The organism is Metabacillus malikii (assembly GCF_030813355.1).
In the GTDB taxonomy this organism is placed as follows: Bacteria; Bacillota; Bacilli; order Bacillales; family Bacillaceae; genus Metabacillus; species Metabacillus malikii.
Window position 1 is genome coordinate 57,672 of sequence record NZ_JAUSUD010000005.1, and the last position, 57,671, is coordinate 115,342.

Genomic DNA, 57,671 nt, shown 5'->3' on the forward strand with positions numbered 1-57,671 from the left:
TTGGTATGAATCAAGAAGAAAAAAAGGTTAAATTAGCTGTAAACAGTGGAATCTCTTTCGGTGCAAAATTAAATGCAAAACAGCTGACTGTAATTGCTGAGTACATGAATGATAGTGATGAACTAGAGTTGACAACTTTCCAACAACTTTATATCGATGTACTTGAAAGTAATATGGAGAAGGTTGAAGAAAAATTTAAGGAAGTAGGTTTACTCTGTTACCCAGTAGGGAACCTTGTAAAAAGTTTAAGAACTTGCAATTTTTGTAAAGGTGAAAAAGAAGAAGGTATGCCCGTTGCAATTGAGCTTAATAAAAGAATAGCAGGAAAATCGGTTCCTTTTACACTTCGTCCAGCCTACACAGGCTGTCCAATAGGATGTGGTGAACCTCTAGTAAATGATATCGGTGTAATGAAAGTAAGGGACGGATATGATTTATATATTGGAGGAAAAGCTAAAGGGAAAGATGCTAAACTAGGTACTTTATTATTAGAGCAGCTAACTCCAGAACAACTATATGAGGTTGTTGAAAAAATAATAAATATCTATACTGACCAAGGTAAGAAGAAAGAAACCTTTTTTAAATTTATTAATCGATACGGTTTAGAAAACCTTAAAAACCAATTACCTATAACACTTTAATAGTATGGTAGAAAACACTAAGAAAACAATAGCGTTAATCAATCTAGATTAACGCTTTACCTCTATACACAATGAAAGATTTAGTTAGATCAGATGTTTTTAAGCCATTTTTGGACTAAGAATTAACTTATATTCATTCTCTTGAACACTGACATTAAATACTACTGATGATTTGATATTTGTCATTTTTCTTATTTCATTTGGAATATGAAGAGTCCCGTTACTACTAAGTATACATTGATTTTCTGTCAAACACCCTTCTTTAGACAGTATAATGTCTTGATTCTCCCTATATATAAATAAATTATCACCTGGTACGAGCTTCATTTTATTTCTGATAAAATTGGGGAGATAGATCTGTCCAGATTTATTAAGTCTTAACTGGTTCAATTTTATCACCTCTATATTCTTTTTTTAAAGGTAATAAAAATTTGTGAAGAAAGTTTGCATTTTATAGAAATGGTAAACTTTCACTTCAAAGTATATATATTTTTGAATATCTTCTTAATATAATTTCTCTATAATATGGATATTTCACATTTTAAATAAAGGTGTAGATTATGAAAATTTCAATTAAACTTGGTCTTTGGTTTTTTATTTGCATATTTATAATAGAAGCTGTTTCTATGTTTTATTTACATCAAAATGTTGTTCATACTCTTGTTAATGAAGAATTGACTTCACTAAAATCAAGGGGAAATAGCCATAGGGATGTTTTGGAAAACTCATTTGACAAAGACACATTACATCATATTCAATTAATGGAATCTCAAACAGATACTGAAGTTGTGATTACAGATAAGTCAGGGAAGATCTTAGCAAAGTCTAAGGTCGTTGATAAGAGTATGGAAAGAATTATAGAGAAAAGGGTTAACTATAATGAAATACCAAAGAATGGGGTTATTATCCAGTCAGATTGGGAAATTGAAGAATATATTTCAACGGTTTCTCCCTATCAAAGTAAAGAAAATAAAATCGGCTATGTTTATATGTTTAAAAGTAACGAGAATATCCAAAAGTTTATTTCTAATTTGAATGAACACTTTATCTTGGCTTCAATTCTAATATTATTTTTCATGTTAATTACAACCATATTTCTTTCTAGAGCACTTACTAAACCATTAGTTTCTATGAAAAATGCGACAAGAAAGATAAGTAAGGGAGATTTTTCTGTTTCTCTACCTATTTCATCAAATGATGAATTGGGAGAATTATCAAATTCTATACGAAAATTAGCTAATGATTTAAATTATCTAACAAAGGAGAGAAATGAGTTCTTAGCAAGTATTTCACATGAACTTCGAACTCCTTTGACTTACATAAAAGGTTATGCTGATTTAGGTAAAAAAAATAATCTTGCTGAAAAAGATAGAATAAACTACTTAAGTATTATTTATGAAGAAGCAGATCACGTTAATAAATTGTTAGAGGAATTATTTGAACTAGCGAAAATGGACGAAAATAATTTTTCCATAAAAAAAGAAAAAATAAAAATATGTGAATTTATGAAATCAATCATCAGAAAAATAGAGCCTGTATATAAAAGTAAAGGTGTGCAATTGGATTTTATTTGTAATGAAGATGCTTATGTTGAAATTGATCCCATTCGTTTTGAACAAGTCTGTTTTAATTTATTGGATAATTCGTTAAAATACTCCGATATACATTCAACAACTACTATTGAAGTTAAAAAAAGAGGTAATAAAATTATCATTTTAATTAGAGACCAAGGGATAGGAATTCCTTCTGAGGATTTACCCTATATATTTGACCGTTTATATAGGGTTGATAAATCTAGATCAAGATTAACAGGTGGTTTTGGTCTTGGTTTATCTATTGTAAAAGAGATTGTTAATGCACATGGGGGAACAATTTCAGTAGATAGTAAAAAAAATGAAGGAACATGCTTTAAGATTACACTTGAGGAGAAGAAATATGAAGAATGTCTTATTAATTGATGATGAACAAAGGATGTTAGAGCTTCTGTATTTATATATAACACCGTATGGCTATAATTGTTTTAAAGCCAAATCAGGTGAAGAAGGATTGGAATTATTAAGGAACGAAAAAGTAGATATTGTTATCTTAGATGTAATGATGCCTGATATGGATGGTTGGACAACCTGTGAAAAAATAAGAGGAATTTCTGATGTCCCAATAATAATGTTAACTGCAAGAAGTGATAAACAAGATGTAGTAAAAGGATTAAAAAAAGGTGCTGATGATTACTTATCTAAACCATTTAATGAACAAGAATTGTTAGCTAGAATTGAAGCAGTAATAAGAAGAACAAGTGGAAAATTAAAAACAGGTGAGTATTTGCAATTTGAGGGATTAGTTATGAACAAGTCAACCTTTCAGATAACTTATCAGAATAAGGAAATTCTATTTACACCAAAGGAATTTGATTTGTTAAGTCTATTTTTGAAACACCAAAATAAAGTCTTTTCAAGAGAACATTTACTTTCTATTCTATGGGGATTAAGGTCAGAAACTGAAGATAGAACTATTGATTCTCATATAAGAAATATTAGAGAAAAATTACGTTCAGCAAACTTCCCTGTTGAAAAGTATTTAAAAACAGTTTGGGGAATCGGATATAAATGGGTCTCTAAAACTTAATGTTGAAAATGAAAGATAAAGGCTAAACTTATACTTAACAAAAAGAACTTGGATAATTACCCAAGTTCTTTTTGTTTTAGTTAATATCGTAGTATTTGTATTATTAAATAGTTCTCTATTTGATAGGAGAGAGTTCACTGCCTGTTACCCACTTGTGATTTTTCACTTCTTCTCCACCATTAGTTGGAGTATAGTCAACCATATATACAGTCGTTATATCTCCAGAATTAATTTCTGCAGTTGCACCTTTCATACCTTTCATATGGTCGGCATTTAGTATAACTTCAGTTCCTGGTTCGTATACTTCCTCCCCAGCATCTTTGATCTCCTCATGAATCACCCATTTATGGTTTTCAACTCTATCTCCACCTGTTGTTGGTGTATAGGAAACAACATATGCTGTAGTATCATAAGCTCCAACTATTGTTGCTTCAGCACCTTTCATACCTTCCATATGATCAGTTTCTAATATAGCTTTACTTCCAACTTTATAGGTTGGGTTTTCAGCCACTTGCAAGCCCTCAGGCACTTCACCTGAGCTGGAATGATTCATTTCAGAATGATCCATTTCAGAATGATCCATTGATGTTTCTTCTTTTTTAGAATCTGAATTCACTTCATTTTTTTCACCTTCTGTACTATTATTGGCACATGCTGACATGGTAAGTGCTAATAATAGAGACACAAATAAGATTACAAATCGTTTACTCATGATTTTCCTCCTGATTTTTCGTTAATGATAAATTTCGGGTGATTATATCCATAATCACTCAGTATAGAGAACATCTTACAAGATGCTATAAAAAGATTATCAAATGTTTTTGCAGAAAATATGCATTTTCATCTTTTTATAAAAATCAGAAATTTACTTGTAGCTTCATTAAATACTTTAAAAATATATTAGTCAGAAATAAAACAACAAGTAGTTTTACTTTACTACTTGTTGTTAGTTATTACCTATTAAGTATTTTTAAAACAATATTAATTAAGTCTTTATTATAAATTACTTTCCTTTATGTTCTTTATCCCAATAATATTCACTTATTGCTTCACCTAAAACATCAGCACTACGGTATAATTCTTCCAGAGTATTCTCTACCCCCCCGATTTCCACAATAACACTATTAGGAGATAAATCTTGATTATACACACCATTACCTTGAGATTTATCTTTAATAATAACTCCTTTTGAAAGACCAGAATATCTTTTCTCAATAATAGCATTAATCTTACTTGCAAAATTTAAATTCTCTTTATAGTTTTTATGTCCACTTCCAATAATAAATAAAATTTTTGCCATTTGTTCTCCATTAATGTTTGCTGTTGTTAAATCCTTAGGCAGTGAGTCTCGATGAATATCGAAAACCATTTCTAAATCATTATTTTTTCGTTTTTCTTGCAAAACAACTTCTCTTGACATTTTATAGGAATCACCAAAATCTAAATTTTGATTATTTAATAAGTTTATAATATCTATGTCACTGACATTATTCCAAACTCCATTATTTCTTAATGATCGGCCTAATCTTTTACCAACTAATGCTACATTTAGTTTTGAATGATATGCACTTTCACGAGCTGTTCCTTGTTTAAAATAAGGTAAAAAAGATTCTCTTGTATGCGAAAAGTAAATAAATACCACCTTTCTACCCAAGGTGCTGTGGCTCTCTCCCTGTGTGATATTGGGACGTTTTATAATAGGTTCGTTAAAAGAATTGATTTTATCTTTATTTAATGCAGCATCCCTTCGAAGTGCTTCCTCGTCTGGATTCAGTTCAATTGAGGTTTCAAAATTTCCAGGAAGTTCCCTTTGTAAACTTTGATTTATAAAAGGCATGGTAAGTTCGTTGTTTTTTTTACCTTCAAAATTACTGCGAAAATAAAGTTTTCCTTCTTTTTCATATAGATAGATTACTAGTATTAATAAAAAAAATAGCATTGTAATTGATATTAACAATAATAGTTTTAAGGTTTTTTTTCTCAATTTATTCATCATTAATCCTCAACAGACTTAGTTGTAATATATAGTTATTATCGGCATTCATATTAAATATTAATAGGCTAAATTTTTATTAAAAATTATGTATCTAAGAAAAACTTCATTTACCAAAAAATAACATCCATTAAAACCTCCCCATGGAATCAATTACCTATGTCCCGTCATTTGATATTCCATTTTGTACTAAAATAAGAAGTTATTTAAATTTTTAGTGTTATTAAATCAATTTGAAATTGTTAATTTTTAGAGATTGTAATATAACTGTAATAATTTTCTTGTCGAGTTATGTCGGATCTCAATGTTATAATGCAGCTAGCAAAAATATCAAAAATTTATCTCAATTAACTAGATATTGAATTAAGTTTAACGCTCAAAGTTCACTTGACTTTTTTAAAAATACAAAAATTAGTATATTAGAAATTTTGGAGGTACTTTAATGTGAGAAAAAAGATATTCCCCCATGGAATGGCTGTTTTAATAGGTATAATCACTATCGTTACACCCATTAAAAATAATGCTGTAACTGCTAACTCGGATTTAAATCAGAAAAAGGAAGAGCTTCAGAACGAACGTAATGGTATTAGTTCGACCATAGAAGATAAAAAAGATGAAATTGCTGAGTTAGAGCAAAAAAAGAAGAACCTCGATGCTGAAATAGAACTTTTAGATACAAAAATGACAGAAACAAATGTGCAGATTCGTCAACTTAAGCTTAAGATAGATGCAGATTCGAAAAAAATACAAGAATTGAAGGAGAAAATTAAGGTAGTAGAAGAACGTATTGCAAAGCGTAATCTCTTATTAAAGGATCGTGTAAGAGCATTACAAGAGAATGGTGGAGTAGTAAACTATTTAGATGTACTACTAGGTTCTCAAGACTTTGGGGATTTTGTAAGTCGAATTAATGCAGTTACAACTATTGTTAATGCTGACCAAGAAATTATAAAAGATCATGAAGAAGATATTAGTCTTTTAGAACAAAGTAAACTAGAATTGAATAATGAGTTAGAAGAGTTAGGTAAGTCTGTAACGGGATTAGAAACTTTAAAAAAAACGTTAAATTCACAAATAGAAGAAAAAAATAAAATTATGGAACAAGTCACAATTGATCATGAGGCAGCTGAAAATGAATTATATAAATTAGAAGATGAGTCTACTTTCCTTAAAGAACAAGAATTGACTATTCAAAAAGAATTAGAACGTCAACAATCAGAAGCTATAACATCTTCAAACGTATCAACAGTAACAGATGGCAGTTTTATGTGGCCAGCAAAAGGAACCTTTACTTCTGGTTTTGGACCTCGTTGGGGAAAATTACATGGTGGAGTTGATATAGCGAATAGTGCAGAAGACGTTCCAATTGTAGCATCTGCAAGTGGTACTGTAATTCGATCATATTACTCAAGCAGCTATGGTAATGCCGTCTTTATTTCTCATAACATAAATGGAAAAGTATATACAACAGTATACGCACATATGGATTCTCGTTTAGTAAGTAGTGGACAAGCAGTAACAAAAGGACAACAAATTGGATATATGGGTAATACGGGAAGATCTACAGGAAAACATCTGCATTTTGAAATTCATAAAGGTGCTTGGAAAAATCCTATAAACCCATTAAATTTGTTACCTTAAGTTATCTTACTTATCATGTACTCTATAAAATTCTTTTTTATAGCTTAATAAATGGATATATAAAACAATCACCTTCGAATGCTTTTTTAGTTAATACAACATAATAGGATTCGAAGGTATATTTTAATAATTATTGATGGTTCAGTTCACATAAAAAAATTATGTTGAAGATTCGCCTTTTTCTCCCTTCTTATTTCAATTACTCAAATATTTCCATTACTTTGCACCTTTACTTAAGGTATAATTCTTCACAGTTTCCAATTAACAAAAATCCCCATATATAATTTTCATGAAATGTCACAATAACGGTCATTTTTGTTACAAAGTTCATTTTAAAAATAAAAAGATTATAAAATTGCAATCTAGTTGTAACAAAAATGTGTAACAAAATTAATTTGTAACAATATTAGTCCAATGACTTTTTTGATACAATTAAATAGAAAAGGAAGTGAATTTTATGAAATTTGGATATATGCGAGTATCCACTATGGATCAAAATTTAGATCGTCAGGAACAGCAATTAATAGAGTTTGGTTGCGAAAGGATTTTTTTTGAAAAAGTAACAGGTACAAAACGGAATCGACCAGAGTTAAACCATATGTTGGAATTTCTTCGCCCTGGAGATACAGTTGTGGTTACCGACCTTACTCGGCTTTCCCGTTCTACTAAAGACTTAATTGAGATTGCAGAATTAATTTCCAAAAAGGGTGCGAATTTAAAAAGTTTAAAGGAATCTTGGCTTGATACCACAACAGCACATGGAAAAATGCTCTTTACTGTTTTTGCGGGGATTGCCCAGTTCGAACGGGATTTAACTTCTGAGCGAACTAAAGAAGGTATCATGGCTGCAAGGAAACGTGGGAAATTTCCAGGTAGACCGCCTATTGATAATGAAAAATTAAATTACGCATTTTATCTCATGGAACAAGGTATAACACTTACTGAAGCTGCAGATAAAGCCGGAGTATCCAGAATGACTCTATACCGTAAAATGAAAAATAAATAGTAGATTCCTTGTTAATTTTTGATAGAACTAAAAAGCAACTATGAATTTAGTTGCTTCACTTTCTGAAGGAGTTGTTTATATGAGTAAAATTCCCCCATTAACATCGTATTCAGAAGAACAAAGACAAAAGGCTATGGATAAATACTGGTTAATTGCTCCTTATCTTAATCAGGAGAAAAGTTTGAAATCTATTGCTGAAGAAACGAAAATTTCAAAACGAACACTTCATAATTGGATCAGTAAGTATGAACAATTTGGATTAAAAGGTTTGATTCGCAAAAGTCGTAAAGATTCAGGAGAATTTAAAATTGAAAAAAATGTGATGGATGTGATTAAGAATTTAATAATTAATCATAGAAGAAATTCAGTTGCATCCATTCATAGAAAAATATGTGAAGTGTGTAATAAAAACAATTGGAAACAACCTAGTTATTATCAAGTTTATTCGATTTCAAAATCTCTTTCACCAAATTTAAAGAAATTAGCCTATGAAGGGAAAAAGGAATATCAAAATAAATATGATTTAGTCCACCGACGAGAAGCTAGTCACCCCAATGAAATTTGGCAAGCTGATCATACATTGCTAGATATTAACGTTTTAAATGAAAAAGGAAAACCCGAAAGACCTTGGCTAACAATTATCTTAGATGATTATAGTCGAGCAGTTGCCGGGTACTTTTTAACCTTTCAATCACCCTCTGCAATAAACACGTCATTAGTCTTACACCAAGCAATATGGAAAAAGGGAAATCGTGATTGGCCTATATGTGGTATCCCAGAGAAATTTTATACTGACCATGGAAGTGACTTTACATCCATACATTTAGAACAGGTAGCAATTGATTTAAAAATCAATCTAGTCTTTTCAACTGTAGGTATTCCAAGAGGGCGAGGTAAGATTGAAAGATTCTTCCTAACAGTTAATCAATTATTTCTACAAGATTTACCTGGTTATTTAGGCAATCAAACTAGTACTTCACTTCTTACTCTTAAGGAACTTGATGAGAAGTTTTCAATTTTTATTATAAATAATTATCATCATAGGATTCATGGCACAACAAAAAAACAACCAATACTTAGATGGAATGATTCAGGATTTTTACCTAATATGCCAGAAAGCTTAGAAAGTTTGGATTTACTATTATTAAATGTGGCAAAGCCAAGAAAAGTTCACTCAGATGGTATTCACTTTCAAGGCTTGAGATATATGGATACAAACTTAGCAGCATACGTTGGTGAAACAGTCCTTATTCGTTATGATCCAAGAGATATTGCAGAAATTCGAGTGTTTTATCAAGATAAATACCTATGTACTGCTATTTCACCCGAAATTTCTGATTATACGGTAGATTTAAAAGAAATTATTTCTGCACGAAATAAAATAAGACGAAACTTAAAGAATCAACTAGAATCTAGAAAATCTGTTGTAGAAGAAGTTGTTATATCAAAACAAAGAGATAAAAGCCAGTTAACTAATCCCGATAAAAAGAAGTCAAAATTAAAGAGGTATCTTAATGAGTAAATTGCAGAAATTTATTGAAACAAAAGAATATAAAAGGTTTGCTGAGTTTTGCGATGCTTGTATCAAATATAAATATATCGGTATTTGTTATGGACCTCCTGGAGTTGGTAAAACATTATCTTCAAGGTATTATTCAAACTGGGATTTTATTGAGAAGCAAATCGCATATAAAGGAGCAGATGAAATAGGGTTAAATGCAGATGATCAGATTCTTAAAGCAAGAACAATTTTTTATACAGCACCGGCTGTACGAGCGACTAAAATGACTGATCAAATCAATCTTATTGGATCCAGAATGAATATGGTAAGAACTATGTATAAAAGAGAAGAAGAAAATTACACTACTGACGCTTTTGAAGATATCGACTTGATTATTGTTGATGAAATAGACCGACTAAAAGTACAAAATTTAGAACAACTAAGAGATATTTATGATAGGAATAAGTATTGCAATGATATTGATTGGAATGCCTGGTATTGAGAAGCGATTAGCTCGGTACCCTCAACTCTACTCTAGGATTGGATTTGCTCATGAATTTGATAAACTTAGTAAAGATGAAGCTCATCATATTTTGGAATATAAATGGGAAGGATTAGGACTTTCAATTCAACTTAAAGATTTTTCTGATTATGAGGCAATTACAAGTATCATTAAGATTACCGGAGGAAACTTTAGGCTTATACAGAGACTTTTCACTCAGATTGAGAGAATACTTGAAATTAATAATCTTAATGCTATTACTACAGAAGTTGTGGAAGCTGCACGAGATAGTTTAGTGATCGGAATAAATTAGATATAAATAGAAGCTATCTTTATAAAAAGAGATAGTTTTTTATTTACTTATAGTGCAAATTATCGCTTAAAATAGGTGAAAAATAACTCCTAAAGTGACAGAATGGTTATTTCGGTGTCAATACTTTTAGGTTATGACACTGAAAGTCTAGTATAAGATGTAGAATATAACCAGATCTTTTGATAAGATAAATTTACATATTATAGAAAAGGAGTAGTGGAATGATATCAGTTGAAAAAGGAAATTCCGTTTATTTAAGTAATAAATTAGATGAGTTAGTTGAGAGACTTGGTGATGAGAACATTAACAGATATATAGATTTTTACGAAGTATTCCCTGATAGTCTACAGAAGCTATTATCGTTCTTTCATTATGAATTTAACCGTTTATTGAGATATTTAAATGGTAGGCTTAGAAATGGACACTATACTGCTCATGAAAGTAGAGACTTAATTTATTTAATTAATGAAATTAAAACAATTCAATCGAATTTAAAAGGTTCAGAGTTAGATTTTGATTTAACCCAGGACTATAAACAGCGGCTAATTGAATGTGAGGATTTTTTACGAGATAGTGGCGGAAGTCCTATCCCTAATGATTTTGAAAAGGTGAATATTATTGAAAACGAACCAATATTTTATATTCGTACAGCTGTTAAAGTCCCTAGACAGGGAAGAATGACTTTATACCAAACAAAAGTAATTGGGGAAGGTTCATATGCAAGGGTACATAAGTATAAAGATGAATACTACAACCGCCCCTTTGTCATCAAGAAGGCACTAAAAGACCTAAATGATAAGGAATTACAGAGATTTAGACGTGAGTTTGATGAGATGAAAAAACTCAAGTCCCCTTATATTATTGAAGTTTACAACTTTGATGAAGAAAATAATCAGTATGTAATGGAGTACGCTGATGAAACACTTGATGACTTCATTCAAAAGAATAATACAAAATTGGATGTAAATGAAAGAGTTAACCTAGTAAGACAAATCCTTCAAGCATTTATTTATATTAACAGTAAAGGTATCTTACATAGGGATATAAGTACGAAAAATATCTTGATTAAAAAATATGAGGGACTAAATGTTGTTAAAGTGTCTGATTTTGGTTTAGTAAAAATACCTGATAGTACATTGACCAGTAAGAACACTGAGTTTAAAGGTTCATTAAACGACCCTAAGCTTGAAGTTATTGGATTTGATAATTATGAGGTAAGGCACGAGACATATGCATTAACAAGATTGATTTATTTCGTTATGACTGGTAGAAGAACACTAGGTTCATTTAACAGAAAAGAGTTCGAAGATTTTATTATGAAAGGTATTTCCGATAATATTGATGAACGATATAAAGATGTTGAAGAACTCCGTAATAGTTTTGTTAAGATAAAAGCTTTTAATTAGCGGATAGCCGCCAGGTATTTAGTGATTTTAAATAATTGTAATTTATTGTAATTGTATAAGTGATTAGGAAGGAGGAGAAACATGAATAAAAAATTACAGGTTTTTGTTTCTTCAACATATTTAGATTTAAAAGAGGAAAGACAAAAAGCAGTTGAAGGGATTTTGAGAGCAGGGCATATTCCTGCAGGAATGGAATTGTTCACTGCTGCTAGTAAAAGTCAATGGCAAGTTATAGAAGAATGGATTAAAGAGTCTGACATCCTCATGTTAATACTAGGAGGAAAGTATGGTTCTATCGAGCCTGAAAGTGGTAAAAGTTACACTCAATTGGAATACGAATTTGCTTTAAGACATAAGATACCTGTTTTTGCAATTGTGTTAAGCGACCAATACTTAATCAATAAGAAAGCTACAAGTATAACACTTGAATTATTTGAGCGTGAAGTTAGGGAACCACAGATAGAAAAGTATGACGGTTTTAAAAAGTCAGTTCTATCTAACTTAGTAAGATTTGTTGATAATATAAGTGAAATAGCCACCGAAGTTTCCTACTCATTACAAGATTTTATAAAAAAAGACAAAACTGAATACAATTTTCGGGGCTGGATTAGAGGTACAGAGTTTGACCAAAACAACCCTGTAGTACAAAGTCCTCAAAACAATAAGATATTTGAAATGGATGAAAGTTTGTTAAACGAAGTTATTGATAATCTTGAGAAAGAGAATTTTATAGATACAATTGAGTACATATCTACTTATTGTTCTTATAATTCCGATACTAGGCAGAAGATAGATGATTTTGTTTATACATATTCTCAACCATCCAAAAGGTTTTTTAATCAGGAATTACAAAGTCTATTCAGAAAATTATTAAAGTCTCTTGATGATTATACAAACCATTTAGTGGGTAACTTTTTTCCAAAGAATGAGAGACTATACTTATATCCGGACTTAAATATTGACCTTACTTGGGTGGATGAAAAGGGAAGAGAATTATACGATAAGCATTTAAGAAAGTTATCCCAGATCTCAAGAGAAACTATAGATGAGATTAGAGACTTTGTATATGACTCTCGGATTACACTTTATAAATAATAGGAACTAATGCCACTCCTGTATGTACTATCAACTCAACACATGTGGAGTGTGTAGCGCTACTTGTTAGGAAACAAAATTAATGCGATATAGCTAAGAGTATTGAGCCTTTCGACTTTGAAAAGGCTCTTTTTTGAATGAAAAAGGATTTGATTTTTTGAACAAAGTAACATTAACATTAAGTAATATATTTGCCAACAGACCAACAGACTAGTTATAATAAATATACGATTAGTAATTTTTAGGAGAATGATATAATGCCAGGATACAAAAAAACGCCAAATGCAAAACCGATTATTAACATTACTTTATCTGAAGATTTATTAAATAAAATTGAGGATTTTAGATTTAATGAGAGAATTCCAAGTCGTTCACAGGCAATTTCCATATTAATAGAGTATGGGTTTATCAGTATTGACAATAATAGTAAAAAAGTAGAAGAAAAGGGTTAAGTAAATATAGTATGGAAGGAGTGTAATTTTAGGTGACGAAACAACTAGAGGCTGTTAATACACTTAAATATGCGACCGTGGAAAATGCATATCGATATCGACCGATTATGAGATTTTTGTTTGAACAATATGAGAAATTCAGATATTACAATAAAACTGAAGAAATATTAGCTTATTTGAAATCACTTAATATAGTTGAAGTTGATTTTTCAGAAGAACAATTATACCAAGATATGAAAACACTTGAATCGTGGGATTGTGTCATTTCAAGGCAAGATAAAGAGATGGTTTATACGATTGAGGATTTCAAGAAGAAACGATTAAAGTTTCAAATTACACCACTTGCTTATGAAATTGAAAACACATTAAAAAAGCTAGATGAATTAGATGAAGTGCTAACAGGTGCTTTAGAAAGTAAGGAATTTGATCGTATTTTAAAAGATATCGAAGTGATAGCATATTCGAACATCGAGAATGAAACAAATGAAGTGATCTATGATCGATGGATTACGTTAATGAGAAGACTAGAAAATTTAAAGCGTAATGCTGCAAATTACTTATCACATATTAAAAGTGATAAGGCAGAACAGCTTTTTAAAACAGAAGAGTTTTTACTATATAAAGAAAAATTCACAGATTATTTAAGTAAGTTTATCCTTTCAATGAAAAAAACGCGCTATAAAATTTCTCGTACTCTAACGGATATTGATATTTCAGTTATTGATTCGTATATTGAACGACTGATTGAATACTTTTCTACGATTCCGACAATTGACGGCACTCGTTTTAATGCTGATAAAAATCGTCGAATATATAAAGAAAAGTGGATGGAACTGCAAAATTGGTTTGTTAAAAAGCCGGATATCGAATGTGATGTTGATGTACTTCTGCAAGAAACAGATAAAAGTATTCAACTAATTAGCCGATATGCACTTCAACTTACGGAAATGAAAAATAATGCGAGAAATAGAAAAGAAGACTACAGGAAGTTAGCCTCGATGTTTCTTCATTGCGAGGATGTTAATAAAGCACATGAATTGGCAGCATGCTGTTTTGGACTTTCGTATTCTCGCCATATTTTTGGTATTCAAAAAGTGACAGATACAAAAGATGAGGAAATTTGGGAACAAGAAATACAGATCATTGATACTGTACCTAAAAATCGAACGTATGAAAGAAGTAAGCGAATTAAATCATATGTAAAAGACAAGAAAAAAGAAAAAGAAGAAATGAAAAATGTTATTTTTGAACAAATGGAAAAGGAAAAGGAAATCATCCAAGCGCTTATTATTAACAATCAAATACTCATGAAAGATTTGGGGCTAAAAAGTAAAAAACAGCCCATTGAAAAATTTGTGAGAAAGGCAATATTAGATTGGATTGCAAAATCTGTTCAAGATAAAACGTTCACCGCTAGAACACAATATGGAAGGAAATTCACACTTCAAAAAAAATCAACTGAAAATATTGAATTGAGATGTGTCGATGGAATCTTAATACTTCCTGATATTGCATTTCATTTTGAGGAAGCAAAGTGATGGACGACAAAGAGCGAGTACGTGAAGGCATCACGCTTCTGTTAGAAGATTTTTGGTTTACTCGAAAATACGATTTAGATAAATATTTATTAATCAGACAAAATCGAAAAGAAATTCAAAAGTATTTTATTGATAATTTTGGTTATCAATTAATAATAAACAACGCAGTGGTAAAATTAGAAAAAATTCCGAGTGAAACAGCAAGCTGGATGGGAATTCAAGATTTCTCTGACCCACTAGATTATGCGTTTTTTATGGCTATTCTATCTTATTTAGAGGAAAAATCGACTGATGATATTTTCATTGTTTCAATGCTTAGTGAGCATGTGAAGCAATTTCTTTCACAAGAAATAGATATCAAATGGGAAAATTATCGCCAACGCTTATCTTTTGTTAGAGTGATGAAATATGCAGAAAAACAACAATTGCTAGAAGTAATGGAAGGTGAAATCGACCTTTATAAAGATGATGAAACGATAGAAGTATTATACCGGCCGACAATGAAAAGGCCTCAGTTCACTTCTATCAAGAAACATTTGAATGGACAAAAGAGTTGTTTGTTCAAGAGGTGAATCGCAAATTAGTTGAAACATATGATAAAGAGGTTTTACTAGTAGAAGAAGATATGATTGCCTTAGCAGAGGCTGCTATTGAAGATGATGTTCATTTTGCAAGAGAAAAGGTTCAAACACTGAGGGATAGTATGGTGAGAACCTTTAACGAAGTTCGAGTCCAAGGATTAGAAGAATATTCACTTACCCTTACTGACTCTGATTCATTTATTAAAGACATTAGCGATGAGGGCTATGAACAATTTTCGAATGAATTGGATAAAATTACAGCGACCTCAACAAGGCAAATGATTCATTTAACTACAGACGGGAAATTAGTTTCCCCGCAAATGCTTCAACATATCATTGAACAACAAATACAAGCTATTAAAATTTCCTTAACAGAGGAAGATGAACGATTATATAAAGAAGTGATTTTAGATAATATTGGTGAGCGTATTCGTGAACTAATCAGTAAAGCGGATACATGGAAAGAAGAAATTAACGAGTATATGATGGAAACGAATGCCTCTAATGGATTGAAGCTATGGCTACAATGGAAACCGAAAAAGGCAACAGAGGATGGAGAGATGTCAACAGCTGAGCTAGTAAAATTATTGCAAAAGGATCCCAATACTTTAAAAGACAGCGATTATAATAAATTAAGCAAACATTTTAATTCGAAAATTAAGTTTGCAAAAGAGAGCTATGAAAGTGATGATGCATTAAGAGATAAATCATTTGATGTGTTAATTAAAGACATTTTAGATTATCGTCAATGGTTTGAGTTCAAAATTTATTATCAAAAAGAAGGGGAAACTCGTAAAGAATTAACAAAGACAAACTATAACACATTAAGTGGTGGAGAACGTGCAATGTCCATGTACATTCCATTATTATCAGCTCTCTACTCTAAATTTATTTCAGCAGGGGATTCAGCTCCATTTATAATTTCAATGGACGAGGCATTTGCTGGAGTAGATGAGAATAATATTTCCACGATGTTTAAATTAATGAATGATTTCGGAATGAACTATATTTTAAATTCACAAGCTTTATGGGGGACATATGAAACAGTGGATGCTTTATCTATTGCAGAAATCATCCGACCTCAAAATGCTAAAGAAGTTACAGTCATGTTGTATAAATGGAATGGCAACGAATTAAAAACGGTAAAAGAAGAAGTGGAAATTCCGGCAACAGTTGAACAACAAAGCCTGTTTGATACGTTAGAAAAGCTAGAAGTTGTAAGGTGATTGTATGAATAAACTTCAAGATGCAATAAACTATTTTAAAAATGAGGCGGGATACTCTCGTCTTTTTGAAAAATTTGCAGCAAAGATGGAAAGCATAGGGCATATTGGTGGAAGCATTACAATATCTAATTTAACAGATAATGAGAAGAAGGTATTACGAAATTGGTTCGGACGCGATTATACAAAGAAAACCTCTACAACTGTCTCTTTGAAAAAATTCGAAAAGCAGTTGGAGGATACGAGATTTCAAGGTTGATTTTTACAAGGTTGTAGAGGGAGTGGTAGGAACAGAAATATTTTATAAAAAGGATGTAAAGCAGTTAGAAGAAGAAGCGAAAATTGATTTTTTCCTTCAGCTCGCTAATCAATATCCATCAACAAATACGAAGTGGCTTACAGAATCGATTGTTCATAAAGAGTCTGCAGCAAATGGATTTGTACAATCATATAACCAAAAAGATTATCAATCTATAAAAAACATCTATAAGACAATAATGCTATTGCCACTTAAAACAAAAATTCGGCTACCGGTACTAGCTGAAAAGATTGCTGGAGATCCGCATTATTTTGATAAAGAAACCAAATTCATTACAGCCTTACAAATTCTAAAATCGAAAAAAGACAACACTCCATATTCTAATGACACCAGTATAGAAGCAGTAAATGAATTATTGTACGAATACGGTATTTTAAAAGATGACTTACAAAACTTTGTTACTTGCTCAGGTTTATTGGCCAAAAATAATGGTGAAAATGTTCGCTCATGGGATTACCTTTATGATGAAAATAGTGTGCATAACGTACCCCTTCGTGAATTAATTAAATATGATAGGATCTATCCTAAAAAGGGGAAATGTGTTTTCATTGTTGAGAATTCTGGTGTGTTTTCGAGTATATTAGATATGCATAAAGGAGAACCATTACCCATTGTTTGTACTCATGGGCAGTTTAAATTGGCTGCGTTGCAATTAATCGAAAAATTATGTAATGAAAATGTCGCGATTTATTACGCTGGTGATTATGATCCTGAGGGACTACAAATGGCGCAGAGGTTAAAAATGAAATATGGTCAATCAATTCATTTTTGGCGATATACAGTTCAAGATTATATTGAGGCATTATCAGAAATAGAAATAACTCCTTTAAGTGCATCGAAGCTATAACATTAAGGAGTCTGAATTGGCCGCAATAAAAAATGAAATGGTAAAGTTAAAAAAGGTTGGCTATCAGGAAAGACATATTGAAAAGTATTACAAGGATATTATCACAATGCAAGAATGAAAACTTTGTGAGGTGATCTTATGGGTATGCCAGAAGGGAAACAAAGATATACGTATTCAGACTATGTTGGAATGGGGGAAGAATTTTTCTGCGAAGCGATTGAGGGGATTGTAATTGGCATGTCTCCATCTCCAACTCCAAAACATCAAGATGTTGTAGATGAATTGACAGCAGAGTTTAAGATGTACCTACGCGGAAAAGAATGTAAGGCTTTTTCATCACCGATTGATGTTTGTTTATTTGCTGAAAAAGAAACAAAACTTGATGATATTAAAGACTGGGTGCAGCCTGATTTAATGGTTGTTTGTGATAAAGATAAAATTGGTGAAAAATATATTATTGGTGCACCAGATTTAGTAATTGAAGTTCTTTCACCCTCAACTGCCAGGAATGACAGATTAGTAAAGTTTAACAGCTACGAAAAAGCAGGAGTTAAGGAATATTGGATTGTCGACCCATATAATATGTCAGTCGAGATATATGGTCTAACTGGGAAAAACTACAGGAAGTTAGGTGTCTTTGGAAAAAATGATATACTAACTGTTGATACTTTTAAAGATTTTCAAATTGATTTGAAAAACATTTTTAAAGAGTAAAATGAAATTATTCACTGATTTTTTATAAAGTAGAAGGAAGTAGAAAAATAATGGATGGATTCCTGGAAATCCAATTAATAAGCCGATGTTACGGAGCGTAACATCGCTGTTACAGTACGTTTCTTGTGCTTTTTGCTCTGAAGGATGTAGGATGAACGTATCGAACATAAGGAGGTCACGAGGATGAGCTTTAGGAGACAAGTTAAAGGAAGCGAGAAAAGAAGCGGGACTATCACAGGAACAGTTGGCAGAAAAGATGAGTGTGTCTAGGTCGGCAGTGGCAAAATGGGAAAGTAATAAGGGGATGCCGGATATTGAAAATCTTAAGTCAATGGCATTGCTTTTTAATGTCAGCATAGATTATCTTTTGAGTGATGAAAGTACAATTGATTTTTCCGAAATGAAGGAGCCAATTGCATTAGATGATTTTGAAGTTACCGGAAAATGCAGGTCAAAAGAGGATGCTGTTGTGCTGGCTAAATATCCTAATGCAACTGGTATTTATCCACTAATCCGCTCAAAGAAATTAAACAAAACAGAGAATGTTCTAGATTTTCTGTTCCAGCCTGGAATATTTCAGATAGCAAATTACGCCGCAGACAACTCAGCTTATTATTTGGTTGTAAACAATAATAAGCAATACCTTGTTAATGTGACAAAGGAATTCATTAAATCTATTGAACTCGCAAAAAAGATTACAGATAAGAAGTTTGTTGTAGGAGATAATAAATTCAAAAAGGCAGCTTATAAGATAGTGGGATAATAAATTTTCATGCCACCTATGAAGCAGATTCCTACTGAATTCTCATGAACTTTTATAACTAAATAACATTTCCATTTTATTGATTATGATTATGTAGTATCCCGGGTTTGTTCCAATACGAACTCGGGATTTTTTCTAGTGTGATTCAAAGGTATTTTCCTAGCTGTTACAGAATTACAAGTGCTAGCTTCACACATATTGTTATAAATTATCAACCATGGTATAAGTGTAAAAGAAGCCTAATAATGACTTTGTATTTTTTGACTGAACTTATGTCTAAGATAGAACGAAAGGGTTTCCTTGAACAAGCCATTATGTACAAAGGAAGTGAATCGATGTCAAAAATAGTTATTATCGAAGACACGGAAAAGATAAGAGAGGAACTTACAACCTTTTTAATCAGATATGGATATGAGGCGGTTGCGCCAACAAATTTTGAGAACATTATTGATGATACTCTAAAGGAAGAACCAAATCTTATCCTTTTAGACATTAACTTGCCGATATTTGATGGTTACTATATTTGCAGAGAAATAAGAAAAAATTCCGATGTACCTATCATTGTTGTTACGAGCCGGGATAATGAGATGGACGAGCTAATGAGTATGAATTTAGGTGCGGATGATTTTATTACAAAACCATATAATACTCAAATTCTTTTGGCGAGAATTGAATCGATCTTAAGAAGGGTGAACGGGTCCGGTGTTCGAGAGACGATTGTTTATCATGAATTAAAGGTTAATTTATCCAATGGTTCTGTTACATATAAAGGGGAAACAGCAGAGTTAACGAAAAATGAAATGAAGATTCTTACTTGCTTATATAAAAATAAAGGAAAGATCGTGTCAAGAGATGACCTAATGGACTATATGTGGAATGCAGATGTTTTTGTCGATGATAATAACCTCTCTGTTAATGTTACGAGATTAAGAAAAAAACTTGAAGGGTTAGGGATGAAGAAAAATATCGAAACAAGAAGAGGGTTAGGTTATATACTACCATGAGTTTAATGGACTATTTAAAAGACAGAACACTATTCCTACTCATCAATTTTGTATTATTCATCATTGTAAGTGGCTGCATGTCATTAATGAACATGAATAGCAGCATTATTCTGCTAATTTTCTTGATTTGGTTCATCCCCATCACTGCTTATATCACGATAGAATTTTTCAAGCAGAAAATTCTATATAACGAGTTAAACAGTATCATCGACAATTTGGATAAAAAGTATTTGCTGCCTGAGGTTATGAAAAAGCCTGAAAATATTGAAGGTAAGCTTTTATATGAGTTATTGCAACAGGCATATAAGGACATGCATGAGCATGTAAAGAATTATCGGGATCGGGAAAATGAATATCGAGAATATATCGAAACGTGGGTGCATGAAATTAAGACGCCAATTGCATCAACGCGATTAATAATCGAAAATAATCATAACGAAATAACCCGTAATATTAAAGATGAAATCAAAAAAGTTGAGGAATATATCGACCAGGTTCTATATTATTCGAGAAGTAATAATGTCAGTAAGGATTATGTGATTAAAGAGGTTTCTTTAGCTGACCTTGTCAGAAGTGTTATAAAGAGAAATTCGCGAGACTTTATTAGCAAAGGAATTTCGATCGATATTGAAGCAGTAGAAGGCACGGTTTACAGTGACACGAAATGGTTGGAATTTATTCTTAACCAATTAATCGGAAATGCGATGAAATATTCAAGAGAACGTAATGGAAGGGTAACAATTAAAACAATAAGAAATGAAAATAATATCGTACTAACGATAGAGGATAATGGAATCGGCATCGTAGACAAGGATATACATAGAGTTTTTGAAAAAGGATTTACGGGAGAGAATGGACGAAGATATGGAAGGTCAACTGGCATCGGACTTTACTTATGCAAAAAACTGACTGAACAGCTAGGTTTAGGGCTTAGCCTAATGTCCAAAGTTGGAGAAGGAACGAAGGTTAGTGTTGTGTTTCCATTAGGGAGTGTAAACTTAATGAACTAATTTACTCATAACGGATATATAGCTATCGTGCATTGCGCGAGCTGTATATCCGTTTTTTTTGTGGCTTAGGAAACTATAAAATTCTTCTACTGTGGATAAGCGCTTCGACATCCAGCTCCAGCGCCTAGCCCCTCTAGGGTCTAGCCGCAAATGAATCGAAGACAAAGAGCGTCTTCTATTCATTTGCGTCTTATTTGCCCTAGGCTGAACAAGGCGCTTGCGCTTTTGTTCTTTCTTATCTTACAAAAATGTAACATTAATAAAATCTAATCCAATATGTCATGACCGATTTCACTGATAAGATAAGGACATCAAATAATATTTGTAGGAGGAATTCGAAATGAAAGAATTTGAAATAAAAAAAATAATCGTTCCAATAATAGTAGCCATATCTTTATTCGCAGGTTTCTACTTTGGATATGAATATGTTACTGAACCAAAAATAGTCGATGGTGTTGTGTCAAAAAATATTGATGACGAAGGAAATCCAACTGAGATAACGAAAACATTTTCACCAGAGGATTCAGTACATTTTTCGGCAAAGCAAAACAGATTCTGGATAAAGAAAGCTCAGATTGTATGGTATAAAGGTGAAATTAAAACAGAGAACAGATTATTTGTTGAAAAAGAAGTCAGTGTCAATGAAGCGGGATATTTCTCAACGAAGCTAGCAGATTTAGAAGGTCTTGAAGAAGGGCGTTATGGTGTTACTATTTATGTGGATGGCAAAGAAGTAATGGAAACTAAAGCTGTATTTGATGTGAAACAATAGAGATTAACTAATAGTAATAATGATGAGCGAAAATACGAAATTTGTGGAGGAAAACAATGCAAAATATATTAAGCGTTGAAAAAATCGAAAAATATTATGGGAATAAGGGCAATATTACAAAAGCGATTGATAATATAAGCTTTAATGTAAATCAGGGCGAGTTTTTAGGAATAATGGGTCCTTCAGGTAGCGGAAAAACGACTCTCTTAAATTGTATTTCAACGATAGATACTGTAACAACAGGCAAAATTATTATTAATAACAAAGATATTACGGCCCTTAAGTCAAAAGCTTTGGAAGCATTTAGACGTGATGAATTAGGCTTTATCTTCCAAGACTTTAACCTTCTTGATACATTAACTGCTTACGAAAACATAGCTTTAGCTTTAACTATACAAAGGAAGAATATAAAAGAAATTGATAAATTGATTAAAGATGTTGCGAGCAAGCTTGACATTACCGAGATACTAAGTAAGTTTCCCTATCAATTGTCAGGGGGGCAAAAGCAAAGAGTGGCTTGTGCAAGGGCCATCGTTACTGAACCCTCTCTCATTTTAGCCGATGAGCCAACGGGTGCTTTAGATTCAAAATCCTCAAGATTACTTTTAGGGTCATTTGAAAAGCTTAATAAGGAGTATGATTCAACGATTCTGATGGTTACCCATGACTCCTTTACAGCAAGCTATGCGAACCGAATCTTGTTTATAAAAGATGGGCGAATCTTTAATGAACTAGTGCGCGGAAATGATACGAGAAAGGAATTTTTCAATAAAATTATTGAAGTTGTTTCTTTACTTGGAGGCGATGTTGGCAATGTTCTTTAAAATAGCAATCAACAATGTAAAAAGAAGCTTTAGGGACTATTCGATTTATTTCCTTACATTGACTCTTGCAGTATGTATATTTTACAGTTTCAATTCGATTGAATCACAAAATGCGATATTAGAATTAAATAAGAATAAGACGTTTATGATGACGATGGATAAACTGATTGCTGGAACATCTGTATTCGTATCCTTTGTTCTCGGTGGGCTAATCGTTTATGCGAATAAGTTCTTAATAAAAAGGCGAAAAAAAGAATTAGGCATCTATATGACATTAGGAATGTCGAAAGGGAAAATCTCAAAAATTCTAATTCTTGAAACCCTTTTAATAGGTGTACTGTCCCTAATAACGGGAATTGTACTCGGAATCATCGCATCACAAGGTCTATCTGTACTTGTAGTCAATATCTTGGCAGAGGATTTGAACAAATATAAGTTTATCATTTCATTAAGCGCAGTCATTAAATCAGTTGTCTATTTTGGAATTATCTTTCTGCTCGTGATGATTTTTAATCAGCGTACGATTTCAAAATACAAATTGATTGATATGCTAAATGCAGCAAAGAAAAATGAAGAAGTAAAGCTGAAGAATTCTTTTGTATCCGTGGTTATTTTTATCGTATCTGTAGGATTATTAGCAGCTTCCTACATTAGGATATTAAAATCCGGCTTAGGTGCAGAAAATGCTGATTTAATCATCACGGTTCTTATGGGTGCTATCGGAACTCTGTTCTTCTTTTTCAGTCTTTCTAACTTCTTTATCCATATTGTACAAAAGAGCAAAAGAATCTATCTAAAAGATATAAATATATTTGTCTTAAGACAAATAAATAACAAGATAAATACGAACTTTCTTTCGATGACCTTAATATGTCTAATGCTTTTCTTAACCATTACGCTTATTTTTGCTGCTTTTGATATAAAAGGGTCGATTGACCGAAGTTCAGCGAAAAATAGAGATTTTGATGCTTCAGCATTTCTCGTTGTTAATAACGAATCCACAGACCCAAAAGTTAACAATATAGAGGAATATGTAAAAGACATAAACTTTACATTTGAAGCCCATGAAAAACATGTCTTTTATCATGATTACAAACTTAATATTAAGATAGAAGACGTGTTAGCAAAGTATTTAAGCAAGCAGGAGCAAATCGAGTTAGAGGAGAATTATTTGGATGGTGAAATATCCGCGTTAAAGGTATCGGATTATAATTCAATCTTAAAACTAAAGGGACAAGAGGCTATTAATTTAAATGAAAATGAAGTTTTAGTTGTATCAAATTACAGTCAAGTGAATAGTGCTTTACCTGAATATATGGAAAATGAAAACACTATCGAGATAGATAACAAAACATACACAATCAAAAATGAAACTCCAATCGAAGAGAGTATAAAGAACACAGGAAGTGCAAACTTCTTTTATCTCATCATTCCTGATAGCTTCAATGGAGAACTGCAATTAGAGTTCACAAGTTTTAACGTGATGTATGATGATAACAATTTTGAGAAATCGGAAGAGAAATTTTCAACCCTATTTACTAAGCTTTCAGAAGACAAATATAGACACATTAACCCAGCGTTAGTGATTGGAAGCACTAGGGAACAAGAGAAAGATAGAGAAAATGGTATGGCAGCAAGCGTTGTCTTTCTTGGTTTGTTTTTAGGGCTCATCTTTATCATCTCAAGTGCTGCGGTTATGGCATTGCAACAGCTATCTGATGCAAGTGACAGCTTGGAACGATATAAATCTTTAAGAAGAATCGGTGTTACTGAAAAATTAATAAACAAAGCGATATTGAGACAAAGCTTAATTTACTTTTTAGTTCCTCTAGGGCTGGCTGTTGTTCATTCAATCGTCGGTATGAGAGCAGAAAGTGATAACTTTACATTCCACTACCAAAGTATCATCATAAGTTCTTTAGTTCTTTTCATCATATATGGTGCCTATTTTTATGCAACGTATGTCGGTGTTAAGAATATTATTAGAAATAACAATTAAATAGGTGAATATCTAAAGATGCTTGGTGTGATGCAACCAGGCATTTTATTTTTCTTTAAGGCTTTTCTAAAAGATTGTGGTTTTTTGCACTAATTTTTTTTTAAGGGTTTGTTGGAGCAAAAGTGCGAGACTCTTTCGGGATGCGTGGGAGAGCTGAGACGTGAGCAGGCGCTTACGCTGAGGAGTACGAAAAGCGTAGGCGGCTTGCCCATCGACGTACAAACTGGAGGGGCATCGACTAAAGATTTAGGAATCACGATGAGCCGAATGGCGAATCGATGATGACTTATCGTAGGGAGGTGACCTGAAGTTTGCTTGTTCGTGCCGCAAGGAGCTATGAGGCTCAGCGCCCACCCTGCTATTGCTGAGTACTGTAGCGGAAACAAACCCTAAACGACAACTCAGTTAAAAGCAACAATGTTTACGAAAACAGCCTTCTTTAAAAAATCTAGACATTAGCTTAGATTATAATGGGGAGTTCGGGATTAGGGAAATCAACGTTGCTTTCGCAAAAAATAACGACAAGGTAGTAGCGGAGATTGATTTAGTTTACACTAGATGAGGTACATGTCCACTAAGGGATAAGTATGAATATTAATATAACAGGGAGCTAAATAATGGATAATAACGATATACTAATCCGATTAAGATATGCATTGGAAATAAAAAATAAAGAAATGGCAGAAATATTTAAACTTGGTGACGTCGAAGTATCAGTGCCAGATGTGGTCAAGATACTTACGAAGACATACGATGATGAGGAATATGAGAATGAGGATCAAATCAAGTGTACGCACAGCATGTTAGACTCATTTTTAAATGGCTTGATTATTTACAAAAGAGGCAGACAGGATCCGAAACCAGGACAGCCTAGCTCTCCAGAACCAGCTTTAAAGACAAGTGGAAACGTGAATAATCTCCTTTTAAAGAAAGTGAAAATCGCACTCGCTCTAACAACGGAAGATATACTGGATATTTTTGCATATGCAGGTTTACGGGTAACAAAAGGAGAGCTTGGTGCTTTATTACGAAAAGAAGGACATAAAAATTACAAAGAATGTGGAGATAATTTCGCTCGAAACTTTTTAAAAGGGTTAGCGGTCAAATACAGGGGCTAGTAATAGTCTGCGGGTGAGGAATATGGAGCATACATATTTAGGAGAGACATTACAGTTTGATGTAATCTACAAAAATCGAACGTCAATCGGCATTCGGATCGATAGCTATGGAATTGTTGAAGTACAGGCGCCGAAGGATACATCAAATGAAAGGATTTTTCTTGCATTAGAGGATAAATGGGAGCTCATTCAGCAAAGAGTGAAAGAAACAAAGGATAGGTTGAACGGACCACAGGTAAAGATTTATGAGAATGAGGAAAACTTTCTTTATTTAGGTAACACCTATCCGATTAAAATTATCCAAGATTCTAAAATCAATCAAGACTATGTTTTGTTTGAAGGTGAAAGGCTTCATGTGTATGTGAAGCAACTCGATAATGACAAAATAAAACAAGCATTACTACGATTTTATTACCAGCAAACGAAGACCCTAGTAGAGAAGAGGATACGAGTCTATCAAAGCAACTTTAAAACAAAACCGCGCTCTATTCGTATTATTGATAGTAAATCGAAATGGGGAACTTGTGACTCGAAGTTACAGTTAACATTCAATTGGAGGTTGGCAATGGCACCGCATGATGTCATTGATTATGTAGTTGTACACGAGATGTGTCACATGGTTCATCTCAATCATGATCGTTCTTTTTGGCGTCTAGTTGGGAAAATCATGCCTGACTATAAGGAAAAAGAAAGCTGGTTGGCTTATTCAAACTGGAAGATGACAGTTTAGAAGTAGAACACTATCTATTCAAGGTAGTGTTCTTTCATATTTCTTATGTATTCTATGTTCCTTATCGCATTATCATAATCATGACTTATGTATGATTATAATTTTGTTATAATTTGGTAAAATATACTTGTGATAGAGTGTTAAGCAAAGAAATATAAATTGCCTCCATTTGAACTCATTACTAATAGCTGGGGAAGAATGTTAAAGTGCTAAAAGAGATTTACTAGTCTGAGGTACATAAAGTCTAAAGAAAGAACATGACATTAATGATGTAAACACTCTTTTAGACTTTAAGAAAAAAGGAGCTGAAAAAGTTTGAAATTACTTAAAAAGGTATTTACAGGTTTTGTTACTTTTAGTCTTCTTTATGCAGCAATCGTAATGTTTGCGCCATGGTTCTTATATTTGCTGAATATAACAATAAATATAAAAATGCATCTTTTCTCAGTTGACCTTGGTGAAATTTTCACGAATTCAAATGAGATGTATGGAATTGTAACGCATCACGGAATATTGCTAGCTGGTCTAATCGGTGTGTTATTAACTATCTCATTTCATTATCTGTCTAAAATCAGAACTCACTATTCACCGTTCTAAAGGAGCGGTGTTTTTTTATTTCACTTCGAGATTTAAAGCGAAACTAAATAGGCGTACATTAATAGTTAGTATCTCCTCATATCGCCAATTTTCCAAATAATTTCTTGTTAGTAAAAAATAATTGATTTTTAGCCTTTCTATGATTACACTCAATTCGATAGCTTTCACTAATAATCTACATTTTTCGCTATATTCTATTTGTATTCATAGAATACTTACCAATTATTTAATCGATTAAATAGACTAAAAGTGAGACAATTTGCTATTTATATAGTGTATAATTAGTCTTTTGTTTCAATGAAAAATGTAATGATAAGGTGATTCTGTATTTCACTCTGATACAGGGCAGTTGGGCATCATAATTCTTATTTATAGGAGGCTTCCATGACAAACGATATTATTATCCGATTTGATAATGTAACCAAATTATATAACAGTAACACAAAAGTTTTACAGGATGTGAGCTTTGAACTTGAACGCGGTAAGTTTTACACATTACTTGGTCCTTCAGGTTGTGGGAAAACGACGATTTTACGTATTATTGCAGGCTTTGAAAAACCGTCAACAGGGGATGTCTTCATAAATGGGACATGTGTAAATGATGTACCAGCAAATGAGCGTCAAGTTAATACTGTGTTTCAGGACTATGCGCTATTCCCACACTTAAACGTATTTGAGAACGTGGCATTTGGCTTACGTATTAAAAAAGTAAAAGAGCAAGAAATTAAAGAGCGAGTAGCAGAAGCGCTAAAGTTCGTAAATTTATCTGGCTATGAAAATCGTGAAATTACCGAAATGTCGGGTGGGCAACGACAACGTGTTGCGATTGCGCGTGCTATCGTGAATGACCCTGAAGTTATTTTACTAGATGAGCCGTTATCAGCACTTGATTTAAAGCTGCGTACAGAAATGCAATATGAGTTACGCGAGCTTCAGCAACGACTTGGCAAAACATTTATTTTTGTTACCCATGACCAAGAGGAAGCGTTAGCGATGAGTGATGAAATTTTCGTCTTAAACGAAGGAATCATTCAGCAATCTGGTACACCAGTTGATATTTATGATGAACCAATTAACCGCTTTGTAGCGGACTTCATTGGGGAGTCAAACATCGTTAGCGGGGTCATGATTGAGGATTATCGAGTGAAGTTTGCCGGTAAAGAATTTGATTGTGTCGACGGTGGCATGAAGCCAAATGAAAAAATTGATGTTGTTATTCGACCAGAAGATTTACACATTACATCGCCAGAAGTAGGTAAAATCGTTGTACGTGTCGATACACAGTTATTCCGCGGGGTCCATTATGAGTTGTCAACGTATGATAAAGACGGAAATGAGTGGCTTGTCCATTCACTGAAACAGGCTGAAGTAGGTGCACAAGTAGGTCTTGATTTCGATCCAGAGGCTATTCATATTATGCGTCTAAATGAAACAGAAGAAGAATTTGACGCACGTATAGAGGCTTATACAAATGAAGTTTAAGGCAAAACCAGCGTTTTTTCCATATTTACTGTGGATTACGCTCTTCGTTATCGCACCGATTGGGCTTATATTGTATTATTCATTGCTCGATATAAACGGAGATTTTACGCTAGTTAACTATAAGAACTTCTTTACATCAGCCTATTTAACAATGACACTAACCAGCTTTTGGTATGCATTACTCATTACGTTTTTTACATTATTAATAGCTTATCCGACGGCATACCTATTAACAAAAACGAAGCATAAGCATTTATGGCTCATGCTCATTATTATTCCTTCGTGGATTAATTTATTATTAAAAACATATGCATTTATTGGGATTTTTGGTTTATACGGACCTGTCAATGCAATCATGGAAATATTGGGCTTTGACCCGACACAAATTTTGTTCACTGACTTTAGTTTTGTGTTCGTTGCAGTCTATATTTTTATACCATTTATGATTATTCCAATCTTTAACGCATTAGATAAAATGAATCCGTCATTAATCTATGCGGCTCGCGATTTAGGTGCTTCACCACTTACAACGTTTAGACGCGTTATTTTCCCTTTAACGATAGAAGGTGTTAAATCTGGGATTCAGGTCACATTTATCCCTGCTCTTTCACTCTTCATGATTACGCGTTTAATTGCTGGTAATAAAGTAATTACACTCGGTACAGCAATCGAGCAGCAATTTTTAGTTGCCCAAAATTGGGGAATGGGATCAACGATTGCAGTGTTCCTCATTTTGATCATGTTTGTCATCATGGCATTTACGCGTAAAAAGAAGAAAGGAGGACGAGCAAAAAATGCGAACAAAGCTAACACCTCTAGCTAAAGTATATTTAGCAATCGTGTTTGTTATTTTATATGCACCGATCTTCTATTTGATCTTTTATTCATTTAATAGCGGCGGTTCGATGAGTTCATTTGAAGGCTTTACATTGGAACATTACCAAGCCGTATTTGATGATAATCGCTTACTCGTTATTTTAATAAATACCGTGATTGTCGCCTTGCTGTCTGCACTAATCGCTACAATTATCGGAACACTTGGCGCAATTGGGATCGTTTCAATAAGAGACGGGAAATTACGTAACATTGTCTTATCATTAAATAACATTTTAATTGTTAGTCCAGATGTCGTGATTGGAGCAAGCTTTTTAATTTTGTTCACAATCATAGGTGTGAAGCTAGGCTTTGCGTCTGTATTAATATCACACATTGCGTTTAGTATTCCGATTGTTGTCATCATGGTATTGCCAAAAATGTTGGAAATGAATACGAACTTAATTGATGCAGCGCTAGATCTAGGGGCTAATCGTCGTGATGTATTAACACGTGTAATCATTCCTTATATTAAGCCTGGAATTTTAGCTGGCTTTTTTATGGCAATCACTTATTCATTAGATGATTTTGCTGTTACATTCTTTGTAACTGGTAATGGTTTTAGCACGTTATCAGTTGAAATCTATTCAATGGCACGTGCAGGTATTTCGTTAACCGTTAATGCTATCTCAGGGCTAGTATTTATCGTTACGGTCGGAATTGTCGTTATGTATTACTTTATTACGATGCGTTCGAAAAAGACGGAGGGCTCTGCGCAATGAAATCATTAATTCATATTATGTTAGCTATCGTTTTAGCATGTGGTCTACTTGCCTTTGTAGCTTCAAAGCTTGAGGCAACAGGCTCAGCTGGTGGTGAGGATACATTAGTTGTATACAACTGGGGAGAATATATTGACCCTTCACTACTAAAGCAATTTGAAGAGGAGACAGGTATAGCTGTTATTTATGAAACGTACGATTCAAATGAAGCGATGTTAACGAAGATTAGGCAAGGTGGCTCAACCTATGATGTTGCGGTCCCATCAGAATATACAATTGAAACGATGATTAAGGAAGATTTGCTTATTGAAGTTGATCATTCAAAGCTTAAAAACCTTAAAAATATAGATCCTTACTTTTTAGATTTACCTTTTGACCCAAAAAACAAATATTCCGTTCCATACTTTTGGGGAACGGTTGGTATCGTATATAATCCGAAAGAACTCCCAAAGCATCTTACGTTTGATTCATGGGATGATTTATGGGACCCTGCATTAAAAGATAAGGTGTTTTTAGTTGATGGTGCTCGTGAAGTGATCGGCATGGGCCTAAACAGTTTAGGTTATTCGTTAAATTCACGTGATGAGAATGAATTGCGTGAAGCATTAGAAAAGTTGAAGAAACTAAACGGCAATGTTAAAGCGATTATTGGGGATGAAATTACACCATTAATGGTTAATAATGAAGCAACAGTAGCGGTAACTTTCTCTGGCCAAGCGGCAGACATGATGTCTGAGAACGAGGATTTAGATTTTGCTGTCCCAGCAGAAGGTTCTAACTTGTGGTTCGACAATATGGTAATCCCCAAAACTTCATCAAATGTGGAAGGTGCCCATCAATTTATTAATTTTATGCTAGATGCAAAAGTCGCAGCACAAAATACAGATTATGTAGGATATGCAATACCTAATCAAGCAGCATGGGAATTATTAGATGAGGAAGTGGTAAAAGATGAACGCTTTTACCCAAGTGAGGAAAGTCGCACTAACTTAGAGGTTTATGAAAATTTAGGTCTTGAGCTACTAGGTAAATATAATGAAGATTTCTTAGAATTTAAGATGTCATTAAATTAATATGTAGAAATGATATTTTTAGATAAAAAATCTGGCCCCGGATATAAGGAGTAATTCCTTAAGTACCGGGGCCTTTTTCGTATTATAGTCACTCATATCATGCTTAGAGTATTACGCTGCAAGTTGTTCAGTTTCATGCTCAAATCTTCTAAATTTATATAATGAGTACACAAGTACAAGCATGACGCCAATTGCCATATATGGGAGATATGGTGAGCTAATTGACTGAACAAATAGATATAAGACGAGATACATAATCGAACGGCCTAGTGTAATTAAAAACTCACGCTTTAATAAAATGACAATCTGAGCCTCTTTTTCCATTCCGTTTAAATATCTAAAAAATGTATTATCCATTGTATAGCCATACATGTAAATAGAGACGACAAGTCCGACCATTGTGACAAAGTATAGTGGTGTCACTTGCGCAAATCCTGCTAATAAAATAAATGCCATACTAATTAACGTGTAAATAACAAACTGCTTTTCCATCGTTAATTGTTTCAATTTAGATATAAAGATAATACCAATCGTTAATACTACGATGTTTAACACATTTAAGTAAGACACATAAAGGGCATTCTTTGATAAGACGACCATGATGATGACTTGAAGGCAAGCCATACACTCCAGAACACCTGCTGTAATTACACCAAAAGATACCATCTGTTTAGACATTTTGACCTTGTTATAATCTTTGATAAAGTTTGATTTAAACTTTGCTTCTATAGAAGGAAGCTTGGTAACAGCAACAAAGAAAAAGATTGAAATCAATAGCATAAAGGCAAAAGAGACCGTAAAACTAAAATAATAAATTAAGAAAGAGTTAATAAGTGGCAGTACAATCATTAAAATGTTTTTCACATAACCAATGCGTGAATTATAAATATTCAGTTCCGGACGAGTCGATAATACACTTAACGCGTAATTGGAAGAGGAAAAAAAGAAACCGAAAACGCATCCAAAACTAGTTGCTGATAGAAGCAGAAGTGCAGTATGACTTAAGTGGGAGCTAAAGAGAAGAACAACAAACAATATAATGGCTGAGACAGCGCTTAAGTAATAACTAACTTTTAATTTATTTTTAAATAGATAGTACGTTCCGATTATATATGCAAAGCATGATAGAAAGTAACTCAAGCCATTAAAGGCAATCAATGGTCCAAGTGTTGTGCTGTTTTCCCAAAAATAATAGCTTATAAAGATCGTGCAATAGCCTGTAATACATAAAAAAACGGATTGGAGAAGAAATAGCTTTTTCAGATTTGAATTCATACGTACACCTTTTTCCTATTAAAATAACAACATTCATATTTTAAAAGGAAAGGGTTAGACTTGTAAAGGTTTATTTATTCATTAAACTAAGTGATTAGGAAGAGAGGGTGACATATAAGATAGGTTCTGTCCCTACAACCAAACAAAAAAAGCTTAATCATTGATTATAGGAGCACCGACACATATGAGTCACCCTCAAGTATATCAATATTTAGTTTACTACTACATGTGTACGAATAAGTTGCTTCGTCCAAATTGGTGTCTTCTTATTATAATAAATCCATGGTCCTGTATAAGGAATAGCCACATTTATCACCTCGCTTATCAAGAATAGATACATAGAAAATCATCTTACATTGTTGTTACACTTACACGGATTAGTTAATCTAACCATTTTGTTGCAAATTTTCATTGAAATAAATAAGAAGACTACTGCTTGTTGCTGCCGGACCTATCACTTCCTTTGCAAAATTCTCCGTAAGAAAAGTGATACACTTAGTTATTCCGCAAACCAAGGTTATGCTTTCATCAAAAAGTATAATCTTGGTTTGCTAAAATAATCATAGCAGTGGGAATGTCATATGAATAAGTTACAGCTGTCATAAGTATTGTCATGAGATATGATGATTAATGGCTCCGTTCAAAAGTTTTATTGCCTTCAGACGCGGTGTTTACTACTCAACACGGTGATACACTGAGATGGGAGATAAGCAAGTCTAACACAGATGTTGCTTATGGAAAGAGTGATTATGAAGATGGGCTAATTATGATAGTTCCATCTCTTGATCATGAGATTACTTTAGATATGAATTATTTTATGAATAAAAATAAATATATCCGTGAGATTGATATTATCAGTCCAGCTCAAGCCTATTAAGAAATCAAGAACGGGAATTTTTCCATCTATAATGATTTAAGGGCCGGAGACCAACTTGTTGTTAACAAATATGAACTCGCTTATACCTATGATAGTATGGGTTATTATCAGCCAGTATATAAATTTGAGGGGTCTGTTAACGGAGAAAACTGGGATACGCTTATCCCGACAGTAAGTAATTGATGTCATTTCAATCGCAACGCATAGCTGGATATTTTGCCTTTTTGATAAAGTGAAAAATAATCGACTCCTAAACGAAGTGAATCTATAAATGAGAGGGAACAGGACTTAAAACCAGTTCCCCTTTTCTATTTTTAGATTCCACTTTCAATAGTTGCGCCAAAATAATTAAATTGTTTTATATGATTATCATCCTCTATTAAGTAAAATAGAAACTATTAAAGTGGTCTTTATCGGAAAATTCATTTTGCATACATACTTATCGTGATGGGGGTAATGAAATGAGTAACATAGTAAAAAGTGACATGAAAATAAATCATCTTGGAAGAGATATTTTTGGTGTTTCATATATGCCAAACAAAATGGATAAGTGTCCGGTCGTCATTTTCAGCCATGGTTATAATGGAACAAATGATGATTTTAAAATGAATAGTGAGTTTTTAGCTTCGAATGGCATCGGAGCATTTTGTTTTGATTTTTGTGGTGGCTCTGTAAAGTCAAAAAGTGACCTCGAGACGACAGAAATGACAATATTTACGGAAAAGGAAGATTTATGTGCTGTTATACATTATTTAAGAGATTGGAAGAATGTCGACTCTGACAATATATTTTTATTTGGGGGTAGCCAAGGCGGCTTAGTGACAGCCCTAGCTGCTGATGAAAACATTGAGAAAATTAAAGGCATGCTCTTGCTTTATCCTGCATTAGGTATTGCAGAAAACTGGAATGGTAAATTCCCGACACTTGATAGTATCCCTGATACATATGAGTTGTGGGGGATGACCTTGGGACGAAACTTTTTTGAGTCATTACACGGGTATTCCATTTTTGAACACATTGGTAAGTTTAATAAACAGGTATTAATTTTCCATGGAGACCAGGATGAAATTGTTCCGCTTGAATACGGAGAGAAAGCAGCGAACCTATATCCGCATGCGAGAATTGAAGTATTGGCTGGAGAAGGACACGGATTTTCAGAGAGTGGTAATAAGATCGTATCGCAGATGACGTATGAGTTTGTAAAGGCAAATGCTTGAAAATCTAGCTCTAGATTCTTTACCACTTAAAGAACAATTTTCTCATTCGATTATTATGTGCTAAAATAAAAAGGCAAAAAACACAATAATTGGATTAAATGATAACTGCTTGACAAGGAAGATTACTTATTTTTTAACAGATTGAAAGATAGAATCACATACATACTTAAAAAGTTTGAAATGAGGAAGCAATATGAGTGTAAAAACAAAAAATAAAAAGAAAAACTATCTTTTTATGATTTTACGGGGGTTATTAGTTGTTATTGGAGGAGCAATTACAGCATATGGGTTAGAATCCGTATTAATACCTAACAATGTATCTGATGGCGGTGTGACAGGACTGAGTATTGTCGGTTCACAATTAACCGGAGTACCACTAGGTCTTCTCATTGCACTGTTAAATATACCATTTGTCTTTTTAGGGTATAAACAAATTGGTAAAAGCTTTGCTGTTTATTCGGTAATAGGTATCGCATCTTTAGCAGTTAATACAGTTCTTATGCACCATGTACCAACAATTATTCAAGGTGACACGTTGTTAGTCACAGTTGTTGGAGGTATTATTATCGGTTTTGGGATGGGTTTAGCTTTACGTAATGGCGGTGCATTGGACGGAATTGATATGCTTGCCGTATTACTTTCTCGAAAATTGCCATTTGGGACAAGTGATTTAATTCTGTTTTTAAATTTATTTGTCTTTATTGTGGTGTCAACGGTATTTGGATTTCAAGGAGCTATTTTATCGGCGATTGCCTATTTCATAGCAGCTAAAGTCATTCACATTGTTGAGGAAGGCTTAAGTGGTCTAAAAACGTTCAAAATCATTACATCATACCCGGAATTAATGGTTGAAACAATTAGGGACAGGTTAGGCCGTGGTGCTACTTATTCAATCGTACAAGGCGGATATTCAAACGAACAGTTTAAGGAAATTACATGCGTCATCAACCGTTTGGAAGAAAGCAAAATGAAGGAAATAATTAATGAAGTTGATCCGGGAGCATTTGTGGCAATATCTGATATAACTGAAGTAAAGGGTGGAAGCTTTAAAAAGCAAAATATTCATTAACCAAAAAGGAAGTAGGTACAAGTTATTTGATGCCTGTTTCCTTTTTTTGTTTTTATGATGTTCAAATTAATATAGTATCTAGTACTTTTGTTTTGGGATAAAACTATCAAAGTACATAACGAAAAATGATACCTTATTCCGATTTTTTCAATAAGGTATCAATGTTTTTTACTGTATAAATATCTGTAATCCTAGAAAAATCCAGTACAACTAAAAATAGGAATTTAGTAGGGATTATTATCAAAGTGAAACCTTTATAATGAATAGGTCGTATTAATAAGCGTAAAAAGAAGAAGGATGTGGATATATTGAAAAAAGGTTTATCGATTTTAGTAGGATTTCTCTTTGTTATGATGCTGGCAGCATGTAATTCTAGTGCAGAACCGGTAAATAAAACAGAGAAATCAACAGAAAAAGAAACAGCAGCAACTGAAGAGAAGCAATCTGAGTTAACATTACAAGAAGTTTTTGATAAAACGACTGAAGCTGCAAAAGGTTTAGAAAGCTTCAAAGTGAAAATGGACTTAAATCAACAAATTAGCTCTGATCAAGATGCAGCTGCTAATATGGATTTAGGGTCAACTCTTGAGATGGATGTTGTACAGGAGCCATTGGCATTTTATCAAAAAATGAGCACGAAAATTCCTGATACTGAAGAAGTTATGGATATCGAAAGTTACTTTACAAAAGACGGTATGTATTTTTATGAGCCAAATAGTAAAGCTTGGATGAAGTTCCCATCAGATATGATGGAAGACTTATTACAAGTCTCTGACCAACAGACAAATCCAGCAGCGGAAATTGAAAACTTGAAAAAGTTTGTTGACGATTTTAAATTCCAACAAGATGATGAAAATTACATTTTAGTATTAAATGCCTCAGGCGATAAATTTACTGATTTCTTAAAGGAAACAGTTCAAGAGACATTGCCTGAAGGGATGGCTGATTCAACAGAAGTCTTTGAAAATATGAAAATAAATAAGATGGATTATGAAATTCATATTGATAAAAAGACATTTTACCCAACAGTTCTAAACCTTAACATGGAAATGGAAATGACTGCTGAGGGCCAAACAATTAAAATTGCACAAGATATGAAAGGTCAGTATGTAGAACATAACCACATTAAGGAAATTGAAATTCCACAAGAAGTTATCGAAGGTGCAATTGAAGCTGAATAATAATACATGGAGGCTCCTATAAATAGGTAGCCTCTTTTCTTCGGCTATATTATTGAAATATGAATTAGACTTTTTCTTAGTAACGGGCCGGGGACAGTCCCCCACCGCTTTAGTCCCCCACCGCTTTAACGCAGTGAGGAACAGTCCCTCAAATATATCTTTTTATCATTCACTATTCTCGTAAAATGTATAATAATATATAACTTATAAAATGAAATTCTCACCATCTGGAGGGATAGAAATGACAGTACGAGAAAGAGGCAGAGTACTTATTGTTGATGACGAAGTATTGATTAGACAAGGGATTAAACATTACCTTAATTGGGAGCAAGAAGGATTTGAAATTGTTGGAGAAGCATCGAATGGCAAGGAGGCGCTTCAATTAATTGAAACTGAGAATCCCCATATCATCATTACCGATATTGTTATGCCTATAATGGATGGTGAAGAGTTAACAAGAGTTGTTAAGGAGCGCTATCCGTACATTGAAGTAATCATCCTTAGTAGTTTTGGAGAGTTTGATTACGTGCGCTCTACTTTTCAAAATGGGGTAGTTGATTATATTCTCAAACCGAAATTGGATGCGAAGGGGATTTTAAAAGCTTTGCACGCTGCTGTTAAAAGAATTCCATCATTACAAATGAAGGAGAATAACTCTAATGTTAATCTATCAATCGAGCAAATTATTCAAAGATTGATAGCAGGTTACGATGTTCAATATGATGAAAAGCAGATAGGAGATACTTTTCCTTATCATAATTATTGTTTATTGGGCGTTACAGTTAATGGTGTAGGATCAGTGAAATCGCTTCAAGTGGAACTGGAAGAATACGTTAGCGAACAGTATTTATTCCATCTGGAAAAGGATTTTTTACTTGTAAATGGAAATGATTTTTCAGCATTGGTTCAACATTTGAACGCGTTTGGGAAATCTAACCTTCATTATCAGTTTGTTATGAGTGAAACATTCACTGATTTTTCACAGCTAGGTAACATTTACAAAGGTAGCTTAGCGAAATTACTAAATTATCGCTTTTTCTTTCCGGAAGTTCCATTGCTAACGAAAGAGATTCTGCCTTCAATTGAAAATGACTGCATGGATTTTAATTTAGATTTGTTTACAAGTGAAATGAAGAGGAAAAATTTTGAAAGCGCTTTTATTCATCTTAGGGAACATGTAGAGATTATGTCGAAATGTTATACGATGGATGTATATGAATATAAATCATTTTTTGGCAATGTTATTTTTAATGTTACGGTCCTCCTAGGAAACATGGAATACGAAGTTAGAGAGTTAAATCAATCTAAATATGCTTATTTTAAGTCAATTGATGAAGCAAAGTCAGCCAATGCAGTTATTGAACTTCTAGATCAATTTATATTAGAAGTGAGGCAATGTATTAATTCTAGTAAAGACCACTTTGAAAACTTAAATATAAAGAAACTATTGGAATATATAAAGAATCATTATGCAGAACCATTGACTTTAAGTGAAGTAGCAAAGCATTTTCATTTTAATCCATCCTATTTATCTAGCTATTTCTCAAATCATAGTGACGAAGGATTTATCGAGTATTTAAACCGAATTCGTATTGAAGAAGCATCAAAGCTATTAGTTGAAAGAAGGGCAACGATTTCAGAAATAAGCGGGATGGTCGGTTATTCAGATCATAGTTATTTTTGTAAAGTATTCAAAAAATTCACTGGACTTTCACCGAGTCAATATCGAAGAAAACAGAACATGAGATAAGAGATGGTATTCATATGAAATTAATTCCTGAACGTTTTAAACATAATAACCTGTTCATCACAATGTTTTTGGTTAGTGTCATTATCATAATTTCAGTTTCAGTGATAATTACTTGGACAACAATTCGGATGTCAGAGGAATTCTTTTTTGAGAACTTTAGTATTACGAACGCTAAAGTAATGGACCAGGTTCAAGAAAGCTTTGAAGCTTATCATTACTCAGTTGTGATTGCATCTAATAATTTATTGCAAAGCGGTACGACTAAGGAAATTTTAACGAGAGACGGCACCAATATCGAGCGATTTAACGATTATTTTACATTAGGACAGCAGATGAAACGAATTAAGTCTAGTATCGATACATACGACACAGAAGTTATCGTTACAGGGATGAATGGAGTTTTGTATGCAACTGACAGAATGTATTGGCCAATATCGGATCGGGAGTTAAAGAAAGGGAACATTACCCATAATGCGATGAACCAGCCAAAAAAATTGTTGTATCAATATAATAAACAAAAACAAAGTAATTTTATCGTGACAACAAAGGCATTAATGGAACGGACAACAGGTAATCTCTACGGTACGATGTATTTTGCTATTGATGAAAAGGAATTTAGAAAGTTTTATTCAAACTATACGAGTCCTGGTAATCATGTCTTCTTACTAAGCCAGTCTGGAATCATTATGTCAAGCGACCAGTCCAAATTTATTGGAAAGTATTCGGACGAGCTCCTTAGTTACACGAAAGAGATACATGATAATCCGGAAGAGTATATAATTGGTGACTTTTTAGGGAAAGAACAAATCATTTTGACCGAATACCTCCCCTCTTTTGATATGTACATGATTAATATCATTGATAAGGAATCAGCATTTGGCAGTTTGATAGATAAAGAAGAAATTCTGCTCATTTCAATGGGGGTTGTGTTGGTTGCTTTAATGATTGTGTTTTTGGCTTCGAGAAGAATAACTAATTCATTATCAAAGCTAGTGAAACAAATTGAGAATACATCGAAGCATGAGTTTGGTCATTATGTGGAAGTACTAGGAACATATGAAACAAGACAGATTGGCCATGCTTTTAATTCGATGCTAGATGAACTACATGAATATGTTAATCAGTTAGTTGTTTCACAAAAGCAGCAACGAAATGCGGAATTAGCTGCATTGCAACAGCAAATAAATCCGCATTTCTTATACAACACGCTAACTTCTATTAAGTTTATGGTTCAACAAGGTGACAAAGAAGAAACTGAGGCAACAATTAATGCCTTCATTTCTTTGTTGCAAAATACAATAGGAAATGTCAGTGAAACGATTTCAGTAAAGCAGGAGGTAGAGAATTTAAAGAATTATGTTCTCATTAATCAGATGCGCTATGGAAATCGTATCAAAGTGAACTATTTCGTTTCACCAGATTGTGAACAAGTGCAAATACCAAAATTGATTCTCCAACCTTTCATGGAAAATTCATTTTTCCACGGGTTTATACAAAAGCAGGAAGGGTATATCAATGTCCTCGTTTGGCATGAGGGGAATATGTTGATTTGTGAGGTTGTTGACAATGGGGATGGGATGGATATAGCTAGTAGTAATGAGCTCCCAACCACAAGTCGGAAAAATCAGCACTTTTCTGGAATAGGGGTTCAGAATGTACATGAACGTATTCAGCTAATTTACGGAGAAGGATACGGCGTGACAATGTCTAGTGAGGTTGGAGATGGGACAAAGGTGCAAATTACCCTCCCAATTCAAAAATAATCATAGAATCTAAAGAAAGTACAAATCGCTAAATGTAACCGTATTCAATTATCTAAAAAAAGTACAAAAAGTAGAAAATATCTTCCTAACTGTTACCTCCTAGCTGGTGCTAACATTAGAAATGTAAGAATAATAGCGCTTACAAAACTTAGATTATTTGGGGGGAAAGTTATGAAGAAATTACTTGCACTGTTAATAAGCCTACTCGTTATTACTGCAACAGCCTGTTCTTCAGGGGAAAAAACAGAAAATGCTTCTGGTGAATCAAAGGATACAAACGAGATAACAGTTTGGGCTTGGGATCCGAATTTTAACATTAAAGCAATGGAACTAGCAAAAGAAACGTATGCTTCTGAAAATCCAGACCTCAAGATAAAAATAATTGAAAATGCTCAAGATGATATTATTCAAAAGTTAAATACTAGCTTAAGTTCAGGGACTACTAAAGGTTTACCGAATATCGTTTTAATTGAAGATTATCGTGCGCAAAGCTTCCTACAAGCGTACCCAGACATGTTCCATGAACTGACTGATTCATTTAAAGCAGAGGATTTTGCCGATTATAAAATTGCTCCTACCAGCTTAGATGACAAGAACTATGGCCTACCGTTTGATACAGGAGTAACCGGATTATATGTAAGAACAGATTATTTAGAGCAAGCAGGATACTCTGTTGAAGATTTACAAAATATTGATTGGGATCAGTACATTGAAATTGGAAAGAAAGTGAAAGAAGCAACAGGGAAGCATATGTTAACACAAGACCCTAATGATCTTGGGTTAATTCGAATGATGATCCAAACTGCTGGTTCTTGGTATTTAGAAGAAGATGGTGTCACACCAAACCTTGCGAATAATGAAGCACTTAAAGTAGCGTTTGAAACGTATAAGAAAATCTTAGATGCAGATTTAGTGAAGCCAATATCTGACTGGAGTCAATTTTTAGCAGGCTTTAACAGCGGTGAGGTTGCTACAGTACCTACTGGTAACTGGATAACGCCATCGATTAAGGCAGAAGCTTCACAATCAGGTAAATGGGCAGTGGTACCATTCCCTAAACTACCAGGGATAGCTGATTCGGTTAATGCATCGAATTTAGGTGGAAGCTCATGGTATGTCCTCGATGTACCAGGTAAAGAAAAGGCTGCAGAATTTCTCGGAAAAACATTTGGTTCAAACGTAGAGTTCTATCAAACGATAAATAAAGAAATCGGTGCAATCGGTACGTACAAACCAGCAACGGAAGGTGAAGCATACCAAGCTGCTGATGAATATTTTAGTGGCCAAAAAATCATCGCTGATTTTGCGAAATGGACAGAAGAAATTCCACAGGTGAACTTCGGCTTACACACGTATGCAATTGAAGATATTCTTGCAGTGGAAGCACAAAATTATATTAAGGATAAAGACCTTGATAAGGCTCTAAAAAACGCTCAAACACAAGCAGAAACACAAGTGAAGTAGTTGAGCGAAGCCTCGGATACTCTCTGTCATCTTTATTTAAGTAAAGTGATTACTAATGAGAGTATTACGGGGCTTTTCTATAAGACTAACTAGAAAGAAATTACTAGTTAAGGAGTTGAAGAAAGTGCTACCTGCAAAAGCGAACCCACCTGTACAACCGATGAAATCAAGTAGAAGTTACCGATTAAAAAATACAATAATTGGCTGGTCATTTGTTACTGTGGCAGCTTTGTTAATATTTGTATTTTACTTCTATCCGATGGTTCAGGCTTTCATTATGTCATTACAGTCCGGCAGAGGAACGAACTTATCATTTGTTGGATTGGAAAACTATGCTCGTTTATTGAAAGACCCAGTATTTTTAACAACAGTAAAGAATACAGTGATTTATTTAATCATCCAGGTTCCAGTTATGATTATTCTTGCTTTGTTTATATCTGTTTTATTAAATGATAAAGCTTTGAAGTTTAAAGGATTTTTCCGCACAGCGATTTTCTTGCCGTGTGTAACGTCACTCGTGGCTTATTCCGTTATTTTCAAATATTTATTTGGTCAAGATGGCTTGGTCAACATTATGTTAATGAAAATTTCACTTATATCTGAGCCGATTCAATGGCTAACAGACCCTTTTTGGGCAAAAATTACGATAATTATTGCGATAACATGGCGTTGGACCGGATATAATATGATTTTTTATCTCTCGTCATTGCAAAATATAGACCATTCAATTTACGAAGCAGCCAAAATTGATGGTGCTTCACCTATCCAAACGTTTTTCAAAATCACGATACCAATGCTAAAACCAATTATTTTATTTACTTCCATTACTTCTACAATTGGTACACTGCAGTTATTTGATGAAGTAATGAATATTACAGTGGGTGGACCAGGAAACGCAACAATGACAATCTCGCAATATATTTATAATTTGTCATTTAAATACACTCCGGATTTTGGATATGCGGCAACTGTTTCGTATGCAATTGTTATTTTAATCGTCATTTTCTCAATCATACAGTTCAGGGTGGCAGGTGATAAAAATGCTTAAAAAGGTATTTGGTTATGGATTTCTATCGATTGCAGCGATCGTGTCAATTTTTCCATTTTTATGGATGATCATTAGTGCAACGAATAAATCAGTTGATGTCACAAAAGGCAGGTTATTACCAGGAAGTCACTTTTTAGAGAATTTAAAAAATTTATTAGATACGGTCGACTTAGTTCCGGCTCTAATAAACTCAGCGAAAATTTCCATTATAACAACTTTACTTGGGATGCTCATTGCTTCCTTGGCGGGCTATGGATTTGAAATATATAAAAGTAGGGCAAAGGACATCTTATTTAACTTTCTGTTGCTTTCAATGATGATTCCATTTGCAGCGCTAATGGTTCCTTTATTCAGGATGTTTGGAACAGTCTCACAAACGATGCCGTTCATCGGAATCGATACGATTGGTGCAGTTATTATACCAACTGTTACGACAGCCTTCCTGATTTTTTTCTTTCGTCAAAGTACGAAGATGTTTCCAAAGGACATCCTTGAAGCAGGTAGAATAGATGGTTTAACAGAATTAGGTGTGTTTTTTAGAATCTATATCCCAACGATGAAAACAACCTATGCTGCAGCAGCGATTATTACGTTTATGGCAAGTTGGAACAGCTACTTATGGCCCCTTGTTGTGCTGCAATCGCCAGAAAATCAAACGATTCCTTTGCTGATATCAGTACTAGGCTCAAGCTACTCACCTGACTTTGGTGTTATTATGACTGCAATTGCCATTGCAACATTGCCAGCAGCGATTATATTCTTCATTATGCAAAAGCATTTTGTAGCTGGAATGATGGGATCTGTAAAATAAGTTATCGAAAGTTAGTACAAGACATATGCTTTTGTAGGAGGTCCAGTTAGCTTTAGTGAAAGCAGTTTGGGTCTCCTCCAATTTTATTAAACCTATAATATATAATTTTCAACAAGGGGATTAATCATAATAAAAGTAGATAAGGAGTGTACTAGATATGAAAACGTCACCAGGCTTAAACTGGCTTACGGATATAAGTGTGTTTGCTGTAGGTCGTCTTCCGGCCCATTCTGATCATTATTACTACACGTCCATGGATGAGGCACGCGAAGGTGTACCAATGCAATTACGTACATATTTAAATGGAGAATGGAAATTTGCCTACAGTGTTAATCCACAGCAGCGACCTGCTAATTTTTTTGAAACAGCCTATTCATGTGTTGGGTGGGAAAATATTACTGTGCCCGGTCATATTCAACTCCAAGGCTATGGGCAGCCTCAATATGTTAATACGATGTATCCGTGGGATGGGCATTACGAAATTCGTCCACCTGAAATACCATCAGACCATAACCCTGTTGGAAGTTATGTAAAGTATTTCAATGTTTCTGAGAATATGCAAAATAGACCTGTCTACATTTCGTTTCAAGGGGTAGAATCGGCATTTTACGTATGGTTAAATGGAGAATTTGTTGGTTATAGTGAAGACTCCTTTACACCTGCAGAATTTGATTTAACTCCTTTCTTAAATGATGGAGAGAATAAACTTGCTGTTGAAGTTTATCAACGGAGTTCTGGAAGTTGGCTGGAAGACCAAGACTTTTGGAGGTTCTCCGGTATTTTCCGCGATGTATACCTCTATACTGTTCCTGAAATTCACGTGAATGATATTCATGTTCGTCCTGAATTAGATTCAACTTTTACGAAAGGGTTGCTAACTGTAGATTTAAAGGTGCAAGGAAATGAACCTACAAAAATTGCTGCTGAATTAGTCGATGACAAAGGAAATGTCATCCAAATAGCTTATGCTGAAAAGAACGAGAGTAAGTGGTCGATTAAAATGCATGTTGACAAGCCTGCCCTTTGGAGTGCAGAAAATCCATATTTATATAGATTGTATGTAAAATTATATAACGCTTCTGGGAATCTCGTGGAGGTCGTACCCCAAAAGTTAGGGTTTAGAAGATTTGAGCTTATTGATAACATAATGTGTCTTAATGGCGAGCGGATCGTATTCAAAGGTGTTAATCGACATGAATTCAACCCTCGCCGCGGTCGTGCGATTACAAAAGAAGACATGCTTTGGGATATTCAAACATTGAAGCGTCATAATATCAATGCTGTCCGAACTTCTCATTATCCGAATCAGAGCTATTGGTATGAGCTATGTGATGAATATGGTGTATACGTTATAGATGAAATGAATTTAGAAACACATGGTTCTTGGCAGAAGCTTGGGAAAGTCGAGCCGTCTTGGAATATTCCCGGTAATAAACTTGAATGGGAACCAATTGTCATGGACAGGGCAATTTCAATGGTAGAGCGCGATAAAAACCACCCATCGATATTAATATGGTCATGTGGAAATGAATCCTATGCTGGTGAAGTCATTTTAAATGTTTCAAAATATTTTAAACGTGCTGACCCAAGCAGACTTGTCCATTATGAGGGTGTATTCCATAATCGTGATTATGATGATACAAGTGATATGGAAAGCCGTATGTATGCAAAACCGAGCGATATCGAGAAATATTTAAATGAAAATCCTAAAAAACCTTACATCAGTTGCGAGTATATGCACGCAATGGGCAATTCATTAGGCGGCATGTACAAATACACAGAATTAGAACAAAAATACCCAATGTATCAGGGTGGATTCATTTGGGATTATATTGACCAATCGATTTATAAGAAGGACCGTTACGGCAACGAATATCTTGCGTATGGTGGTGATTTTGGTGACCGTCCAACTGACTACGGCTTCTGTACAAATGGCATCGTGTATGCAAACCGTAAACTTTCACCAAAAATGCAGGAAGTGAAATTTTTATATCAAGATTTTAAATTAATTCCTGACCAAACTGGTGTGACAATCAATAATGAAAGCTTGTTTACGAATACTGCTGATTATGAGCTTGAGTATGTATTGTTTTATGAAGGAAATGAACTGTATAGAAATACGCTAGTTGCCGATGTTGAACCACAGAGTGTAGGAAGGTTTGAATTTATATTGCCGGCTGATTATAAACAAAAAAGCGGTGAGTACTGCATCCATACTTCTCTAAAGTTAAAGGATAGAAATATATGGGCAGAATCAGGATATGAAATAGCTTTCGGTCAATATGTGTTTCAAGTCGGGACAAGTGAAATCGCCTTAGGTAGTGGGCATTTACGTGTTGTTCAAGGTGACGTTAATATTGGTGTACACGGCAAGGATTTCATCGTTATGTTCTCAAAGTCAGTAGGAAGCTTGGTGTCCTTAAACTACGCAGGAAGAGAAATGATTTCAACGCCACCGGCGCCATTGTTCTGGAGAGCAACAACTGATAATGATCGTGGTTACTCTCAAGGGTTTGATTCTGGTCAATGGTATGCAGCAAGTTTGGCAAGGAAGTGTGTAAATATAGAACTTGAAGAGGAAATAGATAGAGTTAGCATTACGTTCACATATAAATTCTCAATTAACGATGATATTGAGGTTAAGACGACATACACAGTTAACCCTGATGGCAGTGTCCACGTGAAGTCTTCATATTTTGGTACTAAGAATTTACCGAATATGCCGATTTTTGCACTATCTTTCAAGGTACCTGCTGAATATAATCAACTTGATTGGTATGCGCTAGGCCCAGAAGAAAATTATTCAGACCGTGCAATGGGGGCAAAATTAACAACGTTTAAAAATCATGTAGCAGATAATCTATCAGAATATGTTATGCCACAGGAGTCTGGTAATCGAACTGGAGTCCGACGCGTCAGTGTAACGAATCAAGATGGATACGGAATGAAAATTTCAGCAGTGACAGAAAAGTTAGAATGTAACTTTAGTCCATACACTGCCTTTGAGCTTGAAAATGCCCAGCATATTTATGAACTTCCAAATGTCCACTATACAGTCGTTACGATTGCGGGCAAACAGATGGGAGTCGGTGGTGATGATAGTTGGGGTGCACCCGTTCACGAGGAACACCTCATTAAAGCGGACCAAAATATAGAATTTGAATGTTTGATACAAAGAGTATAGGAGTTTGAAGATGACTCTAAGTGTTTGCCTATGGGGTCAGGCACTTTGGTTTTAGGTCATCTTCATAGATAATTTTTAGTAAGGGTGAAGTTTGATGTTAATATATATGGATTCTGAAAAATTGCAATTTAACTTAACGAACGGTAAAATTAGCTACATTTTTCATGTGATGAAAAATGGTCAGCTAGGACATCTATACTTTGGAAAGGCGCTACGTAACAGAGCAGACTTTTCTCATTTACAAGCTTATGATATACCGACTGCAGCTAGTTGCCATATATATGAGGATGACCCGGCATTCAATTTAGAAACATTAAGACAGGAATATCCGACTTATGGAAACTCAGATTTTAGAGAACCTGCGATTAGTGTTGGAAGAGAAAACAGTGCACATGTTCCAAAATTCATTTATGATTCTTATAAAATAATAGAAGGAAAACCACTGTTGAAAGGGTTACCTAGTACTTATTCTAATGACCAAGAGGATGCAACTACACTCCAAATCAATTTAAAGGATGAATATCTTAAAGCTGAATTACAGTTATCCTATACAATATTTCGTGACAAACCAGCTATTACAAGAAGTGCTTCCTTGAAAAATACTGGCAGTGAAGAACTAGTGATTGACCGTATCATGAGTGCTGCCCTCGACTTCCAAGATAAAGAATTCATCTTAACCCATCTTGGAGGCGCATGGGCACGTGAACGCTATATTAAGGAACGCAATCTTGAAATGGGAATTCAATCAATATCTAGTTTGCGTGGTGCAAGTTCACATCAGCATAATCCGTTCATGGCATTAAGAAGACCTTATGCGACTGAGCATACTGGTGAGGTATATGGATTTAACCTTGTATATAGCAGTAATTTTATGATGCAGGTAGAAGTAGACCACTATGATGTGGCAAGATTAATGGCAGGGATTCATCCATTTGGATTTAAGTGGTACCTTAAAGCTGAGGAGTCTTTTCAAACACCTGAAGTCGTTATGGTTTATTCTGATAAAGGGTTAAATGGGATGAGTCAAGCCTTCCATCGGCTTTACCGGGATAATTTAATCCCAAAACAGTGGCGAGATGCAGATCGCCCAATCTTAATTAATAATTGGGAAGCTACTTATTTTAATTTTAATGAGGAAAAACTCGTTAATATTGCTGCTTCTGCCAATGAACTAGGTATTGAAATGCTCGTCCTTGATGACGGTTGGTTTGGAAAGAGAAATGATGATACGTCATCACTAGGAGATTGGGATGTTGACTTAAACAAGCTCCCGAATGGATTGGAAAGCTTAGCTAAAAGGATTTCAAAGACGGGAATGAAATTTGGTCTATGGTTTGAACCAGAGATGATTAGCCCGAATAGTGAGCTATATCGAAATCACCCGGACTGGGCTGTTGGCTTTTCAGACCAGCATCGAACGTTAGGAAGAAATCAGCTCGTACTTGACTTTTCAAGAGCGGATATTGTGGATTATTTGTATGACAAGATGTCCAGTATTATTAAACAAACAAATCTTTCGTATATTAAATGGGATATGAATCGTTATATTACTGAGCCGTTTTCAGAGAATCTTTCGGCAAAGAATCAGGGGGAGTTTTTTCATCGTTATATTTTAGGAGTATATTCTCTTTATGAACGATTAACAAAGGAATTCCCTCATGTCCTGTTTGAATCTTGTGCAGGTGGTGGCGGTCGTTTTGACCCTGGTTTGTTATATTATGCACCACAAACGTGGACAAGTGATAATACGGATGCAGTTGAAAGGTTAAAGATTCAATATGGCACTTCTTATGCGTATCCACTATATAGTATGGGTTCACATGTATCTGCCGTTCCAAATCATCAAACATATAGGGAAACGCCACTTGAGACTAGAGCAAATACCGCATATTTTGGAACTTTTGGTTATGAACTTGACCCATTAACCTTATCAGAAGAAGAGCGGATAATGGTTAAGGAACAGGTGGTATTCTATAAGAAGTTCCGACAATTGATACGCGAAGGTGACTTTATTCGTCTATTAAGTCCTTTCTCTAATAATGAAACTGCTTGGATTGTAGTTAGCCGAGACCAAACAGAGGCATTAGTAGGCTACTATAAAGTTCTGGCAACACCAAATAGCAGGAAACAGCAAACATTAACATTAAGCGGATTGGCAGAAGATAGATTGTATGAGATTGAGGGACGAACATATTATGGAGATGAACTAATGCAGGTCGGTTTGCAATTGCCTACAGAGTTTAATGGTGTAAATCATTCTTCTTCAAAGCGAAGAGGAGACTTCCAATCTCATGTGTTTTACCTGAAAAGCATAGAGAATTAATGTTTTTTTCTTACTAAAAAGAGCGGTTGCTTCAATGAACTGCTCTTTTTATAGTCTAATCCAGGATATTATAAAATTCTTCTACTGTGGATATGCACTTTGACATCGGGTAATTAGAGTGCTGTTATTTTACCGATTTCACGTTTTCTCTACCTCTACGGGCAATTAGAGTGCTGCTAATATACCGTTGTGTTGATTTATCTATTTCTACGGTTAATTAGAATGCTGTTAATTTACCGTTGTGTGGTTTTTCTAGTTCTATGGGTAATTAGAGTGCTGTTATTTTACCGTGTTCACGTTTTCTCTACCTCTACGGGCAATTAGAATGCTGCAATTTTACCGTTGTGTTGATTTATCTAGTTCTACGGTTAATTAGAGCGCTGCTAATTTACCGTTGTGTTGATTTATCTATTACTACGGTTAATTAGAGTGCTGCTAATTTACCGTTGTGTTGATTTATCTATTACTACGGTTAATTAGAATGCTGTTAATTTACCGTTGTGTGGTTTTTCTAGTTCTACGGGTAATTAGAGTGCTGCTAATTTACCGTTGTGTTGATTTATCTATTACTACGGTTAATTAGAATGCTGCTAATTTACCGTTGTGTTGATTTATCTATTACTACGGTTAATTAGAATGCTGCTAATTTACCGTTGTGTTGATTTATCTATTACTACGGTTAATTAGAATGCTGCTAATTTACCGTTGTGTTGATTTATCGAGTTCTACGGTTAATTAGAATGCTGCTAATTTACCGTTGTGTGGTTTTTCTAGTTCTATGGGTAATTAGACTACTGTTAATTTACCGTGTTCACGTTCTCTCTACCTCTACGGGCAATTAGAATGCTGCTAATTTACCGTTGTGTGGTTTTTCTAGTTCTATGGGTAATTAGAGTGCTGTTATTTTACCGTGTTCACGTTTTCTCTATCTCTACGGGTAATTAGAGTGCTGTTAATTTACCGTTGTGTTGATTTATCGAGTTCTACGGTTAATTAGAATGCTGCTAATTTACCGTTGTGTGGTTTTTCTAGTTCTATGGGTAATTAGAGTGCTGTTATTTTACCGTGTTCACGTTTTCTCTACCTCTACGGGCAATTAGAATGCTGCAATTTTACCGTTGTGTTGATTTATCTAGTTCTATGGTTAATTAGAGCGCTGCTATTTTCTTATATAGTCGAAAATGTACATGCTTATCTTTTCATTTATAGACTAAGAACGTCTTTTATCATTAGCGTCTTATTTTCACTAGGCTGAACAGGCGCCCTGAGCTTTTGTTCTTGTTATCAGTAAATTATGAACTACTTATAATGAATAACTTGCTGATGAGTAGATTATACTTTCTTTGAACACTCTTTTAGTCAATATTTGAAACACTATGGTATTGACCTACTAGTAAGGGATGTATGACATTTCATATAATTATCAGCTATTTAAAAATGATACTATAAGAATAAATATGTTATAATATTATAGATATATCTTTTATGGGAACTTAATAGTCAAAATGTTTGATATAAGGTGGAGTCTGTCGCATGGGATACGTGTGCCCATATGTGACAGATTTTTTTATTGAAATGTATACGTTTTCAAACGAGGGTAATTAAATTCTCCGCCTTGAAGTCCATCCAGCTATCGTTTTGTTTAATATTATTAATGATTTATTCATAGATTAAAATGAAAGGACTGGTTATCGTAAACATTGTTGTTTACTACTGCATTAGCATTACACGTTAATTTCCACGCCAACCAATCCTTTATACGTTAGTAAAAAACATAATCTTTTAAATTCGAATTATCTAATAACACTTGCAACTTAAGTAAGGTGGTGTTAAAGACCAATCACATATTCATAAAGTTATAGAAAGGAATGAAGAACATTGCATGTATTAGTTGAGAAATTAAAAGAAGTGTTATTCGCCGTACTCCCTATTACAGGGTTAGTATTTGTATTAAATTTCACATTGGCCCCGCTTGACTCATCATTGTTAATACGGTTCATTATTGGTGCAATTCTCATTATTATAGGGTTAACGATTTTTTTATTTGGGGTGGATATTGGGATTACTCCGATTGGACAAGCGATGGGAGGGATGCTAGCTAAGTCAAATAAGATTTTGCTCGTTATTTTGGTTGGATTAGGTCTTGGTTTTTTTATCTCGATTGCAGAACCAGATTTACATATCCTTGCCGGACAAGTTGAGAATGTTACTTCTGGTTTAATCTCTAAGGGAAGTCTTGTCATAGTTGTATCTACCGGGATTGGTCTGTTAATCGCTGTAGGTCTGGCCCGGATTGTTTATAATATCCCATTGTATAAAATGCTATTTACCCTATACCTGGTCATTTTTGTACTAGCAGTTTTTACTTCTCCAGAATTTTTAGCAATCTCATTTGATGCCTCAGGAGCGACAACCGGAGCTTTAACTGTCCCATTTATATTAGCTTTAGCGCTAGGGGTATCGGCCATAAAAAAGGACAGCAAGGCATCCGAAAAAGATAGTTTCGGTTTAGTTGCCATTGCTTCGACGGGTGCAATCATTACAGTAATGATTATGAACATCATCTCTAAAACCGATGAAATTACAGGGAGCCTTGAAACGATGCATACAGATTCAACAGCTATTATAAGTCCGTTTCTACACCATCTCCCGTTTTTAGCTAAGGAAATAATCATAGCACTTCTTCCAATCGTCATTATCTTTCTTGTCTTTCAAATCATTTCGTTTAAAATGTCAAAAAAAGTTGTAAGAAAAATCTTAATGGGCATTCTCTTTACATTTGTTGGACTTGTATTATTTTTAGTTGGTGTAAATGCTGGGTTTATGGATGTGGGTAGTGCAATTGGACATAGTATTGCCTCATTAGACAATAAAGCATATGTTATTATCATAGCGTTTGTTCTTGGTCTCGTAACAATATTGGCGGAACCGGCTGTACATGTTCTCACACACCAAATCGAAGATGTTACGAGTGGTTATGTTAAAAGGAAAGCAGTTTTAGCTACACTTTGTATTGGAGTCGGCTTGGCAATTGCATTGTCAATCATAAGAATACTTGTACCGGATCTTCAATTATGGCATTATTTACTACCAGGTTATATCATTGCACTAATAATGTCCTTCATTGTCCCAAAATTGTTTGTTGGAATTGGCTTTGATTCTGGTGGTGTTGCATCAGGACCGATGACTGCCACATTTATATTAGCATTTGTGCAAGGTGCTGCAGAAGCGATAGAAGGTGCTGATGTATTAAAAGACGGATTTGGAATGATTGCGATGGTAGCAATGACGCCGATTATATCTTTACAAATTTTAGGGTTGATTTTTAAATTGAAGTCTAAAAAGGGAGGTATTGAAAAAGATGTCCAACCACAATGAAGTGTCCGAATTTGAATTGGTTTGTATCATTGTTAACTTTGGGATCGGGAGCAAAGTTATGCAAACAGCTAAAAAGTTCGGTATTTCAGGAGGCACCGTTCTTTTAGGTAAAGGGACTATAAAAAACAGCCTCCTGGAGTTTTTCTCCTTAACGAATATACGAAAAGAAATTGTTCTAATGGTAGCGAATAAAAAAACAGCATTCGAAGTGCTAGAGCAGTTAGATAAAAAATATAAATTCACCAAGCCAAATCATGGAATAGCATTTACTATATCTGTCGGTCGTGTGTTAGGGGCAAGAAGTTGTAAAGTGGAGAACGAAGAAATAATAGAAGGAAAGGGTGCAGATGAAAGTATGTATCATTCCATTACAGTAATTGTTGAAAAGGGAAATGCAGAAGATGTAATTGATGCTGCTGTTGAAGCAGGGTCTAAGGGTGGAACGATTGTTAATGCAAGAGGTTCAGGTATCCATGAAACAAGTAAGGTATTTAATATGGCTATTGAACCTGAAAAGGAAATTGTGATTATCTTATCTGATAAACAAAAAACAGATGCAATCGTCTCATCAATAAGAACCAAGTTAAAAATAGACGAACCAGGAAACGGAATTATCTATATACAAGATGTCACAAAAACATATGGCTTATATGAGAAATAGGGAAGCAGAGGGACGGTTCTCCTGCTTCCTTTTCTTATGAAAAGGAAGCGAAAGAACCGTCCCCGCGCTTCATCATCGATATTCAAGTAGAGAAAATACTAAGGAGTGCTTCTAGTCAAATGTTACCGATTACAAATATACAAATCCCTACTATTCTAGAAATCAATAACGGCGCGCTTTTTAACCTTGAGAAAATCTTAATTCAACATGGCTTTAATAAAGCACTTTTATTATTTGATGAGTTCACATATGAAAACTTTAGAGTAGGTGTGCTCCGGTCTATACAGTCAGTTACGGTTACTGATGTATTAATGCCAAATAACATAGAGATTCAAGAATTGATAAAAAAAGCATTTGAATTTGAACAGTATGAAGTTGTGATGACAATTGGTGGGGGAATGGTTATTGATTACGGAAAGTACATTGCATTCGTACGCAATATCCCTTTTTTAAGCATCCCTACTTCGGCTTCTAATGATGGATTTGCTAGCAGCAATTGCTCTCTTATCGTCAATCATAAGAAAACAACAGTTCCTGCACGGGTACCGTTTGGTATCGTTGTCGATTTAGACATTGTTCAACAAGCGCCAAACCGGTTTATTCTTGCTGGTATCGGAGATTTAATGTCGAATATTACAGCATTAGTTGATTGGGAATTTGAGGAGGAAAAACAAGGAATTAGCATGAATCATTTTGCTTATATGTTAAGCAAAAAAGCTGTTAATAGTTTTATTCGTACACCAATGACTGATATTAAGGCACCGATTTTTCTCAAAGAATTAGTAAGTTCACTTACACTAGGCGGCATATCAACTGTGATTAGTGGGAATAGCTCACCGATAAGTGGTTCAGAGCATCTAATTTCACATATGCTCGATAAAATATCTCAACAACCGCAGATGCATGGAATACAAGTTGGAGTGGCGACTTATATAATGGCTAATGTGCAAAACCACCGTGCTGAAAGGGTTACAAAGGTCTTTTCGAGAACTGGCTTTTTTGACTATGTAAAACAATTGGATATGAAAAAAACTGAATATCGATATGCGATTGAAAACGCCCATATGATTAAACCGAATCGTTATACTTATCTTCATGATGCTGTTTATCGTCAGAAAGCAATAAGATTTCTAGAGGAAGATGAAATGATGAATGAAATATTTAAGGAATAACATAAGGTATGTTAGGTATAAATATAGTGTAAAAGACCTATATTCTGCAGCTGTAAGCTTTCTACTATCTTATAGTTAATATATATGTTAATGGGGGAGCTAAACCTTTCACTTCTAACAAACCTCAGTAAGATTTCTTAAGATACCCGAAAAAGCAACAATGTTTACGAAAACAGCCAAAAAAAAAGACCTTATTCAGGTCTATATTGATTAAAAAATGCTCTAATGTCATCAGGTGATAATCCTATTTCTAATGCATCGAGTATTAACTCTGCCCATTCTATATCTATGCGCTCGACTAATAAGGATTCCAACATATGTAACCTCCTAAAATATTTAGATATTTTAGGTAGCACAGCCGTCTTAGTAATTACCTTAGACCTGTAACTTTGCGTCCCAATTTTTCAAAAGGTTTGCCTTTTTCTATCGGGTGAAGAACATGTTATCACCTAGTGCTATAGTACTATAAAATGGTGTGCTGGTAAACTAATTTGTTCCATACAATTTCATCCTTAAATCCATAAATTTGGAAACTATTGTGATTACAAGTTCCTAGATATGAATTATTTGAAATACCTCTCTGCAATTAACTTCCAATCATCTATAAAATAATGCCAGAGATTTGGTCGTCTTCGAACTGCGAGCGGATGATATGCTACAGTTGTTTCATAGCCATGAATTGTATGGAATGATCCACGCAAAGATTTTACATCAACTTCTGAGTTTTGGAAGAACGATTGTACAGCAACGTTGCCAAGACAGACGATTAGTTGGGGGGTTTTCTCATTGAGCTGCTCGATAAGATGGTTCCTGCAAATCTCTCTTGTTCGATTTTTATCATATGCTTTTGTCGGTCTTCTCTTTAAAATATATGTTACATAGATATCATTAGCTGTTAAACCAACCTCATTAAGAGCCCGTTGTAGTGTGTGACGAGTACCACAAATATACGGCTTATTTTCTCTATCCTCACGAGCTCCTGGATTATCTAATACGATAAGTATAGGGGCCATTGGGTTTCCTTCACCCCATACCATTCTTGTTCCATGTTGATAAAGTCCACAATCACGACAATGCTTAAGCTGATCTGGAGTTTGCTCTTCTGGCCATATCGTTGGGCAAAATTCTGTCATGTCTTACCTCCTTCATCTTAATACAAATAAGTAAAGTTGATTTGAAAAGGTCGGTTGTCATATGACAACCGTAACTATATGTATTGACAACTCTTCATGTATAATTTTTTTATCTATCAATTGATTATCACGAACGGAGCTGGAGTTTCTATGAAGATAAGAATGAATGTATTTCGAATAGTCTTTGTCTGTTTCACCATTTTTATTATAGGTAGTTTGAAGGTAACTACTGTAGATGCAAGTGAACATGTGGATATTGAAGGATATACGGACATTTCACACTCAGATATCTCGGTTAGTTTTGACAACCTAAATGACCCGAATAAATTAAAGTGGGCACCGTTCGATAAAAGTAATCTGCTAAAAGAGCAAGACGGAACCTTCTGGATACATATACCGATTACTCACTTGGATATACAGCATCAAGACCAATTGCGGCTATTAGTATATCCAAGCCCATCCTACTTTGAAGTTTATCAAAGTAATAAACTTATTCATCATGTAGAAGATGTGAATGAAAAAGACCCGATAACCAAAGTCTCACGTTGGCATATCGTCACATTAACAGACGCTTCAGAAGACGTTTATATACGAATGAAGGGGAGTATCCCAGAGCATTATATAGCAGGTACAGAATCGCAAATAATCGGTTATCTACTAAAAACCGATATGATTGACCTTATTAGCATCATTGGCTTTTTTGTCATTGGGTTGCTGACTTTGCTGCTATATTTATATAATCCGAAGTTTCGGATATTAATTTATTATGCTTTCTTTATTATCATTCATTTTTCAGTTTGGCCTCTTTTTACATATACCCATACTAGTCAACTATTTTTCCAAATCTCTAAAACGACTCAGTTTTATATAACTGTAACAGGACAAGTACTTTCGATAGCACTATTACTATTGCTTTTGCGCGAGATAATTGAAGAGCGTTATCGCACTTTAGTGAAGTCGTTTATTTTTGGATATTTAGCAGTAGGTTTTATAGGAATCATAGTGACATACTTTTATAATCAGTTTGTTAACGTCCTATTTCCAACACTAAGTATTTTTATTTTAATTAATATCATTCTAGCTTTATTCGTTTCTATCTGTTCATTGAAAAGACAGAAGAACATAGAGTTAATCATCTTTCTATCAGGTTTAATAGTGTTTATTCTTTTGGAAATATCCCTTAATTTATCTGTTACTGGTGAATTGACAAAGCTTGTTCATTTTATAAAAATGATAAGGCCCTTTTCGATTGTTTTGCCTGGAGCATTTATTATAATTAATCGATACCGGGAAGCTGATAGACAAGTAAAAGAATATGCTGATAACTTGCAACAGTTGTCTAAAAAGCTAGAAGAGCATAATATCCACTTAGAACAGCGGGTAGCTGAAAGGACAGGAGAGTTAAAAGAAGCAAATCGTCAATTGGAAGAAAGTATACAAGAAAGAATGGCAGCAGCTGTTGAGATATCAGCTCTAGAGGAGAGAAACCGAATTGCCCAAGAAATTCATGATATTGTCGGACACACGTTAACGACAACAATCGTCCAAATTGAAGCAGGGAAACGCCTGATTATTAAGAAACCAGAACAAGCGATTGAACGAATGGAGACCTCACAAAAGTTAATTCGAAAAGGACTAGATGAAATTCGTATCTCTGTCCGACTTTTAAAGGAATCTGAGTGGAATTATGATTTGCAGCAAGCATTACAACATACGATAGAGGAATCAAAAAATTACGCAGGCGTTCAGATTAATAGTTCAATTAAAAGATTGCCATCTCTTTCGATGATTCAAAAAAATGTCATTTATATGGCTTTGAAAGAAGGAATTACGAATGGTATTAAGCATGGTGGGGCACGAAGGTTTTACTTTAGTTTGGAGCGAGAGAACGGTATGATGACGTTTCAATTAAAAAATAATGGAACGTCTTATGAGCAGCAAGATTTTGGCTTTGGCCTAGCGACGATGCAAAAGAGAGTAGAAAGTTTGCAAGGAAAGGTGCAA

Annotated in this window: 48 protein-coding genes, 2 pseudogenes and 1 riboswitch (1 of these 51 only partly in view); of the genes and pseudogenes, 44 read left to right on the plus strand and 6 right to left on the minus strand. The window is 34.1% G+C overall.

What is annotated here, in order from left to right; translation table 11 throughout:
- Positions 1–5: 5 nt before the first annotated feature.
- On the plus strand, positions 6–641 hold the full coding sequence (locus J2S19_RS07105) for a nitrite reductase (protein ID WP_144546800.1): 636 nt from the start codon (positions 6–8) through the stop codon (positions 639–641).
- A gap of 99 nt (positions 642–740) precedes the next feature.
- Here the strand turns inward: J2S19_RS07105 and J2S19_RS23700 are convergent, their stop codons facing one another.
- The gene (locus tag J2S19_RS23700; RefSeq protein WP_370875089.1) at positions 741–1,040 is read right to left on the minus strand and encodes an AbrB/MazE/SpoVT family DNA-binding domain-containing protein; all 300 of its coding nucleotides are present in this window, start codon (positions 1,038–1,040) and stop codon (positions 741–743) included.
- A gap of 161 nt (positions 1,041–1,201) precedes the next feature.
- On the opposite strand from J2S19_RS23700, the gene J2S19_RS07110 reads away from it, so the two are divergent.
- Together J2S19_RS07110 and J2S19_RS07115 are read left to right on the plus strand one after the other, a co-directional pair.
- Entirely contained in the window at positions 1,202–2,599 is a 1,398-nt protein-coding gene (locus J2S19_RS07110) for a sensor histidine kinase (RefSeq protein ID WP_307339296.1), read from the plus strand.
- Positions 2,577–3,263 carry a response regulator transcription factor gene (locus J2S19_RS07115; RefSeq protein WP_144546797.1) on the plus strand — a complete coding sequence of 229 codons (687 nt, stop codon included), beginning with the start codon at positions 2,577–2,579 and terminating at the stop codon, positions 3,261–3,263. The genes J2S19_RS07110 and J2S19_RS07115 overlap by 23 nt, the downstream gene beginning before the upstream one ends.
- Positions 3,264–3,378: 115 nt before the next feature.
- Here the strand turns inward: J2S19_RS07115 and J2S19_RS07120 are convergent, their stop codons facing one another.
- Positions 3,379–3,975, minus strand: a complete 597-nt coding sequence (locus tag J2S19_RS07120) for a YdhK family protein (RefSeq protein WP_144546794.1) — start codon at positions 3,973–3,975, stop codon at positions 3,379–3,381.
- A 291-nt stretch (positions 3,976–4,266) separates the two neighbouring features.
- A complete protein-coding gene (gene spoIIP / locus J2S19_RS07125; RefSeq protein WP_307339303.1) occupies positions 4,267–5,256 on the minus strand; it encodes a stage II sporulation protein P in 990 nt (329 codons plus the stop codon).
- Positions 5,257–5,700: 444 nt separating this feature from the next.
- Between spoIIP and J2S19_RS07130 the strand changes: the two genes are divergently transcribed.
- The 27 genes and pseudogenes from J2S19_RS07130 to J2S19_RS07260 all read left to right on the plus strand — a co-directional run bounded on the left by J2S19_RS07130 (position 5,701) and on the right by J2S19_RS07260 (position 31,361).
- On the plus strand, positions 5,701–6,897 hold the full coding sequence (locus J2S19_RS07130) for a murein hydrolase activator EnvC family protein (RefSeq protein ID WP_144546790.1): 1,197 nt from the start codon (positions 5,701–5,703) through the stop codon (positions 6,895–6,897).
- A 457-nt stretch (positions 6,898–7,354) separates the two neighbouring features.
- Positions 7,355–7,903 (plus strand): recombinase family protein, encoded by a 549-nt coding sequence (locus J2S19_RS07135; RefSeq protein WP_307339307.1) that lies wholly within the window; start codon positions 7,355–7,357, stop codon positions 7,901–7,903.
- Between the two features lie 79 nt (positions 7,904–7,982).
- Entirely contained in the window at positions 7,983–9,425 is a 1,443-nt protein-coding gene (locus J2S19_RS07140; RefSeq protein ID WP_307339309.1) for a TnsB C-terminal domain-containing protein, read from the plus strand.
- A pseudogene (locus J2S19_RS07145) lies at positions 9,418–10,219 on the plus strand (AAA family ATPase). The gene J2S19_RS07140 and the pseudogene J2S19_RS07145 overlap by 8 nt, the downstream one beginning before the upstream one ends.
- A 221-nt stretch (positions 10,220–10,440) precedes the next feature.
- On the plus strand, positions 10,441–11,625 hold the full coding sequence (locus J2S19_RS07150; RefSeq protein ID WP_307339311.1) for a protein kinase domain-containing protein: 1,185 nt from the start codon (positions 10,441–10,443) through the stop codon (positions 11,623–11,625).
- An 81-nt stretch (positions 11,626–11,706) separates the two neighbouring features.
- Positions 11,707–12,720 carry a DUF4062 domain-containing protein gene (locus J2S19_RS07155; protein WP_307339314.1) on the plus strand — a complete coding sequence of 338 codons (1,014 nt, stop codon included), beginning with the start codon at positions 11,707–11,709 and terminating at the stop codon, positions 12,718–12,720.
- Between the two features lie 257 nt (positions 12,721–12,977).
- A complete protein-coding gene (locus J2S19_RS07160; protein WP_307339317.1) occupies positions 12,978–13,172 on the plus strand; it encodes a ribbon-helix-helix domain-containing protein in 195 nt (64 codons plus the stop codon).
- Positions 13,173–13,204: 32 nt separating this feature from the next.
- Positions 13,205–14,710 (plus strand): TIGR02677 family protein, encoded by a 1,506-nt coding sequence (locus J2S19_RS07165; RefSeq protein WP_307339320.1) that lies wholly within the window; start codon positions 13,205–13,207, stop codon positions 14,708–14,710.
- Positions 14,710–15,282, plus strand: coding sequence for a DUF2398 family protein (locus J2S19_RS07170; protein WP_307339324.1), 573 nt, complete (start codon positions 14,710–14,712; stop codon positions 15,280–15,282). The genes J2S19_RS07165 and J2S19_RS07170 overlap by 1 nt, the downstream gene beginning before the upstream one ends.
- Positions 15,264–16,517, plus strand: coding sequence for an SbcC/MukB-like Walker B domain-containing protein (locus J2S19_RS07175; RefSeq protein ID WP_307339326.1), 1,254 nt, complete (start codon positions 15,264–15,266; stop codon positions 16,515–16,517). Before J2S19_RS07170 ends, J2S19_RS07175 begins: the two co-directional genes overlap by 19 nt.
- A gap of 4 nt (positions 16,518–16,521) precedes the next feature.
- Positions 16,522–16,773 (plus strand): TIGR02679 domain-containing protein, encoded by a 252-nt coding sequence (locus J2S19_RS07180; RefSeq protein WP_307339329.1) that lies wholly within the window; start codon positions 16,522–16,524, stop codon positions 16,771–16,773.
- Between the two features lie 22 nt (positions 16,774–16,795).
- Positions 16,796–17,680 (plus strand): DUF2399 domain-containing protein, encoded by an 885-nt coding sequence (locus tag J2S19_RS07185; RefSeq protein WP_307339331.1) that lies wholly within the window; start codon positions 16,796–16,798, stop codon positions 17,678–17,680.
- Between the two features lie 138 nt (positions 17,681–17,818).
- Positions 17,819–18,394, plus strand: coding sequence for a Uma2 family endonuclease (locus J2S19_RS07190; RefSeq protein ID WP_307339333.1), 576 nt, complete (start codon positions 17,819–17,821; stop codon positions 18,392–18,394).
- Positions 18,395–18,593: 199 nt separating this feature from the next.
- Positions 18,594–19,157 (plus strand): annotated as a pseudogene (locus J2S19_RS07195) (helix-turn-helix domain-containing protein); the annotation flags it as partial.
- 335 nt (positions 19,158–19,492) lie between these two features.
- Complete coding sequence (locus J2S19_RS07200) at positions 19,493–20,161, plus strand: response regulator transcription factor (protein WP_307339336.1); 669 nt, start codon at positions 19,493–19,495, stop codon at positions 20,159–20,161.
- Complete coding sequence (locus J2S19_RS07205; RefSeq protein WP_307339339.1) at positions 20,158–21,171, plus strand: sensor histidine kinase; 1,014 nt, start codon at positions 20,158–20,160, stop codon at positions 21,169–21,171. The genes J2S19_RS07200 and J2S19_RS07205 overlap by 4 nt, the downstream gene beginning before the upstream one ends.
- Positions 21,172–21,511: 340 nt before the next feature.
- Positions 21,512–21,943, plus strand: a complete 432-nt coding sequence (locus J2S19_RS07210) for a hypothetical protein (protein ID WP_307339342.1) — start codon at positions 21,512–21,514, stop codon at positions 21,941–21,943.
- Between the two features lie 56 nt (positions 21,944–21,999).
- A complete protein-coding gene (locus J2S19_RS07215; RefSeq protein WP_307339345.1) occupies positions 22,000–22,767 on the plus strand; it encodes an ABC transporter ATP-binding protein in 768 nt (255 codons plus the stop codon).
- Positions 22,757–24,766, plus strand: coding sequence for an ABC transporter permease (locus J2S19_RS07220; protein ID WP_307339348.1), 2,010 nt, complete (start codon positions 22,757–22,759; stop codon positions 24,764–24,766). Before J2S19_RS07215 ends, J2S19_RS07220 begins: the two co-directional genes overlap by 11 nt.
- 144 nt (positions 24,767–24,910) lie before the next feature.
- Positions 24,911–25,048, plus strand: a complete 138-nt coding sequence (locus J2S19_RS07225; RefSeq protein ID WP_307339353.1) for a hypothetical protein — start codon at positions 24,911–24,913, stop codon at positions 25,046–25,048.
- A gap of 335 nt (positions 25,049–25,383) precedes the next feature.
- The gene (locus J2S19_RS07230; RefSeq protein ID WP_307339356.1) at positions 25,384–25,884 is read left to right on the plus strand and encodes a YehS family protein; all 501 of its coding nucleotides are present in this window, start codon (positions 25,384–25,386) and stop codon (positions 25,882–25,884) included.
- A 22-nt stretch (positions 25,885–25,906) separates the two neighbouring features.
- The gene (locus tag J2S19_RS07235) at positions 25,907–26,614 is read left to right on the plus strand and encodes a M48 family metallopeptidase (protein WP_307339359.1); all 708 of its coding nucleotides are present in this window, start codon (positions 25,907–25,909) and stop codon (positions 26,612–26,614) included.
- 315 nt (positions 26,615–26,929) lie between these two features.
- Positions 26,930–27,211, plus strand: coding sequence for a hypothetical protein (locus J2S19_RS07240; RefSeq protein WP_307339362.1), 282 nt, complete (start codon positions 26,930–26,932; stop codon positions 27,209–27,211).
- Between the two features lie 384 nt (positions 27,212–27,595).
- Positions 27,596–28,693 (plus strand): ABC transporter ATP-binding protein, encoded by a 1,098-nt coding sequence (locus J2S19_RS07245; protein ID WP_307339364.1) that lies wholly within the window; start codon positions 27,596–27,598, stop codon positions 28,691–28,693.
- Positions 28,683–29,516 carry an ABC transporter permease gene (locus J2S19_RS07250; RefSeq protein ID WP_307339367.1) on the plus strand — a complete coding sequence of 278 codons (834 nt, stop codon included), beginning with the start codon at positions 28,683–28,685 and terminating at the stop codon, positions 29,514–29,516. The genes J2S19_RS07245 and J2S19_RS07250 overlap by 11 nt, the downstream gene beginning before the upstream one ends.
- Positions 29,488–30,288, plus strand: a complete 801-nt coding sequence (locus J2S19_RS07255) for an ABC transporter permease (RefSeq protein ID WP_307339370.1) — start codon at positions 29,488–29,490, stop codon at positions 30,286–30,288. The genes J2S19_RS07250 and J2S19_RS07255 overlap by 29 nt, the downstream gene beginning before the upstream one ends.
- On the plus strand, positions 30,285–31,361 hold the full coding sequence (locus J2S19_RS07260; RefSeq protein WP_307339373.1) for an ABC transporter substrate-binding protein: 1,077 nt from the start codon (positions 30,285–30,287) through the stop codon (positions 31,359–31,361). The genes J2S19_RS07255 and J2S19_RS07260 overlap by 4 nt, the downstream gene beginning before the upstream one ends.
- A gap of 111 nt (positions 31,362–31,472) precedes the next feature.
- On the opposite strand, the gene J2S19_RS07265 is transcribed toward J2S19_RS07260, so the two are convergent.
- Positions 31,473–32,636: an MFS transporter gene (locus J2S19_RS07265; RefSeq protein WP_307339376.1), complete on the minus strand. Its 1,164-nt coding sequence runs from the start codon at positions 32,634–32,636 to the stop codon at positions 31,473–31,475.
- A 1,338-nt stretch (positions 32,637–33,974) separates the two neighbouring features.
- Between J2S19_RS07265 and J2S19_RS07270 the strand changes: the two genes are divergently transcribed.
- The 13 genes from J2S19_RS07270 to J2S19_RS07330 all read left to right on the plus strand — a co-directional run bounded on the left by J2S19_RS07270 (position 33,975) and on the right by J2S19_RS07330 (position 54,534).
- Positions 33,975–34,730, plus strand: a complete 756-nt coding sequence (locus J2S19_RS07270; RefSeq protein ID WP_307339380.1) for an alpha/beta hydrolase family protein — start codon at positions 33,975–33,977, stop codon at positions 34,728–34,730.
- 193 nt (positions 34,731–34,923) lie between these two features.
- Entirely contained in the window at positions 34,924–35,799 is an 876-nt protein-coding gene (locus J2S19_RS07275) for a YitT family protein (RefSeq protein ID WP_307339385.1), read from the plus strand.
- Between the two features lie 308 nt (positions 35,800–36,107).
- Entirely contained in the window at positions 36,108–36,980 is an 873-nt protein-coding gene (locus J2S19_RS07280) for a DUF6612 family protein (protein WP_370875090.1), read from the plus strand.
- Between the two features lie 241 nt (positions 36,981–37,221).
- Entirely contained in the window at positions 37,222–38,730 is a 1,509-nt protein-coding gene (locus J2S19_RS07285) for a response regulator transcription factor (RefSeq protein ID WP_307339391.1), read from the plus strand.
- Between the two features lie 14 nt (positions 38,731–38,744).
- On the plus strand, positions 38,745–40,493 hold the full coding sequence (locus J2S19_RS07290) for a sensor histidine kinase (protein ID WP_307339395.1): 1,749 nt from the start codon (positions 38,745–38,747) through the stop codon (positions 40,491–40,493).
- 171 nt (positions 40,494–40,664) lie between these two features.
- On the plus strand, positions 40,665–41,957 hold the full coding sequence (locus tag J2S19_RS07295) for an ABC transporter substrate-binding protein (protein WP_307339398.1): 1,293 nt from the start codon (positions 40,665–40,667) through the stop codon (positions 41,955–41,957).
- 160 nt (positions 41,958–42,117) lie between these two features.
- Positions 42,118–43,005: a carbohydrate ABC transporter permease gene (locus J2S19_RS07300; protein ID WP_307339619.1), complete on the plus strand. Its 888-nt coding sequence runs from the start codon at positions 42,118–42,120 to the stop codon at positions 43,003–43,005.
- Positions 42,998–43,816 carry a carbohydrate ABC transporter permease gene (locus J2S19_RS07305; protein ID WP_370875091.1) on the plus strand — a complete coding sequence of 273 codons (819 nt, stop codon included), beginning with the start codon at positions 42,998–43,000 and terminating at the stop codon, positions 43,814–43,816. Before J2S19_RS07300 ends, J2S19_RS07305 begins: the two co-directional genes overlap by 8 nt.
- A gap of 157 nt (positions 43,817–43,973) precedes the next feature.
- Positions 43,974–47,000, plus strand: a complete 3,027-nt coding sequence (lacZ, locus tag J2S19_RS07310; RefSeq protein ID WP_307339401.1) for a beta-galactosidase, LacZ type — start codon at positions 43,974–43,976, stop codon at positions 46,998–47,000.
- Positions 47,001–47,094: 94 nt separating this feature from the next.
- Entirely contained in the window at positions 47,095–49,323 is a 2,229-nt protein-coding gene (locus J2S19_RS07315) for an alpha-galactosidase (protein ID WP_307339405.1), read from the plus strand.
- A gap of 1,878 nt (positions 49,324–51,201) precedes the next feature.
- Positions 51,202–52,701, plus strand: a complete 1,500-nt coding sequence (locus J2S19_RS07320; protein WP_307339410.1) for a DUF1538 domain-containing protein — start codon at positions 51,202–51,204, stop codon at positions 52,699–52,701.
- A gap of 58 nt (positions 52,702–52,759) precedes the next feature.
- On the plus strand, positions 52,760–53,362 hold the full coding sequence (locus J2S19_RS07325; RefSeq protein ID WP_307339413.1) for a P-II family nitrogen regulator: 603 nt from the start codon (positions 52,760–52,762) through the stop codon (positions 53,360–53,362).
- Positions 53,363–53,481: 119 nt separating this feature from the next.
- Positions 53,482–54,534, plus strand: a complete 1,053-nt coding sequence (locus tag J2S19_RS07330) for an iron-containing alcohol dehydrogenase family protein (protein ID WP_307339416.1) — start codon at positions 53,482–53,484, stop codon at positions 54,532–54,534.
- Positions 54,535–54,725: 191 nt separating this feature from the next.
- On the opposite strand, the gene J2S19_RS07335 is transcribed toward J2S19_RS07330, so the two are convergent.
- Together J2S19_RS07335 and J2S19_RS07340 are read right to left on the minus strand one after the other, a co-directional pair.
- Complete coding sequence (locus J2S19_RS07335; protein ID WP_307339419.1) at positions 54,726–54,851, minus strand: anti-repressor SinI family protein; 126 nt, start codon at positions 54,849–54,851, stop codon at positions 54,726–54,728.
- Positions 54,852–54,879: 28 nt separating this feature from the next.
- A riboswitch (cyclic di-GMP riboswitch) is annotated at positions 54,880–54,962 on the minus strand.
- Between the two features lie 135 nt (positions 54,963–55,097).
- A complete protein-coding gene (locus J2S19_RS07340; protein WP_307339422.1) occupies positions 55,098–55,667 on the minus strand; it encodes a uracil-DNA glycosylase in 570 nt (189 codons plus the stop codon).
- A 150-nt stretch (positions 55,668–55,817) separates the two neighbouring features.
- Here J2S19_RS07340 and J2S19_RS07345 point away from each other — a divergent pair, with 150 nt between their 5' ends.
- Positions 55,818–57,671 carry the 5' portion of a sensor histidine kinase gene (locus tag J2S19_RS07345; RefSeq protein ID WP_307339427.1) on the plus strand. The gene runs 63 nt beyond the window's last position, so 1,854 of the gene's 1,917 nt are visible here — the first part of the coding sequence; it begins with the start codon at positions 55,818–55,820; the stop codon falls past the right edge of the window.

Coding starts and splice junctions, on each gene's coding strand:
- J2S19_RS07220 (WP_307339348.1), top strand. CDS start 22,757: ATGTTCTTTAAAATAGCAATCAACAATGTAAAAAGAAGCTTTAGGGAC.
- J2S19_RS07155 (WP_307339314.1), top strand. CDS start 11,707: ATGAATAAAAAATTACAGGTTTTTGTTTCTTCAACATATTTAGATTTA.
- J2S19_RS07300 (WP_307339619.1), top strand. CDS start 42,118: ATGAAATCAAGTAGAAGTTACCGATTAAAAAATACAATAATTGGCTGG.
- J2S19_RS07290 (WP_307339395.1), top strand. CDS start 38,745: ATGAAATTAATTCCTGAACGTTTTAAACATAATAACCTGTTCATCACA.
- J2S19_RS07275 (WP_307339385.1), top strand. CDS start 34,924: ATGAGTGTAAAAACAAAAAATAAAAAGAAAAACTATCTTTTTATGATT.
- J2S19_RS07260 (WP_307339373.1), top strand. CDS start 30,285: ATGAAATCATTAATTCATATTATGTTAGCTATCGTTTTAGCATGTGGT.
- J2S19_RS07170 (WP_307339324.1), top strand. CDS start 14,710: ATGGACGACAAAGAGCGAGTACGTGAAGGCATCACGCTTCTGTTAGAA.
- lacZ (WP_307339401.1), top strand. CDS start 43,974: ATGAAAACGTCACCAGGCTTAAACTGGCTTACGGATATAAGTGTGTTT.
- J2S19_RS07215 (WP_307339345.1), top strand. CDS start 22,000: ATGCAAAATATATTAAGCGTTGAAAAAATCGAAAAATATTATGGGAAT.
- J2S19_RS07245 (WP_307339364.1), top strand. CDS start 27,596: ATGACAAACGATATTATTATCCGATTTGATAATGTAACCAAATTATAT.
- J2S19_RS07250 (WP_307339367.1), top strand. CDS start 28,683: ATGAAGTTTAAGGCAAAACCAGCGTTTTTTCCATATTTACTGTGGATT.
- J2S19_RS07230 (WP_307339356.1), top strand. CDS start 25,384: ATGGATAATAACGATATACTAATCCGATTAAGATATGCATTGGAAATA.
- J2S19_RS07315 (WP_307339405.1), top strand. CDS start 47,095: ATGTTAATATATATGGATTCTGAAAAATTGCAATTTAACTTAACGAAC.
- J2S19_RS07235 (WP_307339359.1), top strand. CDS start 25,907: ATGGAGCATACATATTTAGGAGAGACATTACAGTTTGATGTAATCTAC.
- J2S19_RS07210 (WP_307339342.1), top strand. CDS start 21,512: ATGAAAGAATTTGAAATAAAAAAAATAATCGTTCCAATAATAGTAGCC.
- J2S19_RS07180 (WP_307339329.1), top strand. CDS start 16,522: ATGAATAAACTTCAAGATGCAATAAACTATTTTAAAAATGAGGCGGGA.
- J2S19_RS07200 (WP_307339336.1), top strand. CDS start 19,493: ATGTCAAAAATAGTTATTATCGAAGACACGGAAAAGATAAGAGAGGAA.
- J2S19_RS07255 (WP_307339370.1), top strand. CDS start 29,488: ATGCGAACAAAGCTAACACCTCTAGCTAAAGTATATTTAGCAATCGTG.
- J2S19_RS07305 (WP_370875091.1), top strand. CDS start 42,998: ATGCTTAAAAAGGTATTTGGTTATGGATTTCTATCGATTGCAGCGATC.
- J2S19_RS07325 (WP_307339413.1), top strand. CDS start 52,760: ATGCAAACAGCTAAAAAGTTCGGTATTTCAGGAGGCACCGTTCTTTTA.
- J2S19_RS07150 (WP_307339311.1), top strand. CDS start 10,441: ATGATATCAGTTGAAAAAGGAAATTCCGTTTATTTAAGTAATAAATTA.
- J2S19_RS07270 (WP_307339380.1), top strand. CDS start 33,975: ATGAGTAACATAGTAAAAAGTGACATGAAAATAAATCATCTTGGAAGA.
- J2S19_RS07110 (WP_307339296.1), top strand. CDS start 1,202: ATGAAAATTTCAATTAAACTTGGTCTTTGGTTTTTTATTTGCATATTT.
- J2S19_RS07190 (WP_307339333.1), top strand. CDS start 17,819: ATGGGTATGCCAGAAGGGAAACAAAGATATACGTATTCAGACTATGTT.
- J2S19_RS07115 (WP_144546797.1), top strand. CDS start 2,577: ATGAAGAATGTCTTATTAATTGATGATGAACAAAGGATGTTAGAGCTT.
- J2S19_RS07285 (WP_307339391.1), top strand. CDS start 37,222: ATGACAGTACGAGAAAGAGGCAGAGTACTTATTGTTGATGACGAAGTA.
- J2S19_RS07295 (WP_307339398.1), top strand. CDS start 40,665: ATGAAGAAATTACTTGCACTGTTAATAAGCCTACTCGTTATTACTGCA.
- J2S19_RS07335 (WP_307339419.1), bottom strand. CDS start 54,851: ATGTTGGAATCCTTATTAGTCGAGCGCATAGATATAGAATGGGCAGAG.
- spoIIP (WP_307339303.1), bottom strand. CDS start 5,256: ATGAATAAATTGAGAAAAAAAACCTTAAAACTATTATTGTTAATATCA.
- J2S19_RS07105 (WP_144546800.1), top strand. CDS start 6: ATGAATCAAGAAGAAAAAAAGGTTAAATTAGCTGTAAACAGTGGAATC.
- J2S19_RS07120 (WP_144546794.1), bottom strand. CDS start 3,975: ATGAGTAAACGATTTGTAATCTTATTTGTGTCTCTATTATTAGCACTT.
- J2S19_RS07160 (WP_307339317.1), top strand. CDS start 12,978: ATGCCAGGATACAAAAAAACGCCAAATGCAAAACCGATTATTAACATT.
- J2S19_RS07340 (WP_307339422.1), bottom strand. CDS start 55,667: ATGACAGAATTTTGCCCAACGATATGGCCAGAAGAGCAAACTCCAGAT.
- J2S19_RS07330 (WP_307339416.1), top strand. CDS start 53,482: ATGTTACCGATTACAAATATACAAATCCCTACTATTCTAGAAATCAAT.
- J2S19_RS07140 (WP_307339309.1), top strand. CDS start 7,983: ATGAGTAAAATTCCCCCATTAACATCGTATTCAGAAGAACAAAGACAA.
- J2S19_RS07205 (WP_307339339.1), top strand. CDS start 20,158: ATGAGTTTAATGGACTATTTAAAAGACAGAACACTATTCCTACTCATC.
- J2S19_RS07135 (WP_307339307.1), top strand. CDS start 7,355: ATGAAATTTGGATATATGCGAGTATCCACTATGGATCAAAATTTAGAT.
- J2S19_RS07265 (WP_307339376.1), bottom strand. CDS start 32,636: ATGAATTCAAATCTGAAAAAGCTATTTCTTCTCCAATCCGTTTTTTTA.